The organism is Shewanella pealeana ATCC 700345, from assembly GCF_000018285.1.
GTDB lineage: Bacteria > Pseudomonadota > Gammaproteobacteria > Enterobacterales > Shewanellaceae > Shewanella > Shewanella pealeana.
On the sequence record NC_009901.1, the window covers coordinates 3,702,966 to 3,760,636 of the forward strand.

Annotated in this window: 44 protein-coding genes, 2 tRNA genes and 1 pseudogene (1 of these 47 only partly in view); 12 read left to right on the forward strand and 35 right to left on the reverse strand. The window is 44.7% G+C overall.

From position 1 onward, the window contains the following. The first annotated feature begins 141 nt into the window (after positions 1-141). Positions 142-1,272 (forward strand): S-(hydroxymethyl)glutathione dehydrogenase/class III alcohol dehydrogenase, encoded by a 1,131-nt coding sequence (locus tag SPEA_RS15925; protein WP_012156242.1) that lies wholly within the window; start codon positions 142-144, stop codon positions 1,270-1,272. A 120-nt stretch (positions 1,273-1,392) separates the two neighbouring features. Here SPEA_RS15925 and SPEA_RS15930 read toward each other — a convergent pair whose 3' ends face one another. Further along, on the reverse strand, positions 1,393-2,097 hold the full coding sequence (locus SPEA_RS15930; protein WP_012156243.1) for a DUF998 domain-containing protein: 705 nt from the start codon (positions 2,095-2,097) through the stop codon (positions 1,393-1,395). A gap of 364 nt (positions 2,098-2,461) precedes the next feature. Between SPEA_RS15930 and SPEA_RS15935 the strand changes: the two genes are divergently transcribed. The 3 genes from SPEA_RS15935 to SPEA_RS15945 all read left to right on the forward strand — a co-directional run bounded on the left by SPEA_RS15935 (position 2,462) and on the right by SPEA_RS15945 (position 6,760). Continuing rightward, the gene (locus tag SPEA_RS15935; RefSeq protein ID WP_012156244.1) at positions 2,462-4,006 is read left to right on the forward strand and encodes a methyl-accepting chemotaxis protein; all 1,545 of its coding nucleotides are present in this window, start codon (positions 2,462-2,464) and stop codon (positions 4,004-4,006) included. Between the two features lie 358 nt (positions 4,007-4,364). After that, positions 4,365-5,720 (forward strand): YjiH family protein, encoded by a 1,356-nt coding sequence (locus tag SPEA_RS15940; RefSeq protein ID WP_012156245.1) that lies wholly within the window; start codon positions 4,365-4,367, stop codon positions 5,718-5,720. Between the two features lie 158 nt (positions 5,721-5,878). Continuing rightward, entirely contained in the window at positions 5,879-6,760 is an 882-nt protein-coding gene (locus SPEA_RS15945; RefSeq protein WP_012156246.1) for a UDP-2,3-diacylglucosamine diphosphatase, read from the forward strand. Positions 6,761-6,905: 145 nt separating this feature from the next. Here SPEA_RS15945 and SPEA_RS15950 read toward each other — a convergent pair whose 3' ends face one another. The 3 genes from SPEA_RS15950 to SPEA_RS15960 form a co-directional block, all read right to left on the reverse strand. Then, positions 6,906-8,264 (reverse strand): NCS2 family permease, encoded by a 1,359-nt coding sequence (locus tag SPEA_RS15950; protein ID WP_012156247.1) that lies wholly within the window; start codon positions 8,262-8,264, stop codon positions 6,906-6,908. Between the two features lie 350 nt (positions 8,265-8,614). Further along, positions 8,615-9,853: a DEAD/DEAH box helicase gene (locus SPEA_RS15955; protein ID WP_041411576.1), complete on the reverse strand. Its 1,239-nt coding sequence runs from the start codon at positions 9,851-9,853 to the stop codon at positions 8,615-8,617. Positions 9,854-9,968: 115 nt separating this feature from the next. Continuing rightward, entirely contained in the window at positions 9,969-10,967 is a 999-nt protein-coding gene (locus tag SPEA_RS15960) for a transporter substrate-binding domain-containing protein (RefSeq protein WP_012156249.1), read from the reverse strand. Between the two features lie 230 nt (positions 10,968-11,197). Here SPEA_RS15960 and SPEA_RS15965 point away from each other — a divergent pair, with 230 nt between their 5' ends. The 3 genes from SPEA_RS15965 (at position 11,198) to SPEA_RS15975 (ending at position 13,681) form a co-directional block, all read left to right on the forward strand. After that, entirely contained in the window at positions 11,198-12,385 is a 1,188-nt protein-coding gene (locus SPEA_RS15965; RefSeq protein WP_049767978.1) for a BamA/TamA family outer membrane protein, read from the forward strand. 183 nt (positions 12,386-12,568) lie between these two features. Beyond that, positions 12,569-13,114, forward strand: a complete 546-nt coding sequence (locus tag SPEA_RS15970; protein WP_150102243.1) for a YgjV family protein — start codon at positions 12,569-12,571, stop codon at positions 13,112-13,114. A gap of 168 nt (positions 13,115-13,282) precedes the next feature. Next, a complete protein-coding gene (locus SPEA_RS15975; protein ID WP_041411579.1) occupies positions 13,283-13,681 on the forward strand; it encodes a PilZ domain-containing protein in 399 nt (132 codons plus the stop codon). 114 nt (positions 13,682-13,795) lie between these two features. Here the strand turns inward: SPEA_RS15975 and radA are convergent, their stop codons facing one another. Then, the gene (gene radA, locus SPEA_RS15980; RefSeq protein ID WP_012156253.1) at positions 13,796-15,169 is read right to left on the reverse strand and encodes a DNA repair protein RadA; all 1,374 of its coding nucleotides are present in this window, start codon (positions 15,167-15,169) and stop codon (positions 13,796-13,798) included. Positions 15,170-15,319: 150 nt separating this feature from the next. Between radA and SPEA_RS15985 the strand changes: the two genes are divergently transcribed. Then, complete coding sequence (locus tag SPEA_RS15985) at positions 15,320-17,737, forward strand: PilZ domain-containing protein (protein WP_012156254.1); 2,418 nt, start codon at positions 15,320-15,322, stop codon at positions 17,735-17,737. Between the two features lie 91 nt (positions 17,738-17,828). On the opposite strand, the gene SPEA_RS15990 is transcribed toward SPEA_RS15985, so the two are convergent. Next, a complete protein-coding gene (locus SPEA_RS15990; protein ID WP_012156255.1) occupies positions 17,829-18,290 on the reverse strand; it encodes a DUF2127 domain-containing protein in 462 nt (153 codons plus the stop codon). A gap of 420 nt (positions 18,291-18,710) precedes the next feature. On the opposite strand from SPEA_RS15990, the gene SPEA_RS15995 reads away from it, so the two are divergent. Next, complete coding sequence (locus tag SPEA_RS15995; RefSeq protein ID WP_012156256.1) at positions 18,711-19,442, forward strand: DedA family protein; 732 nt, start codon at positions 18,711-18,713, stop codon at positions 19,440-19,442. A 389-nt stretch (positions 19,443-19,831) separates the two neighbouring features. Here SPEA_RS15995 and SPEA_RS16000 read toward each other — a convergent pair whose 3' ends face one another. From SPEA_RS16000 to SPEA_RS16020, 5 genes are all read right to left on the reverse strand, one after another. Further along, positions 19,832-21,667 carry a DUF3413 domain-containing protein gene (locus SPEA_RS16000; protein ID WP_012156257.1) on the reverse strand — a complete coding sequence of 612 codons (1,836 nt, stop codon included), beginning with the start codon at positions 21,665-21,667 and terminating at the stop codon, positions 19,832-19,834. 241 nt (positions 21,668-21,908) lie between these two features. Beyond that, positions 21,909-22,856 (reverse strand): NrfD/PsrC family molybdoenzyme membrane anchor subunit, encoded by a 948-nt coding sequence (nrfD, locus tag SPEA_RS16005; protein WP_012156258.1) that lies wholly within the window; start codon positions 22,854-22,856, stop codon positions 21,909-21,911. Next, positions 22,853-23,425, reverse strand: coding sequence for a 4Fe-4S dicluster domain-containing protein (locus SPEA_RS16010; protein ID WP_012156259.1), 573 nt, complete (start codon positions 23,423-23,425; stop codon positions 22,853-22,855). The genes nrfD and SPEA_RS16010 overlap by 4 nt, the downstream gene beginning before the upstream one ends. A 12-nt stretch (positions 23,426-23,437) precedes the next feature. After that, positions 23,438-25,714: a thiosulfate reductase PhsA gene (gene phsA, locus SPEA_RS16015; protein ID WP_012156260.1), complete on the reverse strand. Its 2,277-nt coding sequence runs from the start codon at positions 25,712-25,714 to the stop codon at positions 23,438-23,440. Between the two features lie 343 nt (positions 25,715-26,057). After that, positions 26,058-27,842: a sensor histidine kinase gene (locus SPEA_RS16020; protein WP_012156261.1), complete on the reverse strand. Its 1,785-nt coding sequence runs from the start codon at positions 27,840-27,842 to the stop codon at positions 26,058-26,060. A gap of 232 nt (positions 27,843-28,074) precedes the next feature. Here SPEA_RS16020 and SPEA_RS16025 point away from each other — a divergent pair, with 232 nt between their 5' ends. After that, the gene (locus SPEA_RS16025) at positions 28,075-28,686 is read left to right on the forward strand and encodes a response regulator transcription factor (RefSeq protein WP_012156262.1); all 612 of its coding nucleotides are present in this window, start codon (positions 28,075-28,077) and stop codon (positions 28,684-28,686) included. Positions 28,687-28,756: 70 nt separating this feature from the next. On the opposite strand, the gene SPEA_RS16030 is transcribed toward SPEA_RS16025, so the two are convergent. Then, on the reverse strand, positions 28,757-29,665 hold the full coding sequence (locus SPEA_RS16030; RefSeq protein WP_012156263.1) for an alpha/beta fold hydrolase: 909 nt from the start codon (positions 29,663-29,665) through the stop codon (positions 28,757-28,759). A gap of 309 nt (positions 29,666-29,974) precedes the next feature. Further along, positions 29,975-30,982, reverse strand: coding sequence for a phosphoserine phosphatase SerB (serB, locus tag SPEA_RS16035; RefSeq protein WP_012156264.1), 1,008 nt, complete (start codon positions 30,980-30,982; stop codon positions 29,975-29,977). Positions 30,983-31,060: 78 nt separating this feature from the next. Between serB and SPEA_RS16040 the strand changes: the two genes are divergently transcribed. Next, a complete protein-coding gene (locus tag SPEA_RS16040; protein ID WP_012156265.1) occupies positions 31,061-32,173 on the forward strand; it encodes a YtjB family periplasmic protein in 1,113 nt (370 codons plus the stop codon). 80 nt (positions 32,174-32,253) lie between these two features. Here the strand turns inward: SPEA_RS16040 and deoD are convergent, their stop codons facing one another. The 11 genes and pseudogenes from deoD to pnp all read right to left on the reverse strand — a co-directional run bounded on the left by deoD (position 32,254) and on the right by pnp (position 45,881). Continuing rightward, positions 32,254-32,964, reverse strand: coding sequence for a purine-nucleoside phosphorylase (gene deoD, locus SPEA_RS16045; protein ID WP_012156266.1), 711 nt, complete (start codon positions 32,962-32,964; stop codon positions 32,254-32,256). Positions 32,965-33,062: 98 nt separating this feature from the next. Next, the gene (locus tag SPEA_RS16050; RefSeq protein ID WP_012156267.1) at positions 33,063-34,280 is read right to left on the reverse strand and encodes a phosphopentomutase; all 1,218 of its coding nucleotides are present in this window, start codon (positions 34,278-34,280) and stop codon (positions 33,063-33,065) included. Positions 34,281-34,293: 13 nt separating this feature from the next. After that, the gene (gene deoA, locus SPEA_RS16055) at positions 34,294-35,625 is read right to left on the reverse strand and encodes a thymidine phosphorylase (RefSeq protein WP_012156268.1); all 1,332 of its coding nucleotides are present in this window, start codon (positions 35,623-35,625) and stop codon (positions 34,294-34,296) included. 161 nt (positions 35,626-35,786) lie between these two features. Beyond that, complete coding sequence (gene deoC / locus SPEA_RS16060) at positions 35,787-36,560, reverse strand: deoxyribose-phosphate aldolase (protein WP_012156269.1); 774 nt, start codon at positions 36,558-36,560, stop codon at positions 35,787-35,789. A 564-nt stretch (positions 36,561-37,124) separates the two neighbouring features. Continuing rightward, complete coding sequence (locus SPEA_RS16065) at positions 37,125-37,988, reverse strand: nucleoside-specific channel-forming Tsx family protein (RefSeq protein ID WP_012156270.1); 864 nt, start codon at positions 37,986-37,988, stop codon at positions 37,125-37,127. A 340-nt stretch (positions 37,989-38,328) separates the two neighbouring features. Continuing rightward, positions 38,329-39,588 (reverse strand): NupC/NupG family nucleoside CNT transporter, encoded by a 1,260-nt coding sequence (locus SPEA_RS16070; RefSeq protein ID WP_012156271.1) that lies wholly within the window; start codon positions 39,586-39,588, stop codon positions 38,329-38,331. 179 nt (positions 39,589-39,767) lie between these two features. After that, a complete protein-coding gene (locus SPEA_RS16075) occupies positions 39,768-40,541 on the reverse strand; it encodes a TatD family hydrolase (protein WP_012156272.1) in 774 nt (257 codons plus the stop codon). Positions 40,542-40,716: 175 nt separating this feature from the next. After that, a pseudogene (locus SPEA_RS23555) lies at positions 40,717-40,827 on the reverse strand (DUF5363 family protein); the annotation flags it as partial. Between the two features lie 141 nt (positions 40,828-40,968). Continuing rightward, positions 40,969-42,549 carry a peptide chain release factor 3 gene (gene prfC / locus SPEA_RS16085; RefSeq protein ID WP_012156274.1) on the reverse strand — a complete coding sequence of 527 codons (1,581 nt, stop codon included), beginning with the start codon at positions 42,547-42,549 and terminating at the stop codon, positions 40,969-40,971. A 161-nt stretch (positions 42,550-42,710) separates the two neighbouring features. Then, positions 42,711-43,604, reverse strand: coding sequence for a lipoprotein NlpI (gene nlpI / locus SPEA_RS16090; RefSeq protein WP_012156275.1), 894 nt, complete (start codon positions 43,602-43,604; stop codon positions 42,711-42,713). Between the two features lie 171 nt (positions 43,605-43,775). After that, positions 43,776-45,881, reverse strand: coding sequence for a polyribonucleotide nucleotidyltransferase (gene pnp, locus SPEA_RS16095; RefSeq protein WP_041411039.1), 2,106 nt, complete (start codon positions 45,879-45,881; stop codon positions 43,776-43,778). Between the two features lie 205 nt (positions 45,882-46,086). On the opposite strand from pnp, the gene SPEA_RS16100 reads away from it, so the two are divergent. Further along, a complete protein-coding gene (locus tag SPEA_RS16100) occupies positions 46,087-48,126 on the forward strand; it encodes a putative bifunctional diguanylate cyclase/phosphodiesterase (RefSeq protein ID WP_012156277.1) in 2,040 nt (679 codons plus the stop codon). 200 nt (positions 48,127-48,326) lie between these two features. Here the strand turns inward: SPEA_RS16100 and rpsO are convergent, their stop codons facing one another. From rpsO to glmM, 11 genes are all read right to left on the reverse strand, one after another. After that, entirely contained in the window at positions 48,327-48,596 is a 270-nt protein-coding gene (gene rpsO, locus SPEA_RS16105) for a 30S ribosomal protein S15 (protein WP_012156278.1), read from the reverse strand. 121 nt (positions 48,597-48,717) lie between these two features. Next, entirely contained in the window at positions 48,718-49,665 is a 948-nt protein-coding gene (truB, locus tag SPEA_RS16110) for a tRNA pseudouridine(55) synthase TruB (protein WP_012156279.1), read from the reverse strand. Then, complete coding sequence (rbfA, locus tag SPEA_RS16115) at positions 49,665-50,093, reverse strand: 30S ribosome-binding factor RbfA (protein ID WP_012156280.1); 429 nt, start codon at positions 50,091-50,093, stop codon at positions 49,665-49,667. Before rbfA ends, truB begins: the two co-directional genes overlap by 1 nt. Before the next feature lie 66 nt (positions 50,094-50,159). After that, positions 50,160-52,850 carry a translation initiation factor IF-2 gene (gene infB, locus SPEA_RS16120; RefSeq protein WP_012156281.1) on the reverse strand — a complete coding sequence of 897 codons (2,691 nt, stop codon included), beginning with the start codon at positions 52,848-52,850 and terminating at the stop codon, positions 50,160-50,162. Between the two features lie 27 nt (positions 52,851-52,877). Continuing rightward, a complete protein-coding gene (gene nusA / locus SPEA_RS16125) occupies positions 52,878-54,377 on the reverse strand; it encodes a transcription termination factor NusA (RefSeq protein WP_012156282.1) in 1,500 nt (499 codons plus the stop codon). 27 nt (positions 54,378-54,404) lie between these two features. After that, positions 54,405-54,860, reverse strand: coding sequence for a ribosome maturation factor RimP (rimP, locus tag SPEA_RS16130; protein WP_012156283.1), 456 nt, complete (start codon positions 54,858-54,860; stop codon positions 54,405-54,407). A 157-nt stretch (positions 54,861-55,017) separates the two neighbouring features. Continuing rightward, a tRNA-Met gene (locus SPEA_RS16135) sits at positions 55,018-55,094 on the reverse strand. 103 nt (positions 55,095-55,197) lie between these two features. Further along, a tRNA-Leu gene (locus SPEA_RS16140) sits at positions 55,198-55,284 on the reverse strand. A 114-nt stretch (positions 55,285-55,398) separates the two neighbouring features. Beyond that, positions 55,399-55,734 carry a preprotein translocase subunit SecG gene (gene secG / locus SPEA_RS16145; protein WP_012156284.1) on the reverse strand — a complete coding sequence of 112 codons (336 nt, stop codon included), beginning with the start codon at positions 55,732-55,734 and terminating at the stop codon, positions 55,399-55,401. 1 nt (position 55,735) lies between these two features. After that, positions 55,736-56,518, reverse strand: a complete 783-nt coding sequence (gene tpiA, locus SPEA_RS16150; RefSeq protein ID WP_012156285.1) for a triose-phosphate isomerase — start codon at positions 56,516-56,518, stop codon at positions 55,736-55,738. Positions 56,519-56,714: 196 nt separating this feature from the next. Beyond that, positions 56,715-57,671: the 3' portion of a phosphoglucosamine mutase gene (gene glmM / locus SPEA_RS16155; protein ID WP_012156286.1), read on the reverse strand. The gene runs 381 nt beyond the window's last position; only the last 957 of its 1,338 coding nucleotides appear in the window; its start codon lies beyond the right edge, outside the window; its stop codon occupies positions 56,715-56,717.

Genomic DNA, 57,671 nt, shown 5'->3' on the forward strand with positions numbered 1-57,671 from the left:
ATAACCACCTGATTATTACACTACAGCAAAAGTAATTTACATTTAAGACTGATTATCATGAAAATGAAATCAATTATAATTTTTCACACTAACGACGGTGGTAAGCCGTACTTCTAAATTCACTTACAGTAGGAATAAAAGATGACAGCAAAAACAATCAAATCAAAAGCCGCAGTTGCTTGGGCCGTTGGCGAGCCACTAACGATGGAAATCGTTGATGTTATGCCACCTCAAAAGGGCGAAGTGCGTATTAAGATGATTGCAACAGGTGTATGTCACACAGACGCATTCACCCTTTCCGGTGACGATCCTGAAGGGATCTTCCCATGTATTCTTGGTCATGAAGGTGGCGGTATCGTCGAATCTATTGGCGAAGGTGTTACGAGCGTTAAAGTGGGCGATCACGTGATCCCTCTTTATACTCCAGAATGTGGTGAGTGTAAGTACTGTAAGTCTGGTAAGACAAACCTTTGCCAGCAAATCCGTGAAACTCAAGGTAAAGGCTTAATGCCTGATGGCACCACTCGCTTTTCAAAAGATGGCGTAGATATTTTCCATTACATGGGCACCTCGACTTTCTCTGAATACACAGTATTACCTGAGATTTCACTCGCGAAAGTGAATCCTGATGCACCACTTGAAGAAGTATGTCTACTAGGTTGTGGTGTAACAACGGGTATGGGCGCGGTAATGAACACCGCCAAAGTAGAAGAAGGCTCAACTGTTGCAGTATTTGGCATGGGCGGTATTGGCTTGTCAGCCATTATCGGTGCAGTGATGGCTAAAGCGTCACGTATTATTGCTATCGACATTAATGAAAGCAAGTTTGAGCTAGCTCGTAAGCTTGGCGCAACAGACTGCATCAACCCAAAAGACTACGATAAGCCTATTCAAGAAGTGATCATTGAGCTCACTGACGGTGGTGTTGATTACTCATTTGAGTGTATCGGTAACGTTCATGTAATGCGTAGTGCACTTGAGTGCTGCCATAAAGGCTGGGGCGAGTCGGTTGTTATCGGTGTTGCTGGTGCAGGCCAAGAGATCTCAACTCGTCCATTCCAACTTGTGACCGGTCGAGTATGGAAAGGTAGTGCATTTGGTGGCGTTAAAGGCCGCTCTGAACTGCCAGAATATGTAGAGCGTTACATGGCGGGCGAATTCAAGTTAGATGACTTCATCACTCATACTATGGGGCTTGAGCAAGTAAACGACGCGTTTGACCTAATGCACGAAGGTAAGAGTATCCGTACTGTGCTTCACTTTGACAAATAGGTAATCGACTAAACAATAGGCGCTCTCGGGCGCTTATTGTTTTCAATACCTATCGGCATAAATTCGCCATAAAAAAGCTCGATATTTCCCCTAAATCGATAGAGAAATATGCGTAACTGACTAATTAGCTTTTTCGCCAGAGCTAGAGTCTAATTGACTATTTTTTATCACTAAGCAGGTCCAGAACAGAAATGTGCTTAGGCTGCCCCATTGAATAATGGCTGGCCACCATATTTCAGCTCTTGTCGATTCGGCCAACATTTCATTGTAAAAAGCGCTGTTACCTTGAGTAAAGCCCAGCTCTAGCAAAGGCAGCAATAGAAAAGAGGTCATCAACAGAAAAGCCGCTGCTGCACTAATAAGAGTCAGGACTGAGCGATGTGACTGTTTTGCCAGCAGCTGGTACAAGCCATAGAATATTAGGCTGCTACAACTAAAGATAAAAAAGTACTTAATCGCAATCACATGTAGATGGTAAACATTGATAGGAAATAACCCCGTCGCAGCGAGAGCGAAATAACTCAGGCCTAAACTTGCATAAAATAGGTAACCCCAAGTAGAGGTATGCAGCTGTAGACTAAGCAAGCAAAAAAGCACCACACAAAGTCCACCAAAAAATAGCCCGCCATTAACAATCACCGCGTAATAAGAGTGACCATAACTTCCCAGTTCACTTAAGGTATTGCTAAAAAAATTAAAGCTTTCACCATCAAAGCGCTCAAACATTAGTAAGGATAAAACCAGCCCTAGCACCTGCCCAAAAATACCAAGCATGCCGAACCTGAATGCTAACGTTGAAACTTTACTGTATTTCTTAACGAGCATAGTTCCCTATTAAATCTTTTTATTAACGTTTATTAATGTATATCGAATCGCTTGGCGGTAAAGAGGCATAGCTCAGAGTTTTAATAAACAGTGACGCCCCAAACATGTTACCTACTTGTTACTTTTATAATCTGCACGCTAGAAATTCAAGTCTATGACTAAAAATAATCTAAAAAACATCACTAAAAAAGAGATTAACTCCAAAAGCTTAACCAAATACAGTCAACAAAATTACTCACGATGAACTGGCTTGAAAAAGCCTTTACCACAATGTAAACAACTGTATTAATGTTATATTATATGAGCTTGTGTTAATGCGTTGCGAGCAAATCGCAATACTTTGCTGTCACACGGAATAATAATAATGACAAACAACCAAGCAAACTTAAGCAATCAAGAAGTTAAGTTAATCCCTAGCGATCAACTCATCTCCACCACGGATAGGCGTGGCGTGATCACCTACGTTAACCAAAGGTTTATTGAAGTATCAGGTTTCGAGCAAGCAGAACTGATTGGACATAATCACAATATAGTACGTCATCCAGATATGCCCAAGGCCGCATTTGAAGAGATGTGGGGCAAACTAAAACTAGGGCTTTCTTGGCGCGGAGTGGTCAAGAATCGTTGTAAAGACGGCAAGTACTATTGGGTCGATGCCTTCGTCTCGCCCCTGTTTGAAAGAGGTGAGCTCATCGGGTATCAATCAGTCCGCATGGCTGCAAGCCCTCAACTCACCGATAAAGCCTCTAAAGTCTACCAGCGCCTAAATCAGGGTAAACGTGTTGATGATCCCATCAGCTTAGCCAATAAAAGATTGTTGTCAGCAATTTGTGTCTGCACTGGGCTATTGATTGCTGGTGCGATATGGGGATGGACAGTCATCATTGCTGGCATCATTCTAATGGGGATCAATCTTGCCATCTTTTACGATGAAGCTTTTCGAGTGCCTGAAAAACTGATGAGAATGAAGCAAAAATATGACTCGGTCAGTCGCTTTATCTATTGTGGGCGCGATACCTCTTCTCTATTAGATTTCCAGTTAATGATGAAAGACGCCAAGCTACAAGGGGTACTTGGACGCTCCCAAGATAATGCCGAGCATATTGAAGATATTGCCAACCAACTGATTGCCGCTACAGAGCAAACCCATACTGGCTTAAACATTGAAAAACAACAGATAGAGCAGATGGCCAGTGCCACCGAAGAGATGGGAACCACCATCAGCGAAGTCGCTAGAAACACCCAATCCACCTCAGACAGCATTCAACATAGCTATCAGTTTTGCCAAGAGAGTCGTGAGAAAATGCAGCAAAATGCCGCAGGTATTCATCAGCTGTCAGATTCTGTTGCCGAAGCCGCAGCTAACGCACTCTTACTGAATAAAGAGGCCGAGCGAGTCGCCAGCGCGATGTCAGAAATCGATTCAATTGCCGAGCAAACCAACTTGCTCGCACTCAATGCAGCTATCGAAGCCGCTCGAGCTGGAGAGCAAGGACGAGGGTTTGCGGTTGTCGCCGATGAAGTAAGAGCACTATCGAGCCGTACTCAGCAATCAACCACTAGCATTTCTGAGAGTGTTGATAAAATGTTTAGCATGCTCACGCTCTGGTCTAAGCAGATGAATCACAGTAAATCCCAAGCATTATTATGCAGCAAAGATGCCGAAATCTCCGTACAAAAGGTGGATACCATCTATCAATCGATGAAGAATATTCAACAATTAGCCATCCAAAATGCGGTTGCGGCAGAACAACAAACCTTAGTTGTGGCCGAGATAAACCAAAATATCAGTCAAATTAGCCAAGCATCGAGTGAGAATCTATGCGCCGTGAACTCGGTTGAGGCCTCAGTGAAGCAGTTAATAATTAATGCAGAGAAAGCAAAATCTTTGAGGAAAACATTTAGTTAATTCCTCTTTTAAAGTCCTTTTGGTCGTTACGCAGTCTGCGTGGCGACCAAAACCAACACCAAGCACGCAACAGCAACCCAACATTTATAAACATCTGTTTTAAAAAAGATTTAACCAAAAAAAGTTTTGTGCTTTTTCGTCAACTTCCGATACAATATAAATAATCACATTGAGCTAATAACTATTCGATGGTAGTGAAATCCACTACAGAATAACTGAATCGTTTTACTTAGATGTTTTAAGGCGATAATTTCGCCGACTAACAGTTGAATGGATATTCAATAATATTTCTGTTTATGCATAGACGTCTATTTATCGTCATATTAAGCAAAAACTCGTTATTTAGGGTGTAGAGAAAGTGTCAGAAAAACAAACCCACAACATAAAAACAATACTCACGTTCATCGTGCCTTCTTTGATTGGCTTGCTACTGTTTATGATGCCAATCAATTATCAAGATGCGCTGACTATCCCTATCGCGATCATCTCAAAAGGACTTCAAAATCTTTTAAGTGACGTTTTAGTCGGTATCGTGACAGCGATTGTTATCTTTACAGCACTAGCTTCATTATTCACAAAAGTATTAAAGCCTAAATTTATTGTTGAACAGCGTTTTCTAAACTCATTATTTAACGTTAGCCCTATCTGGCTAGTCGTACGTGTTCTGGGCGCTATCTTTATTACGCTAACATTTTTCAATGTTGGCCCTGAAGCGATCCGCTCGGGTAGCACTGGTGCATTAGTGCTGAACGATCTACTACCTGTACTGTTTTCAGTATTTTTATTCGCAGGTATGTTACTGCCACTACTACTGAACTTTGGTTTACTAGAGCTGTTAGGCACCATGCTAACCAAAGTCATGCGCCCTATCTTTAACCTACCGGGCCGAAGTGCTATCGACTGCATGGCCTCATGGTTAGGTGATGGTAGTGTGGGTATTTTAATGACCAGCAAGCAGTATGAAGCTCGCTTCTACACCCAAAGAGAAGCTGCTGTGATTGGTACCACCTTCTCAGCAGTGTCAATTACCTTCTCTTTAGTGGTGATCTCTCAGGTTCAGCTAGAACATCTTTTTGTGCCTTTCTACTTAACCGTATGTCTTGCAGGTTTCGTTGCCGCAATCGTGGTACCTAAGCTGCCACCGCTATCATGGAAGAAAGATCTCTATGTAGACGAGACACCACGTCATGCTGATGATGAAACGGTTCCTGCCGGTCACAACGTATTCTCTTGGGGTCTGCACCAAGCACTCACTAAGGCTTCTCAAGCCGGTGGCGTTAAGCACACGCTTGTTGATGGCATGAAGAACGTGGTTGATATGATTTTTGGCGTGATCCCAGTGGTAATGGGTATCGGTACTATCGCGCTAATGATCGCCGAGTTCACCCCAATCTTTGAATATTTGGGTATGCCGTTCATTCCACTACTAGAGCTACTACAGGTTCCTGAAGCCGCGGCAGCATCGAAGACGATTATGGTGGGCTTTGCGGATATGTTTATCCCAGCTATCTTAGCCAGCTCTATCGAATCAGATATGACACGCTTTATCATCGCAACCTTGTCTGTGACTCAGCTGATCTACATGAGTGAAGTGGGCGCGTTACTGATAGGTAGTAAGATCCCAGTTAACTTCCTAGAGTTATTCGTGATCTTCATCTTAAGAACATTAGTAACACTGCCAGTTATTGCGGGTGTGGCGCATCTAATTTTCTAAGCTTGCCCCCAAAAATATAAAAAGGAGCGAATTTTCGCTCCTTTTTTGTATCTGTAATCCTTCCCCGAAGCTCGTCACAAAGTCGACATAAATAGTTCATCCTGTCGTCAATAAGCTCTTTTACGCTAGCGCTAACACATAGTTTCAGTGGCAAACCAATGACCAAGCAGCCAAACACTAAGTCTCAACAAACAACATCTACAGTCAGCCCTATCCATCCGTTTTCAGCGCCTTTGTGTGTCAATGCCCTGTGGTTATCCGACGTTCATTTAGGTAGCAAAGACTGTAAGGCTGAGTATCTGCTACAGCTACTTAAACAAGTCGAAACTGAGTCATTATATCTAGTGGGTGACATCTTTGATGTCTGGGCATTAAAGCGCCGAGTCTACTGGCCTGAATCCCATAACAAGGTATTACAACAACTATTAAAAATGGCGCGTGATGGCACCAAGCTTGTCTATATCCCAGGTAACCATGATGAAATATTAAAGCCATATAGTGGTTTTCACCTTTGGGATCTGTCTATCGCTAACGAATATATTCACACTGGTGTGACTGGCCGAAAATATCTCATGCTACACGGCGATCAGTTTGATTCTGAAGTCTGTGTCGGCCGAGCTTACGCCAAGCTAGGTGACCATCTATATGACCTATTACTACTGCTAAACCGTGGACTTCATAAGGTACGTAATTGGCTTGGCTATCCATACTGGTCGTTAGCCAGCTATATCAAATTACGCATCAACAAGGCTCAACAAGCCATTAACGATTATCAGTCTGCTGTGCTGCGTTACGCAAATAGCAAAGACGTCGATGCTGTGATCTGTGGTCACATCCACCAGCCGGCTCTGAATATTCAAGATAAGATCCTTTATGCCAATGATGGTGATTGGGTGGAGAACTGCACCTTAATCGCAGAATCTAATCAGGGCGACATTCATCTGCTTAAGTGGAACGAAACTACAGCACAGGCCGAAATCATCTGCTGCCACTCTTTTGATGATAACCAGCAAGCACCAAGGCAGCAGCACGTTGCCTAAGCTATTCTACTGAAGGGTTCATAGATAAGTCTCCAAAGTGTCAACTTATCTCAGGACGGGACAGACACTACATAACAAAAAGCCAGTCACTGATGACTGGCTTTTTTATGGTTATGGTTAGACTATAGGTAATTGGAAATCGAAATTAAATCGCCCAACCGCCCATATAGAACACCACCAAACCTAAGGTAATCGCAAGCACACCCGGCTTGAGTTTGCGCCACTCACCGCTACATAGACGGCCAATAACAAGTGTCACAAAGCCTAATAAAATACCAGTGACGATATTACAGCTTAAGATAATAAATACTGCACAGGTCAAGCCTGCCATAGCATCGACTTTATCGTCAAAATCCAGCTTAGTCACATTACTTAGCATCAACAGACCCACATACATTAGCGCTGGAGCCGTTGCATAAGCTGGCACTAGGTAGCTAAGTGGCGCTAAGAACATCATTAGCAGGAACAGCACACCGACGATTGTTGCCGTTAGGCCTGTTTTACCACCCGCAGCAGTACCTGCTGCCGACTCGATATAAACAGCAGCGGGTGCGCCGCCGACTGCGCCAGCAAAGATGCTGCTAACAGAGTCTGAAGTTAATGCCTTACCACCATCGATGATGTTGTCATTCTTATCGAGCAGATCGGCTTGCCCCGCAACCGCACGAATCGTGCCTGTTGCATCAAAAATTGCCGTCATCACCAAGGCTAATACGATAGGCAGAACTACAGGGTTCAATGCGCCCATGATATCGAGCTGGCCGATAAGTGAGTTATCAGACATCAAGTCTGGCAGCGCGAAAAAGCCTTGGAACTTGACGGCAGGATCGAATATTAAACCAAATACCGATAGCGCTATGATCACCACAAGGATGCCACCTGGCATGCCGCGGCGCTCAAGACCGATAGTCGCTGCAAGCCCAATAATCGTCGCAATCACAGGTAGGCTATGAATATCGCCTAGCGCCACAGGCAAGCCTGTATCGTTGGCAACAATCAACTGCACGCTGTTAGTAGCAATTAACAGTAGAAACAAGCCGATACCAATACCCGTACCGTGAGCAATACCTTTTGGCAAGTTAGTCAGTACCCACTGACGCACGCCGGTCACACTCACTAGCGTGAATACGATACCCATCAAGAAGATAGCGCCAAGAGTCACAGGAATAGAGATCCCTTGACCTAACACCATACTAAAAGCGGTGAAAGCGGTTAGCGAAATCGCGCAGCCAATCGCCATTGGCAAGTTCGCCCATAAGCCCATCAGTAATGAGCCAAAGGCCGCAATTAAACAGGTCGCAATAAAGACTGCACCTGTATCAAATCCGGCAGCGCCTAACATATTCGGCACCACAATCACCGAATACACCATGGCTAGAAACGTGGTAAAACCCGCGATCACTTCGCGTCTTAGGGTGCTTCCACGAGCTGATATTTTGAAATAACGATCCAGAACTGAATCGGCAGGAGTAACAGGGGTTGCAAGAGTCTGTTCAGACTTCATAGTAGTAATACCTTTTGATCTCTTAAATATGGTTAACCAATTGAGTTCAATTGGCCACTTGGCTATGGCAGGTAGAGCCCCGACTAAAATATCGGGTGAGAGATCCACTTATGCTATAAATAGACACAAGTGACCTGCGAGCAATATGCCTGGTAAAATTTACTCTTACCAACACAGCCTTTGTTGGCGCGGAGTGTACCGCAATCGAGACAGAGGAAATAGCTCACTGGGAATATTTTTGATTAGTATCAAGAAAAACCTGTCATTAACTTGGGACTTTTTCACTCTAACTTATTTAAAACACAAAAAAGCAGCACCTAAGTACTGCTTTCACACTGCCAACCTAATGCTTATCGGCGGCGATTACTGCCTCCCAAGGCGCGCCTCTTAGCTCTTTGACGCTGAGCCGTTTTGCTATTCTTTCGACTAACAGGTTCGCTCTTGGTTAAGTCCGGCTCAAAACCTGGCAGCCATTGCGGTGCCAAGCGTTTATCTAACACCGTCTCCACCTCTTCAAGCAGTAAGGCATCATCTTCACTATATAGAGTTACCGCTTTGCCCACACTACCTGCGCGCCCAGTACGGCCGATCCGGTGGATGTAATCTTCGGCAATAAAGGGGATCTCATAGTTGACCACGTATTTAAGCTCAACAATATCTAACCCTCTAGCTGCTACATCGGTAGCCACAAGCGCTTTAATCTTGCCCTGCTTAAAATCATTGAGCACCTGTTCTCGAGCACCTTGGCCTAAGTCACCATGAAACGCCTTAGTCTCAATTCCGGTCGCTAACATCTTTTGTGCAATAGTATCGGCGGTCTGCTTCTTGCGGCTAAAAATAAGCACCTGATGCCAGTCATACTTCTTGATTAGATGACAAATCAACTCTGTCTTACGATCACTATCTACGGCATAGACTATCTGCTCAACACTGTCTGCAGCGCTATTGGCTTTATCGACCTCTATTCGTGCAGGTTTATGCAATAGCTTCTTACTTAAATCATAAATTGCCGTGCTAAAGGTGGCCGAAAATAGCGAGGTCTGACGCTTAGCCGGCAGACGCGTTAAGATGGCACTAATTTCATCCATAAAACCCATGTCTAGCATGCGATCGGCTTCATCGAATACTAAGTAGTCAATACTCGATAGGTTCAATGAGCCACGGCGAAGGTGATCTAGCAAGCGTCCCGGTGTCGCGACAATAATATCGCAGCCCGCAGCTAATTTTGTTGCCTGAGCATCAATACTCACACCACCATAGATCACCACGCTAGCAATATCTGTATTAACCGCATACTGGCTAACATTGCCGTTCACTTGCACTGCGAGCTCTCGCGTTGGCACTAAGATAAGCGCAGTGGGCAGTCGGCTAGTCAAACAATCCTCGGCGCTTCTATCGAGCAAGCGTTGCAGTAGTGGCAAGGTGAATGCGGCGGTTTTACCTGTCCCAGTTTGCGCGCTCGCCATGATATCTTGACCGCTTAAAATAACCGGGATAGCCTCGGCTTGAATGGCCGTTGGCTGTTGGTAGCCTTTTTGCGCAAGCACGCGTTGAAGTTTGTCACCTAAGGGGAGAGATGAAAATGACACTGACATTCCTTAACTTGATCCAAGAATCACAATCTAAACAGCTGCAGAGTTTAACAGAAGTCTTCTCTAATAATTAAACATTAAACTGCCACTGAAGTGCTTCTCCTACTATGGGTTATTCCAGCCACCAGCTTTTGTCTATCACCGGGGTGTTAGCTGGTAGGGTAGGATTATCTAAGTAGAACAATTTTCGTTTTGGCAATTGGGCTTGTTTTATCTGCGCTTTATGATGTTTTAAGAATAGCTGCTTAAAAGAGCCATCGTTCAACGCCAGATTAAGGCCTTCCTCTAGTCGCTCTGCCAATAGCGGGTTATTGTTATTAACGAAGAAATACACTGGGTATTCATATTGCAGCGCGATATGCTTATCGATAACCAGATCTGGATAGCGACCTGAATTTTCTCTTTGCTCACGCCAAGCCTCATTCACACCTCTAGGAAAGTAATCGAAGCGTTTAGCGTTAAGCATGGCGAACAGGTTCTGATAAGTGGGCTGCTTTTGCACCGAAATATTATTACTGTCTAAAATAGCCATGTCAGCCCAGTGAAATACAAACCCGGCTTCGAATTGCTGTTTAAATTGCACAAAGCTATCAATTTCTATGCTATCAATTTTTAAGCTATCGTTTTCAGAGCTAGCCACTGCAGCAAAACGTTCAACATTATCTTTATGTATGAGTAGCACCCGTAAACCTAAGATCCCGCGCATGATAGGCACTCTCACAGGAAGAAACTCTTGTTCCCGCTGCTTGGTTGTCGCAAGAAAAACCACATCGATCTCATTATCTTCTAACATAACCAGACCGCGACTTTGAGTGACGACCTGCTCGAGAGGCTCGAGCTTTACCGTGCCATACTTTGATGCCGTTTTCTCAAGTACCAAGTTAAGTAGGGCAATGCGATAATTGAAGCGGGAATCGACCTGAAAATATTTCAGTATCAGCGGTTCTGAAGCCAAGCCTACAACTGTATCTATTGAAACGTCTCCTTTCTCCACAGAAATAGGATTATTTTCGCTAACGGGGTTAAACTCTTCGTTCGCGAACGAGTAACAACTCACTATAGTGAGCATGATAGAGCTCAATAATTTAAGCGACTTACTTCTGCTAATCATCTAATTTTCTTATCACCCAACCTTTCAATATCTTACCATCTCACTATGATGGTCGAATAACCTAATAATTGAAACAGCCATAATAACTCACCAGCAAAGCGGACAAGCTCATTCCCCAGCCCCTTACAGCTATTTGTCTATCCTGCCGTATAATGCCTCAGCGGTTGTTTGATTGTTTTTCGCACTTTTGCTTATACTGTGCTCACAGCATTGATTATAAGAAAAACAATATGGAACTCAGTAAAATAGCTAACATCAGCCTCGCTGCGCTCATCAGCTTACAGGCCTTTGACTCTATTGCTGCAGTTGAATTCTTCGACCCTATTGATGGCTACTTTGATGCTGGCCAATACCTTGCCGAAAACGCCTATGGCTTTTTACCCGTCCCCACCATTATAACTGAGCCGTCTGTGGGTAACGGCATTGCCGTGATGGGGATGTTTTTGCATGAAAGTGCCGAGCAACAACAGGCGCGCAAGGAGCTTGCCACTCACTCTATCGATGGCGGCGCGCAGCTATTAACACCAGGGATCTCGGTTGTCGGCGTTGGCGCAACGGATAACGGCACTAAGATGGCATTTGCGGGCCATAGGCAAACTTGGGCGCAAGATAGCGTTCGCTACCTCGTTGGTGGCGGTTACGGCGACATCAATATGAGCTTTTATAGCCAAAGTGATTTTGCACAAGATTTGTCATTAGATATGAATATGCAAGGCTTCGGTATTATTCAAAAGCTGCAATACCGCATTAACTCAAGCCCGCTGTTTCTTGGGGTATCGCAAAAATATCTTAGCTTAGATTTAAGCAGTCGCCGTGAGTTTGACAATATTCCACCTGAGCTTATAGATAGGCTAACCGATATCATAGATACATCGCCTAAGGTGTCCTCTATTGGAGCGATTGTGGAATACGACAGCTTGAATAATTTCTTTCTCCCCACCAGCGGCTACAATTATCTACTCGAATACGACTGGTTTAGCAAAGATATCGGTAGCGACTACAACTACCAAACGCTTAATGTTAAAGGGCTAAACTATTGGCCTCTATCAAACAGCCTCACCTTAGGTGTAAAACTGCATTACCAAACCATCGACAGTGACGGCCGCCTGCCTATTTTCACCTATCCCTTTATCGATCTACGCGGTATACCGAAGAACCGTTATCAGGGGCAAAATGTCGGCTCAGGTGAAGTGCAAATCATGTGGAAACTCAACCCTCGCTGGATGTTACTCTCATTCGCTGGCAGCGGACTCGCGGGTAAAAGCTCTAGTGATATGTGGGATAGCGAACTGCAAAATGCCTATGGTGCTGGCTTTAGGTACACCATAGCTAGGCGCTATGGCTTACACATGGGAGTCGATGTGGCGCGGGGGCCTGAAGACACGGCTTTGTATATCAATGTCGGCAGCGGATTTTAACGTACTAGAACGCCCCTCCCCTGCCATATAGTTTAGGCGAAACTTATATAGCGTGAAGTGGCTCACAACTCACCAAAAAATCGAAAAACAAAACCGCGTAAACCGCTTAAGATCACAGTTTAACTGAGCAAAAAAACGACAATAGCAATCCGTTTTTCCATGTCTGTTAGGTTTTGCCGTTTCGTGTTCGAATTATCACATCAAGCTTTATTATGGGCTCAAGCCTTAGGCTTTATCTCAATGGCCATTGGCTGGTGGGCTAACTATCAGGAAAATGATCAACAATTATTCTCAGGCAACCTCATCGCTTCTTGTCTCACAGCTATTCACTTAGGCTTACTCGGCAGCACATTGGGTATGTTCAACCAAGTTGTTAATGCTATGCGTTTTGCGACTTGTCGACATAGCTCGAGCCTAGATGGTTATTTAAGGAATATCTTGCCACTGCTATTTTCAAGTATTGCTGTACTACAGGGGTTTGTATGGGCCGAACATTGGAGTGAGTGGTGCGCAGTTGCTAGCGCTGTACTGATGAGTTTTGCCCTATTTCACTTAAAGGGCGGGCACTTACGCTGCGCCATGATGATAAGTAATGTTCTCAGCCTAACCCTTTCAATCCATTTATTATCTTGGTCTGGGATCTTATATCAACTGGTAACACTGGTTATTTTAGCACACGGTTTATTGCCTCAAAAACAAACTGATTTATCCACTGAACAAACCGCTTAAGGCTTACCGTACGATATCGACTAACTGCTTATTAACAGCAAATTTGTTGGCATAGGTATCGCTTAGCGAGTGGTATTAATGATTAGTATTAGCTAGGATTACGCTAAGATTATGATACGAGCGTAGCAACCTACACTCAGTAGGAATACAAGGAATGGTATGGATAAAGTGGATGAAAGAAGGTTATTTTCGCGGTTAATCTTTGCAACTGATGCCAAGCTAATCAACCATGATAGCCAATTTGATTATCAACATCAGAATCACTGGGCAACTAAGCTACTGGATATCAGCCTTAACGGCGCCTTGGTTGAATTACCCCAAGACTTTGACTTTAACGGCACAGAGCTAACGCTGGAGTTTAGCCTGCAAGAGCCTGAAATTAGAGTCGTGATGCTAACCAAGCTCGTTCACAGAGAAAATCAACAGCTTGGCTTAGCGTCTCAATACATTGATGTTGAGAGCATTAGCCACCTGCGCAGGCTTCTAGAACTAAACTTAGGTGATGCCAGTTTACTCGACAGAGAGTTAGAGCGGTTATTCGAGCAAAAGAGTCCCAATATTGAATAGGAGCCCAAGCCCACTGGCTGCGACACTCCCAAGCCTTAAGTAAAAACGCCGCAGTATTGCGGCGTTTTTACAATCAAAGTTTTAGGCGGCCTTCACGCTTAACGTTATCACTCGCTAGTTTATTAACTCCAGCAGTTCATGGATCGTCTTCACCGGAATAATCTTGGCTCCCGAGCCTTCCATCGACTTATGGTAATTACGAAATGGAATATAAATCTCGGTAAAACCATGTTGAATCGCCTCTTTAACTCGCGGAACACCACTGTCAATTGGGCGAACATCCCCATTTAAACTCAGCTCCCCCATGATGCATGTGGTTCTTGGCACCACAAAATCATTCAAACTACTGAGCAGTGCGGTCACTAGGGCTAAGTCGATGCAAGTTTCAGACTCATCAATTTTAAGACCACCGACCAAGTTAAAATAGGTATCGTGGAAAATTTTGGTCTTAGTGTGCTTACGCAATATCCCAGTTAGCATCTTGATACGGTTCATATTCAAACCTACGCAAACTCGCTGCGGAAACTCAGCTTCGGTCTCTGTGGTTAGGCACTGGATCTCGAGTAATAAATTGCGATTGCCCTTACGGATACAGGTAATTGCCGCGCCGGGTGACTCTGTTGTGGAGCCGGAAAGAAATATCTCACTCGGATTATCAACACTTATCATGCCGCGTTCGGTCATCTTAAAAATGCCCACGGTATCGACATCGCCGAAGCGGTTTTTGTTGGCTCGAAGTGTGCGAATTTGGCCGTCGTTACACTCGATATGAGTTAAACAATCGACGATATGGATTAGGGTCTGTGGCCCGGCAGTTTCATTATTCTTGTTAACGTGAGCCACTAAAAACATGGTGACGTTATTTTGCTTACAATACTGAGTGAGAGCCTGGGCACTACTCTTAACCTGTGAAGGCGAGCCCGGACTGCCGTTAGCTAAATCGGTCACAACAGCCTGAATAGAGTCAATAACCGCAAACTTAATCTTCTTCTCTTCAAGTTCGGCAATAATGGCTTCGACACTGGTTTCGGCCATCAGGTACAAGTTGTCTTCATTGCAATCTAGCTTTAGACGGTTAACTCGGTTTTTGAACTGAGATAACGACTCCTCTGCGGTACAATAAAGCGATGGCATTAACTGCGACATACGCGACACCAGATCTGATAAAATCGTGGTCTTACCTGCACCAGGGTCACCAGAAATGATGTTTACCGAACCTGTGGTCAATCCGCCACAAAGCACTCGGTCAAGCTCGCCAATGCCTGTCAGCATCTTTTGCGCTTCAAACTCTTCGATTTCGGTTAACTTTTTCGAACCACCGCCCACAGAGCCAGCATAGCCTGAGACCGAAGCACGAGCAGGTTTTAGCGCCGAAATTTTCAGTTCACTGATGGTATTCCACTCCTGACAGGCACTACATTGCCCCTGCCAACGAGGAAAATCTTGACCACACTCATTACATACATAAGCTGTTTTATTCTTTGCCATAGCTCTTTCTAAATCGTATTAAATCGGTAAAGTAATGCCAATATTGGCCGATACTAATTAAAGATAAGCAGAGTAGTCGACTACTCCCTTGAAAAATGCCTATGAGCCTATCAGCCATTGGCCTTTTTAGCATCCCAAAAGAAGTGATTAATGACGTTACAATTGCATAAAGCCCTCGTTGAACAGTTAAAACCCCTGTTAATGGAACCTGAATTTCCGGAGCTGTTCGATCAGCTTACCGCCGATGAAACCAATTCAACGCGCTTTTTGCTCAAGATGGAACTCAATAGACTGGCCTCTGCCTGCACTCGGCTCATCGATCTCCGTAATAAAACCGAACTCGAGTGTGAGGTGTTTATTTTTGAAGGCCAACAACATTATCTGGACGCCCCCGCCAAAGAAAGATTTTTAGAGGCACTCGCACTTTATCGCGACGAGTATACCTTAGGGGTTTATGAGCAGGTAATAGAAGCGCACAAGCAGCGTATATCGAAGCTACGCCAGTCTAACCAGAATGAAGTCGTTAGCGACGTCTCACCGTTTGTTGCCAAGGCTGTGGTTTTAGGAAGCTACTTCGCCCGTAGCGAAGAGCGGATGAACTACAGCATGCGCATCAATGTCACTCAAGGTCACCATAATTTTAACGGGATCACCGTCGATCTATCTGTGGGCGGCGCGAGGATCCGTATTCCGGCAAAACATGGCCTGCAACCTAAGGTGCCTATTTGCATCAAGCTATTGGAGCTTGGTGAAGAGTACTATCATCAAGATCTACAGCAAGGCGTCGACTATCAAATTGTCGACTCCGAACAGAACCATGAATATTGCTGGCTCAGATTAAAGCGGGTTTCTGGCAGTGAAGCACTGTCACTGATGCTAGAAAAATTGATCCGAGGTTATAAGTTCCGCTACAAGGTCGATGTAAATGATGTACTAGTTACGACAAAAGGGCTGGGGTTTGAACGCCATTACCTGCCTCATCTGCCTCATTTACCGCTATTTATTGAGACGAGAATGAATTCGGACTCGAATGCTCCGCAGCAACTCATCATCAGTCATAAATTACTCAGTCGTGATAACCAAGCTATTAGTGAATATTTCAAAGATGAAGACAATATTTGTCAGCTAAGCAGCTTTCTCACCCCCGCTAGACTGAAGCGCATTATAGACTCTGTTGATGATAGCCAGCACTGTCTGTTCTTCTGCTTCACCTTCACAGCCCAAGGGGCGAAATTCTTTTACTCTGCAAGCTTAGCAGAGTTAAATTCTCGAGATTTGTTAGCACTGTTTTTAAGTTTTGGCGCCGCTAAGCCTAGTTTTAGGGTATTTAAGATTGCAAAACAAGCTGTCGACCATCAACAATCCTATAAAGCCAGTATTTTACCTGGTGATGAAGGCCGCTATTCCGCGCTCACAGAAACCCAGCTAAGTGCTTTTAGCCATGCACTACAAGTCATAGATATGACTCCACTAAAGGCTGATGAGCAGTACCAATGCTGGGCCCAAATAAACCGAGATGCAAAAAATCAAGCCAGTGTTAATGAGTTAAAAATCTTTGGCCAAAAAAAGGTCTCTCAACACAGTATAAAGCTGATCTCGCTGCAGTTTAGTGAGCGACGCAATGAATCCCGCTTTGCCTTTAAAACCGCAGTAATGCTTAGCCAAGGTAAGCAGAGCATGGCCGCAAGCACAGATGATATTTCAAGCCGAGGCTTGAAGCTTAGCGTCACAACACCGGTGAATTTTGATGAAGCTGAACCCATTTTAATCAGCTTCCCTAAATTACAGCCCCTTGCAGGTAAAACCTCATTAGCTTCACTGCCTTACCGATTGATCCGTACCCGTAAAAACGGCATCACCTTACACCTCGCGGCGCAAGTCGGTCACACGCCTCATGTCGGCGTCGAGTTTTTAAATCGATTGATAGAGCATAACCGTGAGAAACTTGAGAAACTCACCGAAAATAACCATAACGTCAAAGAGCTCGCCGATGGCATGAAAAATATCGCCATGCGAAAACTGGCTTCCGTCCCCTACTATCTTGAGCGCACGGTAAAATCGGCTTATATATCGACCCTAGGCATTGGCACCGAACAAAATCATATTGCCAACATCTTTGCCTCTCAAAGCGATAATACATTAGCTTACAATCTGGCTCCTTTGCTTAATGACGGTAAGTTGAAGCGAGACTTCATCACACCCATGCGCTCCATGAAGCCACAAAATGGCTTATCCTATTTTGAAATATTCGTGCAGATCTCCCGTATGTCACAAGGGCAGATAAAAGTGCGCTGCATCAGTGATTGTGATCTGAGAGAACGTTCACAGCAACTTAGCTTTATTCAACGCAGTCAAGAGCTTGGTGAGTTTATGGCGTTAAGGGTGTATCGCGGCGCCACAGGTAAACCTGACTTAAATTACATTCGCCGGGAACGGGAGTACATCAATATTCACTCTCCCCATAAAGGGAAGAAATTAGAAGGGCAGCTTTGGAATATCATTGGAGTGGGCGAATTTTTGAATGTCACCCAAGAGGTCACACTGCGATTTCCTGAGTTACTTTCCTGAGTTACTTTCCTGAGTTACTTTCTAAGTTATTAGAGTTGAGCCGCCGCTAACCAAGTCACGTGTACAGGCAACTTGGCATTATGCAATAACCCTAAGACTTAGGATGCGGCTTGTGTTTTATGACTCTGTACATATAACCCACAACGACTAAGTTAATCATTAACACCGCAGCCGTGACTAGATTAGGTTTAGCGAATAGCTCATAGGCCTCAAATGGCAGATAGATCCCACCACTTAATAATGCAAACCACTCTGTCCACACTAGGCTATGCCATAATCCATAGGCTTCGATAAAACGTACGCCGGCGTAAAGTAAGGCCCCCGCTATCACCAAGTTGATATTAGCCTCTGTCACCTTGCCAGCCTGTGTCATCACCTCCTGCACCAAGTGATTAGCAGGGTTTAAGTGAGAGTGCCGCAGTAACTCTTCCACCACCATCTGAATATCCTGCCCTGCGAGTTTATGCAGTCCAAAGACAACCAATACCGATATAACACCTTTCGTGGCCTCTAGAAGTGCGATGGCTTTTAAGCCTTTGTTAACTGATGACATGAGATCCTTTAGGGCTTGCTATGCAGCTCTCTAGCTATTAAATAGTGTGAACCTTTAATTTTACGCTTTTTTACAATGCTTGAGAGCCTCATTAATTACCTTTAATGATGCACAACCTTCTCTACAATTTTTACCATGATATGCTACTAAGGCTGGCTAATCCCAGCCACAAAGGTGACCAATAAACAGTCTTCCATTAATTAATGATGAACCCAAGATGTATTTTTATTAATGAAAGAGAATAGTTAATTAGCGCAGATAACTCCTGAGGTATAGTGCTAACTAAGGCGATTTATGTCTATAAATCGACGGTGTTTAGCGACGCTTTTGTCACTTATAACACCACGAGTAGCAACTCTCTCAAGCCTCTGCCACATAAGCATTTGCCTTGAGTACTATGCCCCTTTAGGAACACCAACAATGCTAGATTCATTTGTCTCCGTCATTACAGCCCTATGGCAACAAGACTTCGCTTCACTGCAAAGCCCTGGCAGCGCAACCATGATATACGTTTGCGTTTTCACCTTAATCTGGTTAGAGAGTGCATTTCTTCCCGCAGCCCCCATGCCCTGTGATAGTGTTGTGATACTCTCCGGCAGCCTAGCCGCTGCTGGAATCATCAGTTTCCCTACGGTATTTGCCGCTTTAGTCATTGCTGGCGCAACAGGGAGCTGGCTAGCTTTCATTCAAGGTCGATGGTTACACAGACTACCTAAAATACAGCGTTGGATCGATGCCGTACCAGAAAATCGTATGAAAACGGTTGATACTTTACTTAACAAACACGGATTATTAGCCCTGTTTACCGCGCGCTTTATTCCTGTTGTGCGCCCATTATTACCATTAATGATGGGGCTTCATATTAAGAAAGTAACTAGTTTTCACTACTTTGCCTGGTTGAGCGCCGCTATTTGGGTTACGTTACTGCTCGGTTTTGGCTACGCACTATCCTTCCTGCCTGAAAACATCGCGCGGGTCGTCACTATGGCGCTAATCATAGCCCCATTCGTGACGCTAGCTATCGCTATAGTAAGCCTATTGAGCCGCTTTATTATTAAGAAAAGACGGATGAAGAAATTACCGGTCGCAGAGCTCATACAAGAAACGGTGCTTGCAAAGCCAGTCACACCACTAAAGAAAACCGCTAAGTAACTCTTGGCTTCTGGCCCTGTATCTAACAGGGCCAGTTTGAATTCAGCCTGTTATGGCATGCTTTATCTCCAACTATTTATTACCTAATTCCCCTGTTTGATTTCAACCTAGGCCTGTGAGCCGAATCAGCTAAATTATGATTTCGCCAAGCTAGAGCTAGAACCATCGCAAATAATATCCGGCCCTTGCCTCCAAACCGAATACCCAAACTGCATACCAAAGTAAAGCCTGTTAACTCGAATCTGATTTAGATCCACAAAACCACGAGATATAAAAAAACCGTGAGGCATAAGCCACACGGTTTCTTGTTCAGTAACTAATACAGTTGCTCTTCACTGTAGTTCACCCAGCTAATTCATTACGGGCTCAATAAGCTCCACAGCCGATTTTTACTCCAGGTAACGTCTCATCAACTCATAAGCTTGGTTTAACTGCTGAAAATCAGGCTTACCTTCTTTAGGGCGATTGTGTCTATCCATATACTGATAACCGCCTTGGGCGCCAGAAACATGCAAAATACTGCTTTCGTTAACTAAGGCATAATCACTGTAACTTGCAAGAATAAGCCACTTGCGTCTATCCGCATTCTGCTCAAACAAGTTATAGCCAGCTGTATAGTTTTCTGCAGGCCCTGTAGCGCCTAAGTAGTTTTGCATCAGCGTAGGAACTAAATCCATATGGTCAGTAAAGTATTGATTCACTCCAGGCTTAAGATCGGCGCCAAACATGATAAAAGGCACTTTTATTTGAGGGTCGGTAAAATTACCGTTATGTCCCCAAAAATTTTGCTTGTTGTCGTTGATTTCCTGACCATGATCACCGGTGATCACCACTAATGTATTGGCCAACTCTCCCGACTCTTTGAGCTGAGTGAGTACTTTGCCTATCAGTGAATCATTAAAGTTCACACTGGTATTGTAGCGGTTAAGAATTGGCAGCCTATCGGTATCATTATCGATGCTTAAATAATCCATTCGAGACACTTGTGGCTCAAATTTGTTCGGGTAATCCTCTGGAAAATCATATCCATGGGGAGAATCATAGAATAAAAATGAGAACGCTGGTCGCGTAGGATCTTTATGTTTATCCCATTCGAGCCACTGTTGAGTGATCTCAATGTCTCTGCTTGGCTTGGTCTCGCCTTTTGAACGTACTCTTAGATCCGGTACATGAACAAAAACCGTCTCATCAAACTCTGGTTTTAATAGGTGCGCAGAAGAAAAAATACCTAGCTGATAATCCAGCTGCTGCATTCTATCCATAATAATTGGCGATTCGCGATTACGATAAAAACTATGCCAATAGGTGGCTGGTAAGCCATAAAATAAGCCAAATATTCCTGCACGAGTCGCATTACCAGTAGAGTAATGCTGCTTAAACACCTGACCATCTTGAGCGTACTGCCAAATATTTGGGGTTACTTCCGCGCTAAAACTATCGTGACGCCAAGAATCAATCACAATAAAGAGAACGTTAGTGGGCGTGACCTGCTGATAACTTATTGGTGCTAAAGGGTAAGATAAATTTCCCTTATTATCGATTTTCAGCTTATTTTGCTGAGCCAATTCAGCTTCATTCACTAAACCATACTTAAGCATTAACCGGTTGGCTGTCGCGGGGTAAAACAGCGGTAAGAAGCGACTAAAGTTGGTAATTGAATTTACAGCATTAGCACTTGCCCATATATGGATGATGTGCGTAGTAAGCACACACAAGAAAAGTAGGTACGCAAGATAGCGGCCAGCCAGCCTGAGTCGGTTTCCTCCACGAGTCAATATCAACCAATAGAGTCCACATTGCAGCGCTAATGTCAGCAATACCATAGATGCGCCAAACAGGTAATTTGCCACCGAGAACTCGACGATGCCACCGGAGAAAATCATTTCAACCAGTACAGGTTGAATATGAAAGCGATACTGGGCAAAAACCTGAGTATCACCATATAAGGTAATCAGTGCTAAAGTAAAAATAACCGATGTTGATAACAATCTAACCTGAGTCGATTTAATCAAGCTAAGCGGCAAACTAAACAAGCCTAACAGTCCTGCAAGTAAGCCCATCTGCCCAGCTGTAGCAATGACGATATAACTCCAGTCTAGAGAGGTCAGGTTAGCAGGAAGGTAATCCAAGTAACTCACAGATAACACTATAAATATCAAGCTATTGATTAGTGTTAGCACAGCGTGAGATTTCATTCGTGCGCGTAAAGGTAACATTTTCACCATTCCAGCTCGTCTCCCTTACCATACTAGGAAACATGAAAAGCGCGGAGTCTAACCACTCACCCTCCACAAATACGTGACAAAGTTCACAATTACTCTAACTAGAAATTAATTGACCACATCAAAAGCCATAATTACCACGCCAAGTCTGTTTAAGAGGCCGTTGAAAAATTAATAGAAAAAGAATAGCGGCCCAAAAGAGCCGCTATTTTTGATTAACACTTTAGGATAAAACCACTAGCGATTAGCTAATATAGCTCTGCCCTGCGTAAACAACGAAGTGTCTCAATGCCAGTACGCCAAGAATAGTGCTGCACGATACCGTGATTAAGAAGCCTTTGGTGTGACGCCACGCCTTAGGTGCAATCGTGCTGGCAAGCACTGGCACCACTAGACCTAAGCCCACGACACCAATCCAAAATACACTGGCCCAAGTTCCTGTAGTAATTGCCGCCGTCGCCGCCTGCGCAGCAGGGCCTGAGAAGTTAAGCCCCACAAACAGTAGCACTAAACAAAGCGCTTCGTTAAAGGCTACAGGGTATTCGATGCGGTGCACTTGCTCTATACAGTCTGATTCTTTCTTACTGAAGAACAAAGTTGCCACTAAGATATTACCCGCTGACCCCACTGACAAAGCAGAAGCCAGGAACAATGCTGGCAGTACAGCAGTGTTCAAGATTGGGTAGCTAATCATCGCCGACAACAAGAAGCCTGTGTATACACCGACACCAAGACCCAGAGCGAAAATCAGCTTATTTAGACTATTTTCTACCTGACGGCAAACCTTTAGCGTCCCCGCAAGCCAAGGCGCGTATTGCAGAACTTGTTTTTCAAATACCAGCGCCGCAAACACAAACACTAACGGAATATAAACTAAGAGTGCGATAACACCCCACGCCATCACAGAGGTTAGGTTGTAATTGAGCAGGATATGATAAAACTCAAATGGTTTAGTCAAATCCAGTACCAGCAGCGCCATACCTAAACAGATAGCAACTGGGCCAATTACCGCCGCAGCCTTAATTACAGGTAAGCCTTCGGTCGGCTGCCCACGACTCTGCTTGTACCACTTGAGCCCTATCGCCACCAGCATTGAGCCAGCAGATAAGCCCGCCATAAACAAATACACCGCGATGATCCAGTTCCAAACTACCGGATCGTATTGCTCCATAGAGCCCCAGATATTGTTCATGCTTTGATCCCTCCTTTACGGCTAGGAATGCGGTAGACACGTGGCTCAGTGCCAAGGTTTACCTTCTGTTGGTAGTGATTTTTTGTGTCTAGCACTTTGCGCACTTCCGATGTCATGTCATTGGCATCACCAAACACCAGTGCTTGGGTTGGGCAAACCGTGACACAAGCAGGCTCTTCACCTCGAGCCAAGCGTGTTTCTTTACAGAAATCGCACTTATCAGGCACTCGGGTTTCAGGGTTAATGAAACGCACCTTGTAAGGACAAGCCGCGACACAATATAGACAGCCGACACACTTCTTCTCGTTAATCGATACAATGCCGTCATCATTAACATAGGCTGCGCCGGTTGGACACACCTTAACGCAAGGCGCGTTTTCACACTGCTCACAAGAGACGCGGTTATACTTAAAATGTAGGTGCGGGAAGTTGCCGTAAGGCCCCTCAATTCTCACCTGAATACGAGTCACCGACTCAGGCACATTGTTTTCACTACGGCAAGCCACGTTACAAGCCTGACAGCCAATGCACTTGTTTTCATCGTGCACGAGAACATAACGCTTAGTCATAATTAACTCCGATTAAATCTTGGCAATCTTAACGCCGGTGGTATGCAGATTCATGCCTGTCACCGGAGAAGTCACGTGGGGAAGTAGGTTGCCACAATGCACGCCTTTACCGGTGGCACGAGCAAGCTCCTTGTTCTTTGAGCCGCAGCCCATATAGGCAAATACGGTGTCAGGGCGAATACCTGGCGTCACGAGAGCATGTCCCTCTTCGCTGCCGGTATCGTTGTAAATCCTAATCTTGTCACCACTGGCGATCTTTAGTAAACCCGCGGTAATGGGATGGATCCAAACGGCATTGTCTGACATTAGATTCGCAAGCATTGGTACGTTTTGAGTACCCGCGTTAGTGTGCACCGCGACTTTTCCTTGAATGAAAAACAGCTCATCGGCTTTTTTCATCGTCACTTCACGGTAGCGAATAACGCCGCGGCCCGCCGCCATCTTCTCGACCTTGGCAGAGCTCAATTCAATTTTGCCTGTTGGTGTCTTAAAGCTTAACTGACTTGCATAAGTGCCATCTTCATCGACCGCTTTTGCATTAGGGTAGGTATTAACAAAGTCTCTCACCATGCCACGCTCACGTAGCATTAGCGGCTTACCAAAGCTGACGTAACCGTCATCTTTAATTTTTCTCAATAAGTCAAAGTCACGCTGTACTTGGAACAGCTGTAAGGTTTCCATGTTCTCCCAAGGGAAGAATTGACCTTGACCAAGCCTGTCAGCAAGTTCTTTCCAGATTAACCAGCTCGGTTTAGTGTCACCAATCGTTTCTACGACACGTTGACGCACATAGTAAGCAGGGTGATTACCCGAGTTATCGGCAATCTCTTCATCACGCTCGAGGTAAGTAGACTCAGGTAGGAAGACATCGGCGTAAGCCGCGCTCTCACTGATGTAGATATCGCAAGCCACTATAAAATCGAGCTTCTGCATCGTCTTAACGATGCGTGCTCTGTCAGTCATGGTCTGCATAGGGTTCGTACGGCTCATTACCCAAGCGCGTAGTTGGTACGGCGTCGCTTCCAGCGTTGCATCAAGAATGGTTTGATAGATACCACCCGAAGACCAAGTTAGGGCATACTGCTCATCGACCATATCGATACGCTTAGCATCAATTTTTGGCATGCCATCGACACCCGGTTTAGCTAAGGTTGGTGCGACCGCCTCACCGGCAAACTTGTTGTAACTCGCTGCCTTCTTACCAAAGTACAAGCCACCTTTACGCTCAATATTACCAATCAATACGTTGGCTGCGTAAAGCGCACGGCGCATTTCAAACTCTTCAGGAGTAAACGATGAACGGTGACCAAAATCTACCATCGCATGTGGGGCAGCCGCTGCGTATTCATGAGTAATACGGCGAATGTCTTCGGCAGGCACATCACTAATAGACTCGGCCCACTCTGGCGTGTAAGCCTTCACTTCTTTGGCGAACTCATCAAAACCCGATACATACTGGGCAACGAAAGCTTTATCGTATAGGCCATCTTCAATCAAGACATGACAAATTGCCAATGCCACAGCAACGTCGGTGCCCGGTTTAATCGCGTACCACTCATCAGCCTTGTCCGCCACAATCGAGAAGCGTGGTTCAAATACCACCAGCTTAGCGCCTTTCTCCATTTGTGCATTCATCATGCCCCTTGTCTCAGACATGTTGATGCCTTCGTAGAGGTTATGACCGAAGTTAATGATGTACTTAGAATTGCTTAAATCACGCTTAATTTTACCGCCAAACATCGCCTTTGCCGCGATAACATAGCTGCCAGGGCAGGTCGATGCATGGGTAAAGGTATTTGGACTGCCAAAGGCTTTGGCTAAGTGGAAAAGATGCCCGGATAATGAGCCAGACTTAGATGAGAAAGCAACAGTCTCGGCGCCATGTTCGGCTTTGATCTTATTGAGGTTCTGCGCAATTAGCTCATAGGCTTCATCCCACTCAATCTCTTGCCAGTTACCTTCACCACGCTCACCAACACGCTTTAATGGTTTAACAATGCGCTGTTTATCATAAAGCTGGCTATGCCCCGCACCACCGCGAGCACAAACTGCACCGCCAAAAGATTTGGCGTTTTTATTACCCAGAATCGATACGTTCTTGCCGTTAACGACACGTGCCGATATCGGGCAGCGAGTTGAACACATCTCACAAATACTGGCTACAGACTCTGCACTACCTTGCAATTGTGAATCACCAAAGGCAGCTAAGGAGCCTGGCAGCGTCGCTAATGCGCAAGTCGCTGTACCCGCTCCGGCCCCTTTGATAAAGGTTCGCCGATCTAGTTTCATGATAAATCTCCCAATGACAGTTGTCCTTAGGAGCGCTTTAGATAAAGCCCAAGTTAACTGCTTAGCACAATCAACTTCTTCCTAAGGTTTTCATCATTGTTATTGAGAGAAGAAAAATTGAATATTGTGGTAAACCACATACAGGATGAGTGATGACAGCGTTTGTGAGGCAATTCACAGTTCAAATTTGCACCAACACAGCCAAATGAAAGTGTAAATTGTGGTAAACCACATAAAGAAAAAAAATTGAAAATTTTGCTAGTTACTGCATATTTTCGATACAAAATGTGCGGCTTAATAGCCGCACATTAGTGTACTTAAAATACGATGAACACTGTTTAAACTAAACTTCAATGGGTGCTTCGCTACCACGCTTCTTCAAGTAAACCTTTGCCACGCAGCCTAAAGCATCATCCTCCCTATTACTCAGTAAAAAGTGTCCATTATGGTCGTTAACCACCTCTCTACAGATGGCAAGCCCAAGGCCTAAACCATCAAGCTTTGTGGTGTAGAAGGTTGCCATAACCGTGTCTGAGTCCAATGCTAAGCCGGGACCATTATCGGTAATACGCACATTCACTTGATACTCTTTAAAATCCAGCTCAATATTAATTTTACCAACACGGGCATTCTCACTGTCAGCAATCGCATCTAAGCTATTTTTAATAAGATTTATCAGCACCTGCAATAAGCCGACCCTGTCGGCGGTAATAAAGAATGGTTCGCCCTTAATCTGAGTATTAATCTGTATTTCGCGCCTTGCAAGCTCAAGCCTTAATAGTGAAATGCTCTCCTCGACTAAGGTAAGAATATTCACATCGACCATTACCGCCTCTCGGCGCTTTAGCAAGCCGCGAATTCGATGTACTACCTCACCCGCACGAGTCGATTGTTTATGAATTTTTTCTAGTAGTGCGATACAAGACTCAACATCGGCTTGCTGCTGGCCTTGTAAGCGCATGATGCCACCTTCGCTATAACTGGTAATCGCCGCGATAGGTTGGTTTATCTCATGGGCCAAGCCTGCACCAATCTCACCAATAATAGAAGCACTCTGTAAGCGCTCAAGCGCGACCGCTTGCTGCTTTAATTGCCGCTCGGACTCAATCAAGGAGCTGCTCTTTTGATGAAATCTGTATTCAATCCACAAGTGATACAAGGTCGCAATAATAAACACTAAAACAGATAAAATGCCCCAATGACGATTATCCTTAAGCCATTGCTCAACCGAATCCCAGCGGCTGTTATCTGGAGACTGAACATGCAGCTCTTTAAATAGTTTAATTACCGCTAATTGACTAATAGGCGATGTCCAGCCCTTTAACTGGGCTTGAATGGCTGCCGGGTTATCGGCGCTCAAATCAAGCAAAGCCTGGGTGATCGCTTTACTAAGCTCAGTGCTGACGCTCTCAGTCGCGGCAAATGACCAGTTGGGATACAAGGTGGTACTGCACTGGCACTCTACTCCTTCGGGGCGGCTCGGATTGAGCACTCGATACTCCCCGCGCTGAATTAATCCACGCGCCACCATGTCTTCTAGAGTGCACAAAGGGGTAATGGCCGCATCCACATTGCCGTCTCGCACTTGGTAAAGCAAAGGGTCAAGGGGAAAGCCTAGGAACTTGGTCTGGCCAAAGTAGGTTTCAGGATCCATGCCTAAGCTGTGCATCAAACCCACTGTTGCTTGGTATCCACCTAGCGCATGAGGATCACTCGCCGCAACAATTTTTCCCTTTAAATCATACAGAGTACGATACTCACTATCGGCCTTAACAATGATCGCCGAGCCAATGGCCGAGGTCGTGCCCCTGTGGCGCATGGAACGCATGGTTGCAAGCCAAGACAGGGGATATTGATTAGAGAGGTATAGGTATTGTCCAGGGTTGGTGATGATGAACTGAATTTGCCCCAACTCCATGGCTAAATTTAGCGCCTCAAAGTTTCCCGGGTACACATGAAACTCGGCATCAGGCACCTGCTCATTGAGATACTGCATCATAGGTGTCCAACGCTCTACTGCTTGCTGATGCCCCCAGTTTGCTAGTACGCCCACATAGAACTGTTGCGGCTTAGCCCAAGCCACCGATGAAAACAAAAGCACACAAATACAAAGCAACAACCGAGACAATTAAATTTCCTTAGAATCAACGTCATTCACTATTTACAAATAAAGCCGTAACGAGGGAACACTCAGGTATTGTGCACTCACTCAATGTAAAATAGGACTTATTTAGCAATAGCTTACGCTAGGCCTGTATTTTTAGAGCGTGATGCAATTCATGCTTTATAGATTATTGTTGGATTAAAGCGACAAACTGGGATATCTATCATTTAAATACCTGCAAAGATAAGGGTTCGGTGTGCAACAACAGCTCAATGGTCCAGTCTATCTCGTCGATGATGACGAAGCGATTATCGACTCAATCAGTTTTCTAATGGAAGGTTTTGGCTATCAACTCCGCAGCTTTAACAGTGGCGATCGTTTCTTGAAAGAGGTCGACTTAACCCTAGCTGGATGCGTAATTTTAGATGCACGAATGCCGGGGCTGACTGGTCCTCAGGTGCAGCAGCTGCTAAGCGATGCTAACAGCCCATTGGCGGTGATTTTCTTAACTGGCCATGGCGATGTACCTATGGCTGTGGATGCTTTTAAGAATGGCGCTTTTGACTTCTTCCAAAAGCCCGTTCAGGGGAGCATACTGGCACAAGCTATTGCTAAAGGGCTAACCAACAGTCTTGAACAGCACCTGAAACTCACAGACCAAGCCTTAATCGATACCTTGTCGGAGCGGGAAGCCCAGATTTTCCAATTAGTCATTGCTGGCAATACCAATAAGCAGATGGCAAATGAGCTTTGTGTTGCGATTCGTACTATCGAAGTTCATCGCTCAAAACTGATGACTAAGCTCGGAGTGAGCAACCTGGCTGAGTTAGTCAAACTCGCGCCATTGTTAGCAGAGAAGAACGGATAAATATTCAGTAGGCTATTCGCTTTAAGATTACGAGTCTTAAAATTACTAGACTTAACACCACGAGTAGCCATTAACCGTTAAAACTATGATACCAGTCTCTAACGCGAGGGAAGTGATCATTCACGGCATCTTTATGGGTTAGCATTCCCCCGTGATCATAATCATGTCTGAAACCCTGCTTTTTTGACAGCAAGGTATAATCAACCTGCTTTATTTGGCACTCTCGTATCATCCGCTGCACATCGCTTGGGTTACCCAATACCGTATCGCCTTTGGCCGCGATAAACCAAGATTTCGGCCACTGAGCAACACTCGCTGCCCGTTGATAATCGAAGCCATCATCACTGTCTACCCAGTCGCCACGCACCCAGTCGATACTCTGGCGTAACGAGGCTCGGGACTCATTATCCATGCCTATTCTCAATTTATCGGCAGGCAAGTAGCCGCTGCGCCAGGCGATAAGCGGGGCAATCTTGTTCCAAACGAGATCGACACTGAACCACTTTTTAACCGATTTTACCTCGATACGGCGTTTACTACCAAAGGTCACTAAAGAGGCGACCGACTGCTGCAGGTTTTCATAACGGGCAATCGCACTGGCCATCAAGACTCCTCCCCAGGAGTGAGCACACCAATGTACTCTTTTAGCCTTAGGGTGCAGCGATAGAATGTACTGCTGAACTAGAGGGAGTTGCTCCCTAATAACCTCCCCCTGCCCAGTCTTAAAACCACGAGCGAGTTTAGGCTCACTCAAGCCTCGTCCAAGGGTATCTAACACGTAAACCACCACGCCAGAGTCAGCTAAATAACAACCTAGCCCCTTACCTGAATCACTATAGAACACACGGCCGTTTGACATGGCGCCATGCAACATGAGCACCGGAGGTTTACTCATATCGGCTTGAACAGGAATAATCTGCCTTAAGTGCAGGTGACCGTGATTATAGGGAATGTACAGAGATTTTTGCTGAATATTCAATGGTTAAGACTCTTATTTTTTTAAACTAAGCTACTGAAATACTAGTCTAAAAACAAGAGTAAAGACTCTAAGTTAGTGCTTGAAACCGTCGCTAATACTAGCTTTTAAACATGTATGGTTGAAATCAATCAAAAGGATCAAGATGATAACCAGCACTTTTAAACAGAAAAAGCTCATAACAAATTGCCATGAGCTTTTCGATTTATGTACAAAACAGGTCAGAGTAACCTAAGGAGGAATACTTATTCTCTATAGCCTAGCCTGTAAATCCTATATGTAGAACCTATATATAGAACCTATATTTTGAGCCTAAGTGCGTTGAAACAAGTAAGGTAAGGCTTTAAGGTTAAGTCGATTAATACTAACATCAGCAGCTTGAGCCAATTTAGGTTTAGCATGATAAGCAATACCAAAGTCGGCAGTGTTAATCATCGGGATATCATTCGCGCCATCGCCTATCGCTACTCTTTGCCCTGCCGCTATCTGCCACTGCTTGGCGCACTTAAGCACGGTATCAGCCTTGTATTGCGCATCAACCACTTGACCAGACACAGTGCCAAGTAGTTTGCCGCTCTCGATATCTAGCTTATTCGCAAAAGCGGCATCTAGCGCCAATAACTGTTTAAGGTGGTTTACAAAGGGGGTAAATCCGCCTGAAGCAACCACTGTGCGCCAGCCATGACTCTGCAGCTCTGCAATCATCTCCTTAAGACCCGGCATGAGTGGCAGCTTGGCACATAGGGTATCGATAATTTCGGCATCGGCGCCTTTAAGCTTGGCGACCCGCGCCCTAAGACTCTGTTCAAAGTCGAGTTCGCCTTGCATGGCGAGTTCTGTCACTTCCGCAACCGCAGGCCCTACTCCAGCCATTTCGGCTAATTCATCGATACACTCGATTTCAATTGCGGTTGAGTCCATGTCCATCACCAACAGCCCCGCTTGACTTAACTGTGGTGCATCGACGGTTAACTCAAACAATTCTAGGGACACCGTCTCACTAATTGCGGCTATTTGTACGCTGGTCAAAGGTATTGAGGTGCAAACTTCGATACAGGTTAAACCGCAGTCACGCACGATCAATGCCAAACTTAGGTTGCCATCGAGGGATGCAAGCCAGACATTTAAGCTAGTATGAGTCACCTGCAATAAGTCTTCGCTAAGACTATCTAACTCAGCGAATAAAATTCTATAACGAGAAAAACCTTTAGGATAATCAGCTTCAAGATGGCGTGAATAGATTTGTTCACCAGCAGTAAAAGACATGCTACCTTCGGTACTTAACCAAGCAAAAACAGTCGATTGACTCAAACTTTCCATTAGTTATGGCTCTCCAACTACCGAGCACAGACATAATCAATTATGATTAGGTGAGTACACAATAAATTAAGGGTTTCAGTGTTCTATTTAAAAGGCCTAAAAAAGAGCCATCGAATAAGTCGCCTATTACAAATCATGGTAGCGATCGCATTATTCATCGGTCTCGATCAGTTGTGGGAAACTAGCCTACTACAAGGACAGCAGCTTCTAAAGTCCCAAACAGAAAAGATGGCAAGATTGCTGGTTCAACAAACAGCTTATGGTGCTGCACCGGCCCTACAGTTAGAGAATGATGAGCAGCTACAATGGCTTGCTCAAGCATTGGTGTTAGATCCTAAAGTGATGTCGGCCAGCATCTTCAGCGAAGATGGAGTTAGACTGTCGTTTGCCCAAAGCGTTATCGATGAAGAGTTAGAACCGAACTCTGAAGAGCTAACCAGTATCTTGGAGCAATACCCGCCCTATGTTGAGGCCGTCTCTCAAGATGGTAAGAACTTAGGTTACGTAGAGGTGCGTCTAGAACCTAAATACTTCTTTAATGAGATTAAAGAGGCGCATCAAATCAACATGGAGCAGCAACAGATGATGCTGCTTATCGCAGGCCTGATTGGCATGTTGCTATCCCGCGCACTATCTTTCAAGCGTGCCGATTTCGATAGACGTAAAGCCAGGGTTAAACTACGCCGGTTACTAGCTAAAAAAAATGAAAAGGCTGAAGCAAAAGCCGCTAAAAAGCAGGCTGTAAAACAATCTTCAACTGTCAAATCAGAAGCGGATACCAGTCAAGCGGAAGAAGTAAAAACCGCTACTGATTCGGCGCCTAAAGCGAGTTCGGCAACAGTAAATGGGTCAATACCTGCAATGGAGGCTTCAGCCGTTGTTGCTTCAAACTTAGCCAACATTGATACAAAGGGTCCTGTGCCAGAGAAACCTGCCGCAAAGCCTAGAGCTAAAGCTAAAGCTAAGCCAAAAGTAAGCACTCTTAAAGCTGAAGCTAGTACCAAGCCGGTAGCGAAACCAAGAGCCAAACCTAAAGCAAAGGCTAAACCGAAAACCAGCGATGAAACTAAGCCTAGCGTAAAACCTAAAGCACCTGTAAAGCCAAAGGTAAAAGCCGTACCCGAGTCAACTGCTACACAAAAAGTACAACCTAAAGCTGAATCAAAAGCAGATCCCAAAGATGAAGATTAATTAACGAGTCATAAAACAAAAACGGACGCATAAGCGTCCGTTTTTTTTACACCGCAGCCAGTGACTGCAAAGCGTTACAATTACAGAGTAATCGCAGCTTCTAGTGTCATTTCAATCATTTCGTTGAATGTTGTTTGACGCTCATCAGAAGTCGTCTTTTCACCTGTACGGATATGATCAGATACAGTTACAACACATAACGCCTTAGCACCGAACTCTTTTGCTACGCCGTATAGACCAGCAGCTTCCATTTCGACACCTAGTACGTCCATCTTTTCCATCACGTCAAACATTTCTGGATCTGGCGTGTAGAATAGATCAGCAGAGAAAACGTTACCTACGCGGTACTTAATACCTTTTACGTCAGCAGCTTTAACGACTGCGCTTAGTAGACCGTAATCACAGATAGCTGCGAAGTCTTGGCCACGGAAGCGTAAACGGTTAGTTTGTGAATCAGTACAAGCACCCATACCGATGATCACGTCACGTACTTTAACGTCAGTGCTGATTGCGCCACAAGTACCCACGCGGATTAGGTTCTTAACACCGTAATCTTTGATCAACTCAGTTGCATAGATTGAGCAAGATGGGATACCCATGCCTGAACCCATAACTGAGATACGAACGCCTTTGTAAGTACCAGTAAAACCTAGCATGTTACGTACGTCAGTTACTTGCTCAACGTTCTCTAGGAAAGTTTCAGCAATGTACTTTGCACGTAGTGGATCGCCTGGAAATAGAACTGTATCGCCAAATGCACCGTCTACGGCATTAATGTGTGGTGTAGCCATCAGAATAACCCCTATTTATATTTTTAGACCGTTGTATCAACTTAGTCTTGTTTACTAGTGGCTCAATCTGAGCCACCAAATTCAAATTTATTTACAGCTTAACGAATAAAAGATTCGCCATATTCCATCGGCTCAAGCTTGAAGTAGCTCGCGATAGACTGCCCCATATCAGCAAAGCTGCTACGTAGCCCTAATGACCCAGCTTCTAGGCCTGCGCCATAAGCAAGAACCGGTACACGCTCACGTGTATGGTCGCTACCTGGCCAAGTTGGGTCACAACCGTGGTCAGCAGTCAGTAGTAAGAAGTCGTCTTCATCAAGCAATGCTAGAATTTCAGGTAGACGTGAGTCGAAGTACTCAAGACTACGTGCGTAACCAGCAACATCACGGCGGTGGCCATAATGAGAATCAAAATCAACGAAGTTTGTGAAAACAATAGTGTTATCACCAGCAAGCTTAACTTGCTCTAAAGTTGCATCAAACAGTGCTTCTAGGCCTGTCGCTTTCACTTTCTTAGTGATACCACAATGGGCGTAAATGTCGGCAATCTTACCCACACTCACCACTTCACCACCGGCGGCTTTTAGCTTATCAAGTACCGTTGGTGCTGGCGGCTCAACCGCATAATCACGACGGTTACCTGTACGCTCAAAACTTCCTGGACCTGTGCCCACAAAAGGACGAGCAATTACACGACCAATATTGTAATCAGCAAGCTCTTCACGAGCAATAATGCAAAGCTCGTATAATTTTTCAAGACCAAAACTTTCTTCATGACAAGCGATCTGGAATACCGAGTCAGCAGAGGTATAGAAAATAGGCTTGCCAGTACGCATATGCTCTTCGCCAAGCTCATCTAAAATCACTGTACCTGAAGAGTGACAGTTGCCTAGAAACTCAGTTAAGCCTGCACGAGCTAAAATTTTATCAGTTAGTGCTTGTGGGAATGAGTTAGTTAGCTCGCTAAAGTAGCCCCATTCGTAAAGAACAGGTACGCCAGCCATTTCCCAATGCCCACTAGGTGTATCTTTGCCAGAGCTTAGTTCATCAGCATGGCCATAAGCACCGATAACTTCGACATCATCACCAAAACCTGCGGGAAACTCACCCGTGCTTTCTTTCGAAGCATGGCCAAGACCTAAACGCGCCAAATTAGGCAGCTTTAATGGGCCTTCACGGCCATCATTTGCTTTCCCCTCAGCACACGCCTTTGCGATATGGCCAAAAGTGTTAGAACCCACATCACCGAAAGCTTCGGCATCGTGCGCTGCGCCAACGCCGAAAGAATCCAGCATCATGATTATAGTACGTTTCATAAACGGTGCTCCGTTACAGATCTGACTCGCGGATATAACGATATATTTCCGGAGTTTTCTCTGGTTTGCTGTCGCCAATATGAATCGCTTTTTTCACTGCAGCTTCCGCTTCAGCAAAGGCGCTTTCAGATTGGGCGTGAATAAATGCAATAGGTTGCTCAGGGTTAATCTCGTCACCTAGTGCGCAAACTTTAGAAAGTCCAACACTGTAATCGAGAGCATCCCCAGGCTTGCGGCGACCACCGCCCAAGGTCACTACTGCAAGTCCAAGTTCACGGGTATCCATTGCCGAAGCAAAACCGGATCTATCCGCGTAAACAGGACGAATAATTTGCGAATCAGGCAGGTACTTGCTGTAGTTCTCAACGAAATCAGCTGGACCACCTAAACCTGAAACCATACGGCCGAATATCTCAGCCGCCTTACCGTTATCAAGTACGGTATTTAACTTAACGCGAGCTTCGCTCTCGTTGCTTGCAAGGCCACCTAATACCAGCATTTCTGCACACAAGCCCATAGTCACTTCGTAAAGGCGTGGGTTGCGATATGCACCAGTCATAAAGTCGACTGCTTCTTTAACTTCTAATGCGTTACCGGCACATGATGCCAATACCTGGTTCATGTCGGTGAGTAATGCTGTTGTCTTAGTGCCTGCACCATTAGCAACGGCAGTAATACTGCGCGCTAACTCTTCTGACGCTTCATAGGTTGGCATAAATGCGCCAGTACCGACTTTAACGTCCATGGCTAATGCATCTAAACCTGCGGCGAGCTTTTTAGAAAGAATGGAAGCTGTGATTAAAGAGATGGACTCAACCGTTGCGGTATTATCGCGAATAGAATAGAAACGTTTATCGGCAGGAACCAGATCGCCAGTTTGACCAATAATGGCCACGCCAGCCTCTTTTACTACCTTGCGAAACAGTGCGCTGTCCGGCTCGGTATTATAACCTGGAATGGCATCAAACTTATCGAGAGTACCACCGGTATGGCCAAGGCCACGACCCGAGATCATGGGTACATAACCACCACACGCAGCCGCCATAGGGCCTAACATCAAACTAATGACATCCCCCACTCCGCCAGTTGAGTGCTTATCGATAATTGGACCATTAAGATCCAGTGATTGCCAGTTGAGAACTGTGCCGGAGTCACGCATCGCCGTAGTTAACGCAATACGTTCATCCATGTTCATGTCATTGAAATAGACCGCCATGCCTAAGGCTGCGATCTGACCTTCTGAAACTGTATTGTTGGTGATCCCTTTAACGAAGAATTGAATTTCTTCAGTCGAAAGAGTCTCAGCATTACGTTTTTTACGAATAATTTCTTGAGCTAAAAACATGTACTACCTCCAAGAGTGTAACTGAATTTCTATTAAATAGTATTTTCAGTTATCAATCCGCTAAAGCGAATCAAAAGTCGTAATATTGTTACATACTAACGAACTTTTGATACACCTAATTAGATTTAGATCACACTTAACAACAAGTTTAATCTTTAAGGTTAGTAACCTTGTGCACCCTGTGGTGCATCGCCTAGCTCAAGTGTATGAAGTAGGTTGGTTAATAGGCTTGAAGCGCCGAAACGGAATGTCGCTGGTGTTGCCCAGTCATCACCTAGAAGACGAGCCGCTACACCTAAAAACTCGGCAGCAGCTTCGGCGTCTTTTACGCCGCCCGCAGGCTTAAAGCCAACTTTAGGGTTCTTTTCACTGATCACAGTCATCATGATCTCTGCCGCTTCTAGCGTTGCGTTAACAGCAACTTTACCCGTAGAGGTCTTGATAAAGTCTGCGCCTGCATCGATAGATAGCTCAGATGCCTTACGGATAAGAGCAGGATCGGCTAATACGCCAGATTCGATGATAACTTTAAGGATTGCATCTTCACCACAAGCTTCTTTACAGGCTTTAACTAGCTCGAAACCGACAGTTTCGTTACCAGCCATTAGGGCGCGGTATGGGAATACTACGTCAACCTCGTCTGCACCGTATGCTACTGCTGCGCGAGTCTCTAATACTGCGATAGCAATGTCGTCGTTACCGTGTGGGAAGTTAGTCACTGTTGCGATCTTGATATCGTCGCCATCAATTTCATTTAAGGTTTTACGTGCAATTGGAATAAAGCGAGGGTAAATACAGATAGCAGCAGTGTCACCAGCTGGCGTCTTAGCCTTATGACAAAGGTCGATCACTTTTTGATCTGTGTCATCGTCATTTAGGGTAGTAAGATCCATTAGACTAATGGCTTGTTGTGCTGCTTTTTTTAAGTCGCTCATAGTAGCTCTCCGAGAAAGATTCAAGTTATTAATTTAAAACAGAAAATTATCGCACGGCGATACCTTGAACTGGCTTATTTTGATTATTATTATGGGCCGGGTCTTCGGGCATGTCCGAATTACATGTTAAGCACTGTTTATTGCTTAACACCAAAATACTATTCAGGTATCCAACATTGTGAGCCATTTGGCCCAACCATCCTGACACTAGTGTCACGACTTGAATCCATGAAGACCGGGAAGGGAAATTGATGCTGCTTATTTCTGCCTTTCCGCGAAAAGTCCGTTTTAGCGCGTAGTAAATCTTATCTAACTAACAATAGACTGCTCATCTTATTTTGTGATGAGTCGTTAATGCTTACATAAACAAACTGAATTTAGACACTCATTCAATGAGCATATTTAATATAGTTGATGCTTAGGTAAAAACTAACCCGTTTACATGACAATATTAGCGTGATGTTAAGTTACTATTTTAACGTTCAAAGCACTGTATTCGAGCTGTAAGATAGAGCCGCGAATATCGCGGCTCTGTCGTCTATTTACAATAGTTTTAAGCGATGCTTAGAACTTGTAAGTAGCAGTAAAGTAATGTGCGAAGCCTGTAGATTCAAGACCTACGATACCGCCATCATCTTTAACTAAATACACATCTTGGTACGCCTTTAGACCGTAACCAAGTGCATAGTTATCTGAATGCCAGTGTAGACCGAAGTATGCAGCGCCACCACTTGAAGTAGTAGGAACATACATATCATCAACTGCGTCAGCACCAAACTGGTAATCAACATAACCTTGGAAAGAAACGAATGAACCGTTATCGAAGTTCATTACTGGCTTGAACCAGTTCATAGAGAACTGGTAACCGTTCCAATCTTTAGCGTTCATGTCGTAAGTAGCATAAAGGTTCATGCCAGTCTTACCTAACCACGGAACCATTACATCGGCACCAAGACCCCAGAAAGACATGTTTACGTCGCCGCCGTGCTCATTACCATCAGCATCTACACCGCTGATAGCGCCACCACCCCAGTTAAATAGAGTTGAGAAGTAAACTTCTTGGATTGGACCAGCAGAAAGATCCCAACCAGTCATCGCATCGATAGAGAAACGAGGAGCGAATTTCATGAACATCTTGCTCTTACCAGCGCCTTTGTCGCCTGAGCTGCTGTTAGCCAAGTTGAACACATCAACATAACCGTATAGGTCAACGATGCCAGCGCGGCCGCCAAATTCCATTTCTAGATAATCATGACCACCATCATCAGCGTCAGAACGTGGAAGTTCGTTTACAGCGTACATTGCGTTGAACTGCATCCAGCTGTAATCGCCAGAACGTAGATCAGAACGGTCAGCAGCGAATGTAGGTGCAGACATTGTTGCTGCAATAGCAGTAGCTGCTAGAGCGAAAGTTTTAACGTTTTTCATCATCAACCCCATTTTATTTATGGTTTGCCGCCCTTCTTTATTGAAGAGTCAGCGTTTCTTTTTTATGGCGTCGCATTCTACTTTATTTATGCCAAACTTCAACATGATTAATGCAAAAATGCGAACACTAAGTTTTAACAATCGAACAACATTGTGATTTCAAGGCTGTAAATGCTGCCTTATCACTCTTATTGTTGTTTTTAAGCCGAAATAATCCCTAACCTTAGTTATTGATCATTTCAACGAACATCTAAATTGGAAAACGATTGACTTACATCTGTGTTAGCTTGACTTGAGCTAAAACAAAGACTGAGCCATATAGGCTCAGTCTAAAAGAGGCTTACAGTGCTAGGAATAGACCAGCAAGTGTTGCACTCATTAAGTTAGCTAGAGAACCAGCGATAACCGCACGGATACCAAGCTTAGCTAGGTCATGGCGACGAGTCGGAGCCATAGAACCTAGACCACCAAGTAGAATCGCGATTGAAGATAGGTTAGCGAAACCACATAGAGCGAAAGAGATAATAGCTTTAGTACGGTCAGACATGGCTACACCAGTCTCTGCAACTACCATACCGCCGTCAGCTAAGTCTTTTAGGTATGGAGCAAAGTTTAGGTAAGCAACGAATTCGTTAATGACAATCTTCTGACCGATGAAAGAACCAGCAACAAGAGCTTCGTTCCAAGGTACACCGATAAGGAATGCTAGAGGCATGAAGATATAACCTAGAATCAATTCTAGTGTTAAGCCTTCCATACCGAACCATCCGCCGATACCACCGATGATGCCGTTAACCATAGCGATCAAACCAACGAAGGCTAGAAGCATTGCACCAACGTTTAGCGCAAGGTGCATACCAGATGAAGCACCTGCAGCCGCAGCGTCAAGAACGTTAGCTGGCTTATCAGGATCTTCTGGTAAGTCGCTCATGTCGTTCTTAGCTTCTTCTGTTTCAGGGTGCATCAGCTTAGCCATTAATAGGCCTGCTGGTGCTGCCATGAATGAAGCGGCAACTAAGTATTCGATAGGTACACCCATCTGCGCGTAACCAGCCATAACTGAACCCGCGATAGATGCAAGACCACCAACCATAACTGCGAATAGCTCAGAGTTAGTCATCGTCGCGATAAACGGACGAACAACTAGTGGCGCTTCTGTTTGACCAACGAAGATGTTAGCTGTAGCTGACATTGACTCAGTACGACTTGTGCCTAATGCTTTTTGTAGCGCACCACCGATAATACGGATGATCCACTGCATGATGCCTAAGTAGTAAAGAACTGCGATTAAAGAAGAGAAGAAAACGATGATTGGCAGTACGTTAATGGCAAAAATAAAGCCAACTTTGAAGTTAGCTAAATCACCGAATAAGAAACCAATACCACTTTGAGCGTATCCAATAACACTAGATACTGCATCCGACATTCCTTGCAGAATGTCTTTACCGACTGGAACATACAAAACAAAACCACCGAATGCGGCTTGAATTGCTAATGCACCAAAAACGGTACGTTTGTTAATTGCTTTTCTATTGTTTGATAACCCGAAAGCTATCGCCAGTAGGGTGACCACCCCTACTAAACTCATTAAAATATCCATTAACCATCACCCTATTGTTAATACTTTTTAATTATGTTGTTAACCAACCTTATTTTACGACCCCGATTATACCCGACCAGGTTGCTAAAAGCGTCGTATTGATCAAATTTTTGAGGTTTTATTTCAATGATTTCGTTGGCATTTCTGGTGCGAGATACATCTGTTTGTACAGAAAAAAATTAAAGGTCAAAGAGTTGCGAGACATTAAAGAACGTCTGTTCTGAAATACGAACGGCTGATTTTTTTTGTAAATTTGCCATTTTTTTGATGATTTCAGGCAGAATTAATGGAGTGTTACGATTATTTTGACTGGATTTGGGAGTCATAGCAGGTGAATCTGTTTCTAAAATGAATGACTCTAATGGCAATTGCGCCACTGTTTGTTGTAACTTCGGTGCATTATCATTAAGTAACAAGCCACCTATGCCTAGCTTGTAACCCAAATTGACATACTGTTGTGCCAATTGCGGCCCACCATAAAAACCATGGATGACACCTTTTCTGTGTGGACTCTCGGTTCTCAGACACTTAATGACCTCTTCATGGGCTTTGACAACATGCATAATTAGAGGCAGATCAAACTCCATCGCTATATGAATGTGCTCCTTGAAAAGGTTCAATTGTGTTGTGAAATTACTTTTATGTAACTTATCTAGACCACACTCTCCGACAGCCACTAGCCGGCAATCCCCCTTACGCAGCTTAAGTATGCCCCTTAAATCACTCATGTTCTCTGTTGATGCGCTTTCGCTATACCAAGGGTGAACGCCTAGTGCATAGTAACAGTCATATTGCTTAGCAACCTGTATTTGCCTCTGCCATTTATCGGCTGAAACACCAGGGATCAACACATTTTCGATGCCGACACTACGCATCTGCAGAAACAAAGCATCCCTGTCATTATCAAACTCAGGAAAATCAATATGAGCATGGCTATCGATAATTGGCTTCATAACGTCCCTTTCACTCTGTTTGAGGCTAGCTATTATGTGATTTGCAGTCAGTCTTTTCCGTTAGTACTTCAATTACAGATTCTCTATCTCTCGATTCAGACTCAAGCTTAACAGCAGGTTTAAGCTCAGAGGCAGACTCAAGCTCAGGAGCTAACTTAAACTTAGGTGCAGGCTTAAGCTCTGGGTCAGTTAAGCGAGGTGCACAGCTACGACGATTCTCAGGTGTTAAACCCATCGAATCACACCATTGAATATATTGATGCCATAAAGTCCTAATCAATTTCATACGCCCTCCAATTAGCTACTTTGAGTTTATCCCAACAGCGAGTCCATACCAATAAAATAGCAAGGGTAGCTAATTCCGTCCTTTAAAAAACAAAACCCCAGGCATAGCCTGGGGTTTTAGTATCGAATAATTAACCGCGTATTAGTTTTCGCGCGTCTTAGCAAATTCAATATCTGGGTAACGTTCCATCGACAGGTTAAGATTAACCATAGTCGGTGCGATATAAGTCAGGTTGTCACCACCATCTAACGCTAAGTTCATGCTGCACTTACGCTTGAACTCATCGAGCTTCTTATGATCGTCACAGTACACCCAACGCGCAGTCGCAACACTGATCGCTTCGTAAATCGCTTCAACTTTATATTCAGTCTTTAGACGACCTACAACAACCTCAAACTGCAGCACACCAACGGCACCCACAATTAAGTCATTACTATCGAGTGGTCTAAACACCTGTACTGCGCCTTCTTCTGAAAGCTGTACCAGACCTTTAAGCAACTGCTTCTGCTTCAACGGATCTTTTAAACGAATACGACGGAACATCTCTGGCGCAAAGTTTGGTACACCAGTAAAGCGAAGCTTCTCGCCTTGGGTAAAGGTATCACCAATACGGATTGTGCCATGGTTATGTAAGCCGATAATATCGCCTGGGTACGCAGCTTCGGCGCGGTTACGATCGCCGGCCATAAAGGTCAACGCGTCACTGACGTTAACATCTTTACCAAGACGTACATGATGCATCTTCATGCCTTGCTCGTAACGGCCTGAACAAATTCGCATAAAGGCAACACGATCTCGATGCTTAGGATCCATATTCGCTTGGATCTTAAATACGAAACCACTGAACTTTTCTTCTTCAGGTTGAACTTCACGAATTTCAGTTTCGCGAGGCTGTGGGACTGGTGCCCACTCAACGATACCGTCAAGAATATGGTCGACGCCAAAGTTACCTAGCGCAGTTCCAAAATAAACAGGAGTTAATTCGCCTTTTAAGAATTGCTGGTGATCGAATTCATGTGACGCGCCAACAACCAATTCCATTTCATCACGGATTTCAGCAGCATAGCTGCCAATCGCCTCATCAAGCTCTGGGTTATCTAGCCCCTTGATGACCCGAGAGTCTTGGATTGTATGCCCCATACCACCTTGATACAGGATCACTTCATCACGTAATAGGTGATAAACACCTTTGAATTCTTTACCCGCACCGATTGGCCAAGTGATAGGTGCGCACTTAATGTTGAGCACTTCTTCAACTTCATCCATCAACTCGATTGGATCGCGAATATCACGGTCAAGCTTGTTCATGAAGGTAACAATTGGAGTATCACGTAAACGAGTGACTTCCATTAGTTTAATAGTACGTTGCTCAACACCTTTCGCTGAGTCGATAACCATTAAGCATGAGTCTACCGCCGTTAATGTACGGTAAGTATCTTCAGAGAAGTCTTCGTGACCAGGCGTATCTAGCAAGTTTACCAGCGCGTCGCTGTATGGAAACTGCATTACAGAGGTCGTAATTGAGATCCCACGATCTTTTTCCATCTCCATCCAGTCAGACTTAGCGTGCTGACCTGACTTTTTGCCTTTTACCGTACCCGCCTTTTGTAACGCGTTTCCGAATAAAAGAACCTTTTCAGTAATGGTGGTTTTACCCGCATCTGGGTGAGAGATGATGGCAAAAGTGCGACGTTTGTCGACCTCAACTTTATAGCCTGACATGTATACCTGTAATTCTGGGAGTTCACAAAGGCCGCAATTATAGCCGCTCACCTATCTTTTAGCTACCACACTAAGCGGCTAAAATGAGCATCACCACCATTTGTAAAATACAGACAATAAAAAAGCCTCCTAAAGGAGGCTTTCAAGGATATAAAAACGCTTTAATTCGTAGCCAATCTTAATGCTTCATTGGTTCTCGCAAGCTCAAGTCTTGCATATCTATGTTCAACGAAGTCATAGATATTAGTCGCCAATGCGAGTCTAAAGTAATTAGCCGCCTGAACGTTATCACCTCGTTTTTGCGCAATTTTAGCCATATAGAAATATGCTTCACAGAGACGCTCGGCATACTCATCAGGGTGTTTTAGCCCTTCTTTAGCGAGGTTAAATACCTCTTCCTTACTCTTCTGGCCTAAGTAGAAATCAACTAACGCTGTCGACCAAGCATTCGCCTGCAAATTCTTGCGGTTTTCCGTCAGCTGTAGCAGCGCGGCTTGCTCATCGACTTCCCGCTCGGCTAAATAGAGCCAAAGAACTCTATAACCATCTGACGGCTCACGGTCATAAAAAGCGGTCATATCTGAAACAGCAAGCTCCATGCGCTCACCATAATAAAGCGAAATTCCGCGGTTCAGATAGGCATAGTCGTATTCAGGGGACAATTCCAATACCGCATCAAATGCTTCATAGGCACTTTCAAACTCACTTTCCTGAGTGTAATAGATCCCGAGAAAATTGTAGGCATCGGCTAAATTAGGCTGCAGCTTTAGCGCCTGATGGAAATCGATTCGACTCAGAATGCGCAAACCAACACGGTCGTAAATCACACCGCGGTCATAATGAAAACGTGCTCGTTGCTCAGGCGTTAACTCGACTGATGCTAGGATTTCATTTAACTTTGCTAAGGTAATTTCTAACTTATAATCAGGCGAAATGGGGGCAACCCTAATCGACGCTTGTTGATCACTATCGGACTGAGTGGACACACATCCTGTCAGCAGCATACTCACACTTGCCATAAGCATAATTACGGCTGTTCGCATCTTTTGATTCATCCATTTAACCTTCTGAGTTCGCCAATAGCACCAATCATAGCAACCCCTAATCACGACTGCTATCAAGGAATTGAAAATAATCCACTTATCGTTGATTAATTCAGCAGCTGACTTTATTGCAGGCATAAAAAAGGAGGCCTATGGCCTCCTTTTAATTCAAAGTGCTAGGGCTTATTCAGCAGCTGGCGCTTCGGCTTTAGGTGCAGCTTCTTTCATAGAAAGACGTACACGGCCTTGACGGTCAACTTCCATCACTTTAACTTTAACTTCTTGACCTACTTCTAAGTAGTCAGACACGTTCGCAACACGCTCTTCAGCGATTTGAGAAATGTGTACTAGACCATCTTTACCAGGAAGAATTGTTACGAATGCACCAAAATCTACGATACGAACAACTTTACCGTTGTATACAGTACCGACTTCAACTTCTGCAGTGATCTCTTCGATACGACGGATAGCTTCTTTAGTCGCTTCGCCATTTGAAGAAGCAATCTTCACTGTACCGTCGTCATCAAGTTCGATAGTCGTACCGGTTTCTTCAGTAAGTGCACGAATTGTTGCACCACCTTTACCAATAACATCACGGATCTTCTCAGGGTTGATCTTGATAGTTGTGATACGTGGAGCATGCTCAGAAATATCACCACGGTGGCCAGAGATAGCCCTATCCATTACGTCTAGGATATGAACACGAGCGCCGTATGCTTGCTTAAGAGCAATCTGCATGATCTCTTTAGTGATACCTTCGATCTTGATATCCATCTGCAGAGCAGTAATACCGTCGCGAGTACCCGCAACTTTAAAGTCCATGTCACCAAGGTGATCTTCATCGCCTAGGATGTCAGAAAGAACAACGAAATCGTCGCCTTCTTTAACTAGACCCATCGCGATACCCGCAACAGAAGTCTTGATTGGTACACCTGCATCCATAAGAGCAAGAGAAGTACCACAAACTGACGCCATAGAGCTTGAACCGTTAGATTCAGTGATTTCAGATACGATACGAACGCTGTATGGGAACTCTTCAGCAGTAGGCATAACCGCGTTAATACCACGCCATGCTAGCTTACCGTGACCAATTTCACGACGCTTAGGAGAACCAACCATGCCTGTTTCACCAACAGAGTATGGAGGGAAGTTGTAGTGAAGCATAAAGCGGTTAGTGTACTCGCCCATGATGCTATCAATCTTCTGTGCATCACGCTCTGTACCAAGAGTACAAGTTACTAGCGCCTGAGTTTCACCACGAGTGAACAGTGAGCTACCGTGAGTACGTGGAAGTACACCAGCCATAACGTTAAGTGCACGAACCATATCTGGCTCACGACCATCGATACGTGGCTGACCAGAGATAATACGGCCACGAACCACTTTCTTCTCTAGGCTACCTAGAAGACCGTCGATTTCACGTGTGTTAGCATCTGGGTTTTCAGCCAATAATGCTTCTTTAGCAGCATTCTTAACTACACCAACTTGAGCGTAACGATCTTGCTTAACTTCAATTTGGTAAGCTTCAGTAAGACCTGCTTCAGCCAAATCTTTGATCTTAGCAACAAGCGTTTCGTCTTGCGCAGGTGCAGACCAATCCCATACAGGCTTGTTAACTTCAGCTTGTAGCTCTTTAATTGCTTGAATAACCACTTGCTGCTGATCGTGACCATAAACAACCGCACCTAACATCACTTCTTCAGGTAGTGCGCTTGCTTCTGATTCAACCATTAGTACTGCACTTTCAGTACCAGCAACAGAAAGCTCTAGCTGGCTATCAACTAGCTGAGAAACTGTTGGGTTAAGGATATATTCACCATTAACATAACCAACACGCGCTGAACCTAGTGGACCATTAAATGGAATACCAGAGATAGAAAGTGCAGCTGAAGTACCGATCATAGAGATAACTTCTGGGCTGATTTCTGGATCAACAGAAACTACTGTAATGATAACCTGAACTTCGTTCTTGAAACCATTCGGGAATAGTGGACGGATTGGACGGTCAATTAGACGAGCTGTAAGCGTTTCGCCTTCAGATGGACGACCTTCACGCTTAAAGAATCCACCAGGGATCTTACCTGCTGCGTATGTTTTTTCCTGGTAATTAACGGTTAGCGGGAAAAAGTCACGGCCTGGCTCTTCAAACTTCTTGCCAACAACAGTAACCAATACTGTTGTATCACCCATACTTGCCAAAACAGCTGCATCTGCTTGACGTGCAATAACCCCAGTCTCTAATGTGACTGTGTGCTGACCATATTGAAAACTCTTTACGATTGGATTCACGTGAACCATTCCTTAATATTTAATTACCTTAATTACGCGCGTAAGTATACTGCAAGTTTATTCAATAGATAAAGAGAATAGATTGATGACAAAGCGGAATCTTTTCCCTAAAGTGGACGCATTAGCCATAAAACACCTAATCCACGCCAATATCTCTAGCAATAAAAAAAAACTAAGCCATTGAAATAAGGGGATAGAGTTAAAGATGGACAGTTTCAAATCACTGACATGGAAGCAGACTATCTTAGTGGTTTCTTCCACACTTTTTTTCGCCGTTGTGATCTTTTTTATTGAGATATCTCTCCTCGTTATCGATGCTCGCCAAGAGCTTTCGGAAAGCCAACAAGAACTCGTCGACTCAGTTGAACAGCCAGCGACCAATGCGATCTGGGCATTAGATGATTTACGTGCTGAACAAACCATTCAAGGGATCTTAAAAGTAGAGCATGTAGGCTCGGCGATATTAAAACTTGAAGATGGTAGCCGTTTCGTATCAGTTAATAATGGTGCCCCATCCGTTAATCCTGAGCTTTTTACCTCAATCAGTGCCAAACTCTTTGGCGACCTAAAACAGATCTCTCGCTCGCTGTACCGCCCTTTTTATACCGATGCTAATGGTAATAAAGAACTTATCGGCAGCCTAACCGTTTTCTATTACACTCAAGAGCTAACCAGCTCTTTATTTTCTAGCCTTAGATTCAGCCTTTGGGCAACTCTTGCGAGAGCCTTCCTGCTAACGCTTGTTCTGTCTATTGTGTTCCATCGTTTTCTTACCCAGCCGATAGCGAAAATAAGCGAAGCTATCGACAGAATCGATCCCGAATCCCCTGCGAATCACTTGCTTCCACCTGACCGTGCTCATAATGATGACGAACTCGGGGCGGTTATCTCCAAGCTCAATCAGATCTTGATTCAATTCGACACGACTCAGACTAAGCTACGCAAGATGGCGACACGGGACCCCCTGACTGAATTGCCTAATCGCACTTTATTGCTTGAAACTATTGCGGTTACCATCCAAAGAGCAAAGACCAAACAGAGACGTTTCAGCTTGCTGTTCATTGACCTAGACCGTTTTAAAAACGTTAACGATTCATTGGGACATGAAGTTGGCGACCAATTTTTAATACGAGTCGCGCGTAACCTAGAGTTAACCGTTGGCCAGATAGGTACGGTCGCAAGGCTTGGAGGCGATGAATTTGTGGTATTAGCGGATGGTTTAGACTCCCCCACAAAAGCGGTCGAGTTGGTCGATAAGTTACTGGTTCAACTGAACACGCCTATGCAACTCAATGAGCATACTGTGCACCCTGCAGCCTCAATCGGTATCGCAATCTATCCCGATGACGGCCTTCGAGCCGAAGACCTTATTCGCCATGCCGATATCGCCATGTACAGCGCAAAAGCCGCTGGCTCAAACCAATGGGCATTCTTTAAACCTCAAATGACCGAACGTGCTTCAGTACGTTTAAGAACTGAGGCTTCGTTACATGATGCGCTTGAGAACAATGAATTCATATTACATTTTCAGCCAAAACTAGATATAGAAACCGGTGCAGTGGTTGGTTGCGAAGCCCTTATCCGCTGGCAAAAGGATGGCCGTTTAATAAGTCCAGCCTCTTTTATTCCTGTGGCGGAAGAAACTGGTATGATTATTCAAATAGGCCAATGGGTTGTCGAGCAAAGTTGCAAAACCATCAAAGACTGGAAAACTCGCTATAACTTTTCGGTGCCAATTGCCATTAATGTCTCATCACAGCAGTTTTTAGATGCCAGCCTAGTCCCCGATATAAAACAGGCGGCACTGCGTTATCAAGTAGCTCCTCAATCACTGGAAATAGAGATCACTGAAACTTCTCTGATGAATGACATAGAGTCCGCAATTATAAAGCTTCAACAGTTAAAGTCCGCAGGTTTTGGCATTGCTGTAGACGATTTTGGTACAGGTTATTCTTCTCTTTCTTACCTACGGCGTCTGCCAATAAGCACCATGAAGATTGATCGTGGTTTTGTATCTGATCTGCCTGAAGAGAGTGCAATCGCATCGACTATTTTAATGCTTGGCAAGCAACTTGATTTAAACATTGTCGCCGAGGGAGTTGAGAATGAGCAGCAGCTTGCTTGGTTACAAAACCAAGGCTGTCAGATAGGACAAGGGTTTTACTTTAGTAAGCCTCTACCAATAGAATCGTTTGAAGCCAAGTACATTGCTCCAAATCGTAACACCATAAAAACCAGCAGCTAGCATTCCTCCCCTACTGTTGAGAGACATTAGCTGAGCTTAGTAACCACCTTACGTGCAGTTAGTAAAACCGTGCGCATATTTATACTGATTGGTATTACTTTTCTTGGCGCACTAAATCAGCCTCGGCATTTAAAAAATGCCTGATTTACAGGCACAAAAAAAGGAGGCATAGCCTCCTTTTAATAGATCAGACGTTAAAATTAACGACGTAGACCTAACTTCTTGATTAGCTCTTGGTAGCGAACGTTTTCAGTACGCTTAAGGTATGCAAGAAGTTTACGACGTGTGCTAACCATACGTAGTAGACCACGACGTGAATGGTGATCGTGGATGTGCTCTTTGAAGTGACCTTGTAGGTGGTTGATCTGCGCAGTTAGCAGAGCAACTTGAACTTCAGAAGAACCAGTATCATTTTCACAACGACCAAATTCAGCTAGGATTTGAGCTTTAGCTTCAACACTTAGTGACATTTCTATCTCCAAAATATTACATTAAAAAATCTTTAGCCGATCACTAACTCAGCCAAAGGGGCGCGCCATTCTACCCATTTACACTTTGGGTAGCAAGACTAATCTAGGAAGAGGTCCACAATTAGTCTTGTGGCTCTCTTAATACGATGAGTCGCTTGGGAGCAAGCAGACCATCATCGTTCATTTGTCCGATACCAACAAACTGACGAGCATCGCCAATCGTGATACGCACTAACTCATCGACAGGCAAATTAGCCACCTGCACAGGGTTACCATTCATCAGGTAAGTAGCAAGTTCATCAGAGACATTTATCTCTTTGAAACCACTTACCGCAGTATCCATAGGTAACAGTAATGGGTCCAATACCTCAGATAGAGTCAAGGACTCGGCATCAGCCTTAGCCACTAACTCTTCAAGTTGTTTCAATGACACCATTTTATCATAGGGGTAGCCAGCAACTTGTGTGCGACGTAGCATGATAACGTGTGCGCCACAGCCTAACATCTCGCCTAAATCATCTGTGATAGTACGGATATAGGTACCTTTAGAACAATGAATGTCTAAGGTTAACTCATCACCTTCAAGGCTAATAAAGTTCAACTCAAACACATTGATAGGGCGTGCCTCACGAGGAACTTCAATTCCCTCACGAGCGTACTTATACAAAGGCTGACCTTGGTACTTTAGTGCTGAATACATTGACGGGACTTGCATCGTCTCACCGCGAAAATATTCCAGCGCAGTATCTAACTGCTCTTGAGTGAAGTTAACTTCTCTCGTTTGAACAATTTCACCATCAGAGTCACTTGTATCAGTACGTTGTCCAAGCTTTGCCGTTACTAAGTAGCGTTTGTCCGCGTCGAGTAAGTGCTGCGAAAACTTAGTCGCCTCACCTAAGCAAATAGGTAACATGCCCGTTGCTAGCGGATCCAGTGCACCGGTATGACCCGCTTTATTTGCATTAAAGAAGCGTTTCACTCTTTGTAATGCAAAGTTAGAGCTCATGCCAGTGTCTTTATCTAACAGTACAATACCGTCGATAAAACGACCGCGAGAACGACGTGCCATTACTTATCGCCCTCTTCCTTAGTGTCGCCTTGTTCAGCGTCGGTTTCTACGCCGTGTTGCTTCTGCTTAGCTTCGTCGTTACTGATCACGCGGCTAACTAAGTTAGACATACGCATACCTTCAACTAACGAGCTATCGTAGATAAAGCGAAGTTCAGGCATAACGCGTAACTTCATACGACCAGCAACTAACGAGCGGATATAACCCGCAGCAGCGTCCAATGCAGCCACTTTTTGTTCGACTAATTTTTCGTCTTCTTCGAAGAAAGTAACATAAACTTTTGCATAGCTTAAATCACGAGAAACATCGACATCATTAACCGTCACAAACCCAATGCGTGGATCTTTCATATCACGTTGTAGCACCTGTGCAAGCTCTTGTTGAAGCTGCTGTGCGATACGGCGTGTACGACTAAATTCTTTTGCCATAATATATTTGCCATTCAATCAAAAAGTAAGGGCGGCTGACGCCGCCCCTATTGGTTATGAGATAGGTTACAGTGTACGTGCTATCTCAACGGTCTCGAAGACTTCAATCTGGTCGCCAACTCTGACGTCATTATAGTTCTTCACGCCGATACCACATTCCATACCGTTACGAACATCACTAACGTCGTCTTTAAAGCGACGTAGAGATTCAAGCTCGCCTTCGTAGATAACAATGTTATCACGAAGAACGCGGATTGGAGCGCTGCGCTTAATTGTACCTTCAGTAACCATACAACCTGCAATTGCGCCGATCTTTGGAGACTTAAATACATCGCGAACTTCAGCAAGACCAATAATTTCTTGCTTAAATTCAGGAGCTAACATACCACTCATTGCGTCACGAACTTCATCAATCAATTGATAGATGATGCTGTAGTAGCGTAGATCTACGCTTTCGCTATCGACTACTTTACGCGCCTGTGCATCAGCACGAACGTTAAAGCCAACCATGATAGCGTTAGAAGCTGCAGCAAGTGTTGCATCTGTTTCAGTTAGGCCACCCACACCGCGAGCGATGATGTTAACTTTAACTTCGTCAGTTGAAAGACTGTTCAATGAATCAGCAATCGCTTCTAGTGAACCTTGAACGTCTGCTTTAAGTACTAAGTTAAGCTCTTGAACTTCACCTTCAACCATATTGGCGAACATGTTTTCAAGCTTAGACTTCTGCTGACGTGCAAGTTTAACATCGCGGAACTTACCTTGACGGTATAGTGCTACTTCACGTGCTTTACGCTCATCACGTACTACAGTCGCTTCATCACCTGCAGATGGCACACCTGATAGACCTAAGATCTCAACAGGGATTGAAGGGCCGGCTTCAGTGATAGCTTTACCATTTTCATCGCGCATGGCACGGACTTTACCGTACTCAAGACCACATAGAACGATATCGCCTTGCTTAAGAGTACCTTCTTGAACAAGTACTGTTGCAACTGGACCACGGCCTTTATCAAGCTTAGATTCAACAACAACACCAGCAGCCATACCTTCACGAACGGCTTGAAGCTCAAGAACTTCAGCTTCTAGAAGAATACCTTCTAGTAGCTCATCGATACCTGTACCGTCTTTAGCTGAAACGTGAACAAACATGTTGTTTCCGCCCCAATCTTCAGACATTACGCCGTGCTGAGAAAGCTCAGACTTAACGCGATCTGGATCAGCTTCTGGCTTATCAATCTTGTTAACCGCAACAATAAGAGGCACACCACCCGCTTTAGCGTGTTGGATAGCTTCGATTGTTTGTGGCATAACACCGTCGTCTGCCGCAACTACTAGAATTACGATATCGGTAGCCTTAGCACCACGAGCACGCATAGCTGTAAATGCAGCGTGACCAGGAGTATCTAAGAAGGTGATCATGCCATTTTCAGTTTCAACATGGTATGCACCGATATGCTGGGTAATACCACCCGCTTCGCCTGAAGCTACTTTCGCGCGGCGAATGTAGTCAAGTAACGATGTCTTACCATGGTCAACGTGGCCCATGATGGTAACAACTGGAGCGCGAGGCTCAACTTTAACGTCACCATTACGGTCAGCAAGTACTTGGTGCTCTAGCTCATTTTCACGAGTTAGAATCACTTTGTGACCCATCTCTTCTGCAACAAGCTGTGCAGTTTCTTGGTCTAGTACTTGGTTAATGGTAACCATAGAGCCCATCTTCATCATCTGTTTGATGATTTCAGTGGCTTTGATAGACATCTTAGAAGCAAGTTCTGCAACAGATACTGTTTCACCGATGCTCACTTCAGCTTTAACTACTGCTGCAGGCTTAGTGAATGCGTGGTCCATTGACTCTGGCGCAACGCTACGAGTATTACGTGAGTTACGTGAGTTACGGTTGTCACGACGGTTGTCTTTACCGCGCTTACCTTTACCACCTGGCTTACCAGCACCAGCGTTAGCGTTTGCGTTGTTACCCGCGTTCGCAGAAGGCTTGCGTGGACGACGGCCGCGCTTTTCAGCGTTAGCATCAGCTGTATCTTCAGCTGCACGAGCTTCAGTTGAAGTTGTCACGTGGTGGTCAACTGATTTCTCAGCTTCTTTACGTGCCTTCTCTTCTTCAGCCCAACGCTTTTCATTTTCTTCAGCTAAACGACGAGCTTCGTCAGCTGCTGCGCTAGCTTCTTCATTTGCCTTAGCTTTTGCTACTGCGTCTTGCGCTGCTAGTAATTTAGCTTCTTCAGCCTTAGCTGCTTTGTCTTCAGCAGTTTCAGCTGCTGGTTTTTCTGTTTGCACTTTTGCTTTCGCCTTAGCTTCCGCTTCTGCTTTAGCCTTCACTTTTGCTTCTGCATCGACTTTCGCCTTAGCTTCTGCTTCTGCTTTTGCTTTTGCTTCAGCTTCAGCAGCCTTAGCTTCTTCTGCCTTTGCCGCTGCTGCTAATTCAGCTTCAGCCGCTTCGTCGCGTTTAACGAAAGTACGCTTTTTACGCACTTCAACTTTAACGTCTTTTGACTGTCCACCGCTACCAGCAACACTGAGTGTTGAAACTGATTTACGTTGTAATGTCATTTTCGTTGGGGCTGCATCGCCACCGTGTTGCTTCTTAAGAAAATCAAGCAACTGCTGTTTTTCAGTTTCAGAAACCGTATCGCTTGCCGACTTCTTAATACCAGCCTGAGAAAACTGCTCAACTAAACGTTCAGTGCTTTTCCCTACTTCTGTGGCTAGTTTATCTACTGTAGTATCCGCCATATATAAAACTCCCCTCTGCTGATCGACTTATGCTTCTTCGCCAAACCAACAGATATTACGGGCAGCCATAATAAGCTCACCTGCTTTTTCTTCTGTCAATTCTTCAATTTCGATCAAATCATCAATGCCTTGTTCGGCTAAATCTTCAAGCGTAATTACGCCTTTGCTTGCCATTACGAATGCCAAGTGTCTATCCAAACCTTCTAACGCAAGAAGATCTTCACTTGGTTCAGCACCATCTAGTGCCTCTTCAGTCGCAAGAGCACGAGTAGAGATCGCCGCTTTTGCGCGCTCTCTTAATGATTCAACGATATCTTCGTCGAATCCATCAATTTCTAGTAATTCTGATGCTGGTACGTAGGCAATCTCTTCTAGAGACGTGAAACCTTCATCAGAAAGTAGTTGTGCAAACTCTTCATCAACGTCGAGCGCTTGAATGAACAAGTTCACTACCTTAGCGCTTTCAGCTTGATGCTTAGCTTTCATGTCAGCTACTGTCATCACGTTTAGCTCCCAACCAGATAGTTGAGTTGCTAGACGAATATTTTGACCGTTACGGCCAATCGCTTGCGCTAAGCTGTCTGCTTCAACGGCGATATCCATTGAGTGGTTGTCTTCATCAACGATGATAGATGCCACATCAGCTGGTGCCATACAGTTAATAACGTATTGCGCTGGGTTATCATCCCAAAGCACGATATCAACACGCTCACCGCCAAGCTCGTTAGAGACAGCTTGAACACGTGCGCCACGCATACCAACACATGCACCGATAGGATCGATGCGACGGTCGTTAGACTTAACCGCAATCTTAGCGCGAGAACCTGGATCACGAGCAGCGCCCATGATTTCGATCATCTCATCTTGAATTTCTGGTACTTCAACACGGAATAGCTCAATAAGCATATCTGGTTTAGTACGAGTCAAGAATAACTGTGCGCCGCGAGCTTCTGGACGTACCGAATAAAGCAATGCACGAACACGGTCGCCTGGACGGAACGATTCACGTGAAATTAAATCTTCTTTGAACAGTACGCCGTCTGCGTTAGTACCAAGATCAACAACAACGCTCTCGCGGTTGCTCTTCTTGACTACGCCAACAATCAACTCACCTTCGCGGTCGCGGAACTGATCTACAATTTGAGCACGCTCAGCTTCACGTACTTTTTGTACGATAACTTGCTTAGCTGTTTGAGTAGTAATACGGTCGAATGCAACCGACTCGATTTCATCTTCGATGTAACCACCCAACTCAATTTCTGGATCGTCATATTTAGCAGCTTCAAGCGTAATTTCACGGAATGGGTTTTCCAATGGTACGCCAGCATCTTCAACTACCATCCAACGACGGAAAGTTTCGTATGCACCAGTCTTACGGTCGATTGCGACACGAACTTCGATGTCACCTTCGTATTTTTTCTTGGTTGCTGTGGCTAGTGCAATTTCCAGCGCTTCAAAAATCTTTTCGCGCGGTACACCTTTCTCATTTGAAACCGCCTCAGCGACTAGCAGAATCTCTTTATTCATTGTCTTGCCTCGTTCACCTTGAATTCATCAAAACTTAGCGATTAAGTTGCCTTTACGGATATTATCCAAAGCAACGATAAGTTCATTCCCATCTACCGACAGATTAAGCATTTGCCCATCTACGCCAGTAACAGTGCCTTTTAAATTACGACTGCCTGCAACAGGCATCGTTAGTTGTACTTTTACAGTCTCACCAATGTAGGCCTGGTACTGCTCAGCAGTAAACAAAGGTCTATCTACACCAGGAGAAGAAACTTCTAATGTGTATTCCGTTGAGATTGGATCTTCAACGTCCATAACAGCACTGACTTGGCGGCTTGCTTCGGCGCAATCTTCAATGAAGATGCCTTTTTCGTTGTCTATATATAGACGCAAGATAGAATGCTTGCCTGCTTGAATATATTCCAGACCCCAAAGCTTGTGGCCTAATGCTTCAACTGGCGCTTTGAGCATCTCTACCAGTTTGCGTTCTAATGTAGCCAAGGTTACCCCCAGAAAAACAAAAAAGGGCCTAATAGCCCCAGTACACGCCACAAAAGTGGCCGTTTTATAAGTTCCAGATAACAAAAAACCCCGTAATGACGAGGTTGATATATCCAGAACCTGTAACAGTATAGAAATAAATTCTTTACTGGGAAGCTGGTTGCGGGGGCCGGATTTGAACCGACGACCTTCGGGTTATGAGCCCGACGAGCTACCAAACTGCTCCACCCCGCGACAACTTGTGCAAGTATATTGAGAATCGTCTCGACTTGCAATAATAAAGCGCATTTAAGCCACTTTATTATCCTCAATTTCGTCGTTAACGAAACCAAAGATTTGGTGCGGATGGGGGGACTTGAACCCCCACGAGCTTTCGCTCACCAGCCCCTCAAGCTGGCGTGTCTACCAATTCCACCACATCCGCATAAAACTTTAATCTTGACTGCTTTTATTATCTGCCATTTAAAGAGGTTAATGACAAATTTTACAGTCGGTATCAACCTTTAAAGATTGATACCATCATAAGCTTACTTATGATTTAGTCAGGGATCTTATCTTCTGACTTTTCTGCTTCTTGCTGAACTTGTTCAACAACTTGAGCAGCATCACTGCCTAAATCGTCCCAAGCACCTTCGGCTTTAGTGTGATTTGCACTTAAGTTACCAATAGTTAAGCTTAAAGCAAAAAACGCTACTGCTAGAATCGCAGTTGAACGAGTCAAAAAGTTACCAGAACCTGATGAACCGAACAGAGTACCAGAAGCACCGGCGCCGAAAGAAGCACCCATGTCAGCACCTTTACCTTGCTGGATTAAGATCAAGCCTACTAGACCAATCGACACCAACAAGTAAACAACCATTAGAACTTCATACATATTATGCGCTCATCGCTATCGTACATAAACTGAGAAATTCGGTAGCATTGAGGCTTACACCGCCAATCAATCCACCGTCTACATCAGGTTGAGCAAACAAGTCTGCTGCATTACTCGGTGTTACGCTACCACCGTACAAAATCCTGATATTTTCTCCGATAAATGGAGATACTTCAGAGAGGCGTTTGCGGATAAACGCATGAACTTCTTGAGCCTGCTCTGGCGTAGCACTCTTACCTGTCCCTACTGCCCATAATGGCTCGTAAGCGATAATAGCGTTGTCAAAAGCCATGGTGCCATTCTTTTCAATGACCACATCTAACTCTTCGGCGATCACTTCAAAAGTGCGTCTCGCTTCACGAGCTGGACCCGACTCACCAACACATAATATTGGGGTCAAACCATGTTTCTGAGCTGCAGCAAATTTCTCTGCCACTATGTTACTCGTCTCTCCGTACATACGGCGACGTTCTGAATGCCCGATAATAACATATCGACATCCTGAATCCTTTAACATCTGACCAGATATTTCACCAGTATAGGCTCCAAAGTCATGTTGACTTAGGTTTTGAGTTCCCATTCTGACTAAGCAACCATTTAAGGTTTCTTTATTTTCATCTAGTAGTTGTCGAACACTCTCTAAGTAAATAGAAGGTGGACACAAAACCACTTCCACTGAATCATCTTGGAGCTTGGTAGCGAACTTATTGAATAGCTCTTGCGCCAACTGCGCACTGCCGTTCATTTTCCAATTACCAGCAACCATGGGACGTCTAAGTGCCATTACAGTCTCCTTTGAAAGCGGCGTGAATAATAGCGAACCACTTGTTAAGTTACAATAGCTAAAAGCGTTATTTTTACGAATTCAGGAGAGAACGCGTATTTTTTATGCGAACAAGATGCTGGCAGTACGATTTATCACAACTTTGCTGGATATTCCACCGACACTGCCACTAACAACTTGTTTAAACCATTAATTACTAAACTAAATTACGTACAGCGTCGGCAATATAGTTTGCATATTCAGTCACGGCTTCTTGCTCATCACCCTCAACCATCACGCGCAGTAGTGGCTCAGTTCCCGATTTACGCAGTAGCACTCGACCCCGAGCACCGAGTTTTTGCTCTACTTCGGCTTGGGCTGCAAGTACAACCTCTGAAGCTAGCGGATCATTGTCCCCTTCAAAGCGAACATTAACTAATACCTGCGGCAACATGGTAATGTTAGCCGTCAGCGCTTCGAGACTGGCATTCTGGCGCTGCATAGCTGCGAGTACCAAGATACCTGCAACGATACCATCGCCAGTCGTACCATGATCTAGATTAAGAATATGGCCTGAGTTTTCCCCCCCAATACGCCAATCATGCTCTTTTAGCAGTTCCATCACATATCGGTCGCCGACTTTAGAGCGAACGAATGGGATCTCAAGTGCTTGCAAAGCTAAATCTAGACCTAGATTTGACATCAAGGTACCCACAACACCGCCACGAAGTACACCACGCTTTTGTGCGTCACAGGCTAAGATGTATAAGATCTCATCACCATCGATAACGCGACCATGACGGTTAACCATCATAATGCGGTCACCATCGCCGTCGAGTGCAATACCTAAATCGGCATTTTCAGCCAATACGGTTTCACAAATCTGTCCCATCGAGGTCGCACCAACCTTATCGTTGATGTTCAAACCATTTGGCTTATCACCAATCGCTATGACCTCTGCGCCAAGCTCTCTAAACACACTTGGTGCTATGTGGTAAGTGGCACCATGTGCACAATCGACCACAATTTTAAGGCCGCTTAGCGTCTGCTCCGCGGGGAAGTGACTCTTACAATATTCAATATAACGGCCAGCAGCGTCATCAATACGATTTACCTTTCCAAGAAGGTGCGATTCGACGCAGGTGAGTGGCTTTTCAAGCTCGGCTTCAATTTC

Bases quoted from the DNA above. Each gene is read 5' to 3' on its own strand.
- SPEA_RS15925 (WP_012156242.1), top strand. From the start codon at position 142: ATGACAGCAAAAACAATCAAATCAAAAGCCGCAGTTGCTTGGGCCGTT.
- SPEA_RS15930 (WP_012156243.1), bottom strand. From the start codon at position 2,097: ATGCTCGTTAAGAAATACAGTAAAGTTTCAACGTTAGCATTCAGGTTC.
- SPEA_RS15935 (WP_012156244.1), top strand. From the start codon at position 2,462: ATGACAAACAACCAAGCAAACTTAAGCAATCAAGAAGTTAAGTTAATC.
- SPEA_RS15945 (WP_012156246.1), top strand. From the start codon at position 5,879: ATGACCAAGCAGCCAAACACTAAGTCTCAACAAACAACATCTACAGTC.
- SPEA_RS15950 (WP_012156247.1), bottom strand. From the start codon at position 8,264: ATGAAGTCTGAACAGACTCTTGCAACCCCTGTTACTCCTGCCGATTCA.
- SPEA_RS15960 (WP_012156249.1), bottom strand. From the start codon at position 10,967: ATGATTAGCAGAAGTAAGTCGCTTAAATTATTGAGCTCTATCATGCTC.
- SPEA_RS15965 (WP_049767978.1), top strand. From the start codon at position 11,198: ATGGAACTCAGTAAAATAGCTAACATCAGCCTCGCTGCGCTCATCAGC.
- radA (WP_012156253.1), bottom strand. From the start codon at position 15,169: ATGGCAAAGAATAAAACAGCTTATGTATGTAATGAGTGTGGTCAAGAT.
- SPEA_RS15985 (WP_012156254.1), top strand. From the start codon at position 15,320: ATGACGTTACAATTGCATAAAGCCCTCGTTGAACAGTTAAAACCCCTG.
- SPEA_RS15990 (WP_012156255.1), bottom strand. From the start codon at position 18,290: ATGTCATCAGTTAACAAAGGCTTAAAAGCCATCGCACTTCTAGAGGCC.
- SPEA_RS15995 (WP_012156256.1), top strand. From the start codon at position 18,711: ATGCTAGATTCATTTGTCTCCGTCATTACAGCCCTATGGCAACAAGAC.
- SPEA_RS16000 (WP_012156257.1), bottom strand. From the start codon at position 21,667: ATGGTGAAAATGTTACCTTTACGCGCACGAATGAAATCTCACGCTGTG.
- nrfD (WP_012156258.1), bottom strand. From the start codon at position 22,856: ATGAACAATATCTGGGGCTCTATGGAGCAATACGATCCGGTAGTTTGG.
- SPEA_RS16010 (WP_012156259.1), bottom strand. From the start codon at position 23,425: ATGACTAAGCGTTATGTTCTCGTGCACGATGAAAACAAGTGCATTGGC.
- phsA (WP_012156260.1), bottom strand. From the start codon at position 25,714: ATGAAACTAGATCGGCGAACCTTTATCAAAGGGGCCGGAGCGGGTACA.
- serB (WP_012156264.1), bottom strand. From the start codon at position 30,982: ATGGAAAGTTTGAGTCAATCGACTGTTTTTGCTTGGTTAAGTACCGAA.
- deoD (WP_012156266.1), bottom strand. From the start codon at position 32,964: ATGGCTACACCACACATTAATGCCGTAGACGGTGCATTTGGCGATACA.
- SPEA_RS16050 (WP_012156267.1), bottom strand. From the start codon at position 34,280: ATGAAACGTACTATAATCATGATGCTGGATTCTTTCGGCGTTGGCGCA.
- deoA (WP_012156268.1), bottom strand. From the start codon at position 35,625: ATGTTTTTAGCTCAAGAAATTATTCGTAAAAAACGTAATGCTGAGACT.
- deoC (WP_012156269.1), bottom strand. From the start codon at position 36,560: ATGAGCGACTTAAAAAAAGCAGCACAACAAGCCATTAGTCTAATGGAT.
- SPEA_RS16065 (WP_012156270.1), bottom strand. From the start codon at position 37,988: ATGAAAAACGTTAAAACTTTCGCTCTAGCAGCTACTGCTATTGCAGCA.
- SPEA_RS16070 (WP_012156271.1), bottom strand. From the start codon at position 39,588: ATGGATATTTTAATGAGTTTAGTAGGGGTGGTCACCCTACTGGCGATA.
- SPEA_RS16075 (WP_012156272.1), bottom strand. From the start codon at position 40,541: ATGAAGCCAATTATCGATAGCCATGCTCATATTGATTTTCCTGAGTTT.
- prfC (WP_012156274.1), bottom strand. From the start codon at position 42,549: ATGTCAGGCTATAAAGTTGAGGTCGACAAACGTCGCACTTTTGCCATC.
- nlpI (WP_012156275.1), bottom strand. From the start codon at position 43,604: ATGAATCAAAAGATGCGAACAGCCGTAATTATGCTTATGGCAAGTGTG.
- SPEA_RS16100 (WP_012156277.1), top strand. From the start codon at position 46,087: ATGGACAGTTTCAAATCACTGACATGGAAGCAGACTATCTTAGTGGTT.
- rpsO (WP_012156278.1), bottom strand. From the start codon at position 48,596: ATGTCACTAAGTGTTGAAGCTAAAGCTCAAATCCTAGCTGAATTTGGT.
- truB (WP_012156279.1), bottom strand. From the start codon at position 49,665: ATGGCACGTCGTTCTCGCGGTCGTTTTATCGACGGTATTGTACTGTTA.
- rbfA (WP_012156280.1), bottom strand. From the start codon at position 50,093: ATGGCAAAAGAATTTAGTCGTACACGCCGTATCGCACAGCAGCTTCAA.
- infB (WP_012156281.1), bottom strand. From the start codon at position 52,850: ATGGCGGATACTACAGTAGATAAACTAGCCACAGAAGTAGGGAAAAGC.
- nusA (WP_012156282.1), bottom strand. From the start codon at position 54,377: ATGAATAAAGAGATTCTGCTAGTCGCTGAGGCGGTTTCAAATGAGAAA.
- secG (WP_012156284.1), bottom strand. From the start codon at position 55,734: ATGTATGAAGTTCTAATGGTTGTTTACTTGTTGGTGTCGATTGGTCTA.
- tpiA (WP_012156285.1), bottom strand. From the start codon at position 56,518: ATGGCACTTAGACGTCCCATGGTTGCTGGTAATTGGAAAATGAACGGC.